Genomic DNA, 57671 nt, shown 5'->3' on the forward strand with positions numbered 1-57671 from the left:
AGGTCTGTATCTTAAGGGAGACAAACCTTATTATTGCAGTTTAAGAATGGCACAGAGTGCCCATGGAGAAATTATTACAAGTAAAGGAAAAGCTGGTATTGGTAAAGAGTTTTTTGTAGCAACCAGCCCAAATACTTCGACCAACACACTCTATAATTTTACAGCAGGAATTCTTGCTACAGAAGATAATACAACTGTTACGGTAACATGGAATGGCATAGGTGTAACCTTTTTTGGAGGAACACCTGCCGGGAATTCTCATACTTTTACTTTAAATAAAGGACAATCATTCTTATTTGCTGGTGATGGTGGAGTAAATGCAAACCTAACAGGATTTATTGGAGCTAAAGTAGTAGCAGACAAACCTATTTCCCTTACCAACGGAAGCTGTAATGGGAACTTTGGAATAGGAGGCTCAGGAGGCTCAGATGCCGTTCTCGATCAATCTGTTCCGGTAGAAAGACTTGGTAGTACATTTGCCATAGTTAAAACTAAATCAACTGCTCCAAGTGAAAACATGGAAGGCGGGATTATTATCGCAGTAGAAGACAATACTGATATATTCCTAAATGGCTCCACTACAGCAGCAGCATCAATAAATGCGGGACAATGGTACAGAATTAATGAAACCAATTATGTAACACAAACTGGCGCCGGAACACATTCCAATATGTTTATTTCTACTTCTAAAAAAGTATATTTATATCAATTCGTAGCAGTTGGAAGCAGTAATGCAACCTGTGGATTTAACTATATCCCACCTTTAAACTGTTTTCTACCCAGAAAAATTGATGAAATCGGTAAGATTAACGAAATGCCTACTATTTCAACAAATACTATAGGTCTTAAATTAAATATTTTAACGGAGACTGGTGCAACTGTTTTAGTAAATGGAGCACCACCCACAGCGGCGCAAGGCCCTTATCCTTTAACCGGAAATACCCAATGGCAAACCTATGCCATTGAGGGAATTGCAGGAAATTTATCCATTACTTCTACCAAAGCCGTAACAGCAGGGGTAAATGGTGGTTTCAATACTGCAGGATACGGAGGATACTTTGCCGGATTCTCATCCATTCCTGTCATTGCTAAAAAAACAGGAGAGTGTATACCAGGTATTGTATTGGAAGTTGATGATGGATATGAAACCTACCAATGGTATCTAAATGGAGTTGCTATTCCTGGTGCTACAACCAATACTTACACACCTACCCAACCAGGAAATTATACTGTAAATGTGGGAATGGGAACATGCCCTACTGTAACAACACCAGTATATAAAGTTTTCAATTGTATTAAGAATACAACAATTAATGTAAATGCTTGTGCTACTAAAGTAATCACACCTGCTTTTTCAAGTTCAACACAAACTCCTGTTCCAAGTACGGTTTCAATTTTAACAGCACCAACTCATGGAACAGCTACCATAAACGCTTCTACAGGTGTTATTACCTACAATCCCACATCTGGTTATTTAGGACCTGATGTCATTGTATATACATTCTGCGGAAATGCACCAGAATTCATTGACTGTGAAACTATTACAGTAAACTTAACAGTTGTTCCTTTTATTGTAAGAGATGCAACATTAGAAGCATGTCAATATGAAGATAAAGCTTATTTTGATCTGACTACAGCCAATGTTATTGATCCTCTGTTAGTTGTTAAAAAGTTTTACCCAACTTTAGCTGATTTAAATGCAAATACCAATGAAATTATTCCGCCTACAAATTATGGCTCGACTGGAGGCGTTGTCTATGTTAAAATAACGAGTAATGAAGGCTGCGTAGGAATTGCAAAAATCACATTGATCGCAAAACCAATTAAAAAATCCCCAATTCTGTTAGATAAATATATTTGTATTGATGCAAAAACAAATCTCGATGCGGGTCCTGGCTATGAATCTTATCAATGGAATACCGGTGCTACAACACCTGCCATTGAGGGAGTAGGAGTCGGTGAATATACCGTTATCCTTGGGAAAGATGGTTGTTTTGTAACTCAAATTGTAAGGGTATTTAAAACTCAGGATCCTGTAATCACTCAGATCGAGATCTCAAATACTACAGCAACGGTCATTGTAAATGGAGGAACTGCTCCTTACAAATATGCAGTAGACGGAACTTCAAATTGGCAGGATTCTAATGTATTTACAAACCTTACAAGAGGACAGCATACTTTCTTTGTTAAAGATGTCAATAACTGCGCACCAATTTCTGTTGAAATTACAGTGCCAAATCTGATCAATGCTATAACTCCTAATGGTGACAATATTAATGACTATATCGATTACAGTGAATTAGCTTATAAAGAGAATCTAAGTTTCGTTATTTATGACCGGTATGGCAATAAAGTATTTACCGGTGATAAATTCAATAATTATAAATGGGATGGTAAACACTTTGATAAAAAAATTCTAACAGGAACCTATTGGTACCATATTAATTGGAATGAACCTAACAAAGAAAAAACTCCAATAAAATATACAGGCTGGATATTAGTTAAAAACAGAAATTAATATTAAATAATTATTAAATAATTAAACCACGATCTTAAAATCGTGGTTTTTTTTATCATAATGCCAATATTATTTTCAAAACATATTAAATAATCCACTATTTTTGTATGTAAAATTAATTCCCCGCACCATGAAAAAAATTATACTTGGCCTAGTATTGATTTTTTTTTCAATTAATACGCTTTTTGCACAAAGAGATACAGATCACTGGATAGCGCCCTATTATGCCACTATTGGAGGTTATACCAATGCCTTATACCTTTCCACAGATTCAGTAACTCCTTTTGATGTACAAATTTATAATAACAATAACATTATTGGCACTGTTGTTATCAGCAAGGGAAATCCACAGGTTTACACTCTTACTGATAATAACATAATCTCCACCAGCACTCCTGCTGATGGTTTTAAAGTCATTAATAAAGGTCTGTATTTGAGAGGAGATAAGCGTTTTTATTGCAGTTTAAGAATGGCACAGAGTGCCCATGGAGAAATTATTACAAGTAAAGGAAAAGCTGGTATTGGTAAAGAATTTTTTGTAGCAACCAGCCCAAACACTTCAACTAGCTCGATTTACAATTTTACAGCAGGAATTCTTGCTACAGAAGATAATACAACTGTCACGGTAACATGGAATGGCATAGGTGTAACCTTCTATGGCGGAACACCTGCCGGGAATTCTCATACTTTTACTTTAAATAAAGGACAATCATTCTTATTTGCAGGATTGGGAAATTCCAGCTCAAACCTAACAGGATTTATTGGAGCTAAAGTTGTAGCAGACAAACCTATTTCCCTTACCAACGGAAGCTGTAATGGGAACTTTGGAATGGGAAGCCCGGGAGGCTCAGACCCTGTTCTCGATCAATCTGTTCCGGTAGAAAGACTTGGTAATACATTTGCCATGGTTAAAACCAGATCAACTGCTCCAAGTGAAAACATGGAAGGCGGGATTATTATCGCAGTAGAAGACAATACTGATATATTCCTAAATGGCTCCACTACAGCAGCAGCGTCAATAAATGCGGGACAATGGTACAGAATTAATGAAACCAATTATGTAACACAAACTGGCGCCGGAACACATTCCAATATGTTTATTTCTACTTCTAAAAAAGTATATTTATATCAATTCGTAGCAGTTGGAAGCAGTAATGCAACCTGTGGATTTAATTATATCCCACCTTTAAACTGTTTTCTACCCAGAAAAATTGACGAAATCGGTAAGATTAACGAAATGCCTAGTGTAACAGGTATCTCATTAAAATTAAATATCTTAACTGAAACCGGTGCAACTGTTCTAATAAACGGGACAGCTCCAACCGCAGCTCAGGGCCCTTATCCTTTAACCGGAAATACCCAATGGCAAACCTATGCCATTGACGGAATTTCAGGAAATGTGTCTATTACTTCTACTAAAGCTGTAACAGCAGGGATCAATGGAGGCTATAGTACTGCAGGATACGGAGGATACTTTGCCGGATTTTCATCCATTCCTGTCATTACTAAAAAAGCCGGAGATTGTGCCCCGGGTATTGTATTGGAAGTTGATGATGGGTATGAATTATATCAATGGAACTTAAATGGGGTTGCTATTCCTGGTGCTACAACCAATACTTACGCGCCTACACAATCAGGAAATTATACAATAAAAGTAACCATGGGAGGGTGTTCTGTTACAACACCAATATATAAGGTTTTCAATTGTATCAAGAATACAACAACTCATATAAATGTTTGTGCTACTAAAGTAATCACACCTGCTTTTTCAAGTTCAACACAAACTCCTGTTCCCAGTACGGTTTCAATTTTAACAGCACCAACTCATGGAACAGCTACCATAAACGCTTCTACAGGTGTTATTACCTACAATCCCACATCTGGTTATTTAGGACCTGATGTCATTGTATATACATTCTGCGGAAATGCACCAGAATTCATTGACTGTGAAACTATTACAGTAAACTTAACAGTTGTTCCTTTTATTGTAAGAGATGCAACATTAGAAGCATGTCAATATGAGGATAAAGCTTATTTTGATCTGACTACAGCCAATGTTATTGATCCTCTGTTAGTTGTTAAAAAGTTTTACCCAACTTTAGCTGATTTAAATGCAAATACCAATGAAATTATTCCGCCTACAAATTATGGCTCGACTGGAGGCGTTGTCTATGTTAAAATAACGAGTAATGAAGGCTGCGTAGGAATTGCAAAAATCACATTGATCGCAAAACCAATTAAAAAATCCCCAATTCTGTTAGATAAATATATTTGTATTGATGCAAAAACAAATCTCGATGCGGGTCCTGGCTATGAATCTTATCAATGGAATACCGGTGCTACAACACCTGCCATTGAGGGAGTAGGAGTCGGTGAATATACCGTTATCCTTGGGAAAGATGGTTGTTTCGTAACTCAAATTGTAAGGGTATTTAAAACTCAGGATCCTGTAATCACTCAGATCGAGATCTCAAATACTACAGCAACAGTCATTGTAAATGGAGGAACTGCTCCTTACAAATATGCAGTAGACGGAACTTCAAATTGGCAGGATTCTAATGTATTTACAAATCTTACAAGAGGACAGCATACTTTCTTTGTTAAAGATGTCAATAACTGTGCACCAATTTCTGTTGAAATTACTGTACTTAACCTGATCAACGCCATAACTCCTAATGATGATAATATCAACGACTATATCGATTACAGCGCACTTGCTTACAAAGGAAATTTAAGCTTCGTTATTTATGACAGGTATGGTAATAAAATATTCACTGGTGATAAATTCAATAATTATAAATGGGATGGTAAACATTCTGATAAAAAAGTTGTGACTGGAACCTATTGGTATCATATTAATTGGAATGAACCCAACAAAGAAAAAACTCCAATAAAATATACAGGTTGGATTTTAGTAAAAAACAGAAATTAATCCCGAATTACAAAGCTTTTAAACAGTGAACCTATAATCTTGTTTTTTTCTATTATTGCGTGCAATTTTATAAAAACATATTATGATTTATCAAATAATCTACTACTTTTGCAAACAATCCTAATTCCCCTATCAATGAAAAAATATCTACTCAGTTTATTTTTATTTTTAATTACACTTAACACGCTTTTTGCACAAAGAGATACAGACCATTGGTTTGCTCCTTATTTTGATAACTCCTCCACATCAGCAACTAATTATACACATGGCCTGTATTTTTCTACAGATTCCACGACTCCTTTTGATGTGAAAATTTACAGTAACAATGTTGTTATAGGAACTGTTACTATTAGTAAAAATAATCCTCAGTCTTTTGCACTAGGAGCACAGTATATCAGAACAACAAGTTCTTCAAGCGCAGCTGTTCCAACTAATCTCGGTGTTTACACCAAAGGTGATAAACCTTATTTTACTTCACTAAGAATTTACAATAGCTCTCACGGAGAGATTGTCACTTCAAAAGGAAAAGCCGGCATTGGAACTGAATTCTACGCTGCTGCCACTCCAATGACAGTAAATTCAACATCTAATAATTTCACTACTGGAATAATGGCAACAGAAGATAATACAACTGTGACCGTTTCAGGATATGATCCGAACATACAATTTATTAACAATACAACTCCTCCACTTTCTATGACTGTTAATTTAAATAAAGGACAGTCTTATATTCTGGCAGGACTTGGAGATTCAGCAGCAAACCAAAGTGGCTTCATAGGAGCCAAAATAGTTGCTAGCAAACCAGTATCTGTCACTAATGGTAATTCTAATGGATTCTACGCCACTATTGCTGCAGGAGATTTTCCCGACGGCTCAGACCTGATTATGGATCAATCAGTGCCTACTAATCGTCTTGGAAATGAATTTGCCATGGTTAAAAGTATCTCTACCAGTAGTGATAATATGGAAGGTGGAATTATCATCGCAACACAAAACAATACGGAAATTTACCTTAATGCCGGGACAACACCTGTAGCAACAATTAACGAAGGAGACTATTATAGAATTTTAGCAAATGCTTATGTTACTCAAACTGGAGGACACTCAAACATCTACATCCGAACTACTAAAAATGTATACTTATATCAATTAATAGGTTCTGGAAATGCCAACAATACGGGAGGATACAATTACATTCCACCTTTAAATTGTTTCTTACCCCGAAAAATTGATGAGATTGGTAAAATTCAGGAAATGCCAACCTATACTGGTAATGTTACTTTAAAACTCAATATTCTAACCGAGGCTGGTGCAGCTGTAACAGTAAATGGTACAACACCTACTGCAGCGCAGGGCCCATTTCCTCTTACAGGAAATACACAATGGGTAACTTACGGGATACAAGGTATCACAGGCAATGTGACAATTACATCTACTAAGGCAGTAACTGCTGGAATCAACGGTGGGTATAATACAGCAGGTTATGGCGGATATTTCGCAGGATTCTCATCTATTCCGGTAATTGCCAAACAAACAGGGGACTGTATTCCTGGAATTGTACTAGAAGTTGATGATAGTTTTGAAACTTATCAATGGTCATTGAACGGAAATCCGATTCCTGGCGCTACAAGCAATTCATATACTCCAACTCAATCAGGGAATTACACTGTAAGAATTACTGTAGGAAGTTGTCCACCGGCAACAACTCCTGTTTATAAAGTATTCTCTTGTCTTGAACAATCTACTAAAGCAATAACACTTTGCGAAGGCTATCAGGCAATTGTTCCAGAATTTACAAATTCAACCCAAACATATGTTCCCGGAACAGTAACGATTGTTACCCCGCCTACTAATGGAGCTGCAACTATTGATCCTGTAACTGGAGTCATTACTTACGTTCCTAATTTCGGTTATTTCGGTCCGGATACTCTTGTCTATAAGTTCTGTGGAAATGCTCCTGAATTTATCGATTGTGAGCAGATAACATTGAGTTTAACCGTGTCTGCTACACCAGTTGTTAATAATGCTGCTCTAAGAACTTGTTTTCTCGAACAAAACCCTGCGACGGGTCTGTTTAACCTTACAACAGCAGGAGTAACTTCACAAACTGGAATTACGAAAAAATATTATCCATCTCCAACTGATGCTATTAACGGCACAAATGAAATTACAAACCCAATTACATATATTGCTCCAACCGGTGTAGTATATATTAAGGTAATTAATGCTAATGGATGTTATAAAGTTGCCGAAGTAACGCTTACTGTTATGGCTCCTGTAAAATCTGCAGTGTTAGTTGACAAAATTATCTGTATGGAAGATAAGACAACCCTTGATGCTGGTCCTGGATTCAACACTTACGAGTGGAGTACCGGAGCAAATACACAATCCATAACCAACGTTGGAGTGGGAACTTATTGGGTAAAATTAAAAACAGGAGAATGTACAACATTACAAACAGTAAACGTCTATGCATCAGAACAACCTGTTATTTCAAATATCGATATTACAAGCAATACAGTTACGGTTTATGCTTTAGGTGGAACACCTCCATATAAATATTCTATAGACAATATCAACTGGCAGGACTCTAATATATTCAATAATATTCCGCGGGGTGATGCTACTGTTTATGTTAAGGACGCTTATGACTGCGATCCCATTAATGTAAGTATCACTGTTCCTAATTTAGTGAATGTAATTACTCCGAATGATGATGGAGTGAACGATTTTATTGACTATTCATCATTATCATACAAGCCTAATTTAACATTCAATATTTATGACAGGTATGGTGCTAAAATCCATGAGGGAAATAAACTTAATGGATATAAATGGAATGGTACAACAAATGGAAGCAAAAGAGTATCTACTGGAAACTACTGGTTTGATATAAGCTGGAGTGAACCAAATAAAAGGCAAACACCTATAAAATATTCAGGCTGGATCTTGGTAAAAAACAGGGAATAACAGTTTTAAAATATCTATATCAAAACCACGATTTGAAATCGTGGTTTTTTTATTGTTTTTTCAACACATTAATGCTTTTTATTATTAAATTTGCGTTAAAAGCTAGCGCTAAATGAAGAAAACTCTATCTTTTCTATTAATATTTTATATTTTCACGTCTGCTTTTGCACAATTAGACAGGGAACACTGGTTTGCTCCAATGGTAGATAGAACAGGTAATCCCAATCCGTATCAAAATTTGTATTTATCTACCAATCGAATAACATCGTTTCCGGTTAGTATTTATAACAATAATGTTTTGATTGGCACAGTAAATATAAGCAAGAATAACCCTCAGAAATTTGATGTATTAAGAGATTACATTATCACTACCCAACAAACGGATCTCTTTACTCCTACGTCAAAAGGACTTTACTTAAAAGCTGAATTTCCGTTTTATGCTAATTTAAGATTCTCTGTATTTAATCATGCCGAGATTATTACTTCGAAAGGTATTCCATCCACTGGAAAAGTCTTCTATGCTGCAAATGCACCACTTAGCGTCAATAATCCCATCCTAAATTTCATGACAAGTATTCTGGCAACAGAAGATAATACTACAGTTACCATATCAGGATATAAACCAGTTGTACAATTCTCAAATGGAACAACAGGGGCAAGTAATCCGGTCATGACTTTCACTCTTAATAAAGGTAAATCATACATTATTGATGGTATAGGAGATATTACAGGAAACTCCGATGGTTTTATAGGAGCTAAAATAGTTGCTAATAAACCAGTCAACATTACCAATGGTAATTTTAATGGCCAATATGCCGGAAACTTTCTTACAAGTTCTGATATTTTAATGGACCAGTCCGTCCCCGTTGAAAGGCTTGGTAATGAATTTGCCCTTGTAAAAGGAAATGGAAATCTCGGCGCAAATATGGAAGAGGTACTTGTAATTGCAACCGAAGATAACACTCAGGTTCTTGTTAATAATGAATTAATTCCTATTACAACCCTAAATACAGGACAATATTTTGTGATCCCGGATAGTAAATATCAATTGCAGGGAAATAATCATTATAACCTATACATCAGAACCTCAAAAAACGCTTATATATATCAGATGTTAGCAGGAACTTCTGTTGCAGGTGATGAAGTTGCAACAGGTGGTTTTAATTTCATTCCAGCCTTAAATTGTTACTTACCAAAACAAATTAATGAGCTCGGTTTTATTGATGAAAATTTTGTCCACTCCAATATTAATCCGAATGGGATTCTCAACATTCCAACAAAGCTAAATCTAATTACAGAAAGAGGAGCAAATGTAACGGTAAATGGTATTACTCCTCCAACTACAACTGGTCCATTTAATATGACAGGTACAAACAATTGGGTCACTTATGGAATTCCTAATGTTACCGGAACGATTACGGTCGTTTCTGATAAGGCTATTACTGCCGGTATTAATGCTGGAAGCGACGCAGTAGGATACGGAGGCTTTTTTGCGGGTTTCCCAACTCAGCCGGTTATTTTAAAATCAGGAGGAGATTGTGTTCCCGGAATTGTCCTTACGGTAGATCCAACAATTTACAATGCCTATCAGTGGTACAGAAATGGAGCCATTATTCCGGGAGCTACAGGAATAACGTATATTCCAACACAATCAGGAAATTACACTTGTGCAGTTACTATGGGAAGTTGTGCCCCTCTAATTACCCTGCCATATAAAGTTTTAAATTGTACCAATCAAACTACTGCTACTTATGATGTTTGTACAAGTCATGTGATAACTCCGGCTTTTACCAATTCACCACAAACTCCGGTTGTATCCACAATAGCTATTACAACACCCCCTACTTCAGGAACAGCAACTATAAATCCTACCACTGGTGTTATCACTTACAATGTTACCAACCCAGGAACTGCCGGAACTGACACTTTTACATATACATTTTGCGGTAATGATCCAGATTTTCCAGATTGTGAAACCGTAACTGTAACAATAAATATCAAAGTTATTACTGTAACGGATACAAGTTTATCTGTCTGCAGTATTAATGGGCTGGGAACATTTAATCTTACATTAGCAAATGTTACCACAAATACCCCGGTAACAATCACATACTATCCTACTCTTATCGATGCACAAACAGAAAACGCGGTAGCACTGATAACAACCCCCAACACCTATTCGGCACCAAATGGTACTATTGTATATGCTGTTGTAAAAAATAATTTGGGATGTAAGAGTATTGCTAAAATAACACTCAATTTATATCCTGTGGCAATTGTCCTACAAAATTATACAGGTACTTTTTGTGATGATAATTTTGATGGCATTGTAACGGTTATCCTACCCAACATTACACCCTTGGTTTTAACTAACAGCACCTACTTCCCAAACGTCCGATATTATGCTAATTTTGCTGATGCCGACGCTGGAAACACAAGTACACTACCCAATACATGGAGTTTTAGTGCCTCAACAACCATATTTATAAGAGTAGATTCCCCTGATGGATGTGCAAAAGTTATTCAGCCTCTGAATTTCGTAATTGGTGCCAGGATCCCGCTGATAAAAGACACCGTAACAGAAAACTATTGCGATGATGATCTAGATGGAATTAAACAGGTTAACCTATCCCAATATATCAGTCAGTTTACTGCTGATCCACTAGTAACAGTAAGTTTTCATGGAAGTCTTTCGGATGCTCAGAATGATATCAGCCCAATTACTAACCCAGCAACCATAACGGGTACCCAAACGATATATGTAAGATTTGAAAAACCCGGAGTTTGTGCCCAAATAGGAAAGATTATCATCACCATTAAAACTCCGAGAAAATCTGATCTCCTGACTGATCAAATTATCTGCCCTAAAACAAGAACTACATTGGATGCAGGTCCAGGTTTTGAAAGTTATCTTTGGAGTACAGGAGCCACTACTCAATCGATTTCCAACATTCCTGCCGGCAGCTATTGGGTTGACCTAAAATATAATGGCTGTATATACAGACAATTTGTAAATGTTGTTGAATCCCAATCTCCAGCCATTATTTCAATAGATATTAATGGTAGTACTGTAACTATTGGAGCAAGCGGGGGAACACCACCGTACGAGTATTCATTAGATGGAACTACATGGCAAACTTCAAATGTCTTTCAAAACTTACCTAGAGGCAGCTATATTGCCTATGTAAGAGATTCCAAAAGGTGTGAAGATGTTCAAAGACCTTTTACCATCATAAACCTGATCAACACGATTACTCCAAACGATGATGGCCATAATGATGGAATAGATTACTCTGCATTAATGACTAAGGAAAATATTGAGTTTAGAATATATGACAGATATGGTGCAGAAATTTTCCGTGGCACTTCATCAAATCGTTACACTTGGGATGGAAAATTAGGTGGCAGGCCAGTGAATACAGCAACCTACTGGTATACGATCAGCTGGACTGAATTCGGAGCTAGTACTACCGTAAAATATTCAAGCTGGCTATTGGTTAAAAATAGATAATCAAGAATCTCATCCTTATAAAAAATGCTAAAACAATAATGTTATAACATTCATTAACAGTTATGAACCAAAGTTTAATATAACTTTAACCTGTTTTCACTATCTATATAGGTATAAATTGATGTAATTCTGTGTAATTTTGCCCCAATATATGAAGAAACTTATTACTCTATTGCTGCTGGTTTTTCTGGCAAAAATCAACGCTCAAGTCTATTCCGGGGAAGTATTTCTCAGAGATAATTCAATACTATATCTTAATCAGGTTTATGTAACAAATCTTAATACACAGAGAACCGTTCTTACAGATTACAATGGAGATTTTAATATCCAGGCTAACCCTGGTGATATCATCCGTTTCACTTCTATTGTTACAGAAAGAAAAGATATTCAGCTTACCCCTCAAATGTTTGGTCCTAAAAGCTTAATTGAATTAAAAATTGCTTATCATGATATTCAGGAAGTTGTTATCAGCAGATTTAAACCAACTGGGAATTTAAGATATGATGTAAATGCAATAGCTAAAAAAGACAAAGCCCTCGAACTGAAAAAAGTAATTGGTCTACCAGAGCCCAAAGGAGATGGAAATCCCCCTCAACTTCCTGTGGCAGGGCTACGCGATGGTGGATTGACTTTCAGTCTGGAAAGTATTTATGATATCTTATCTGGTGAAAGAAAAAAGCAACAACGTTATGTAGCTTATGAAAACATGAATAATTCAGTTACTCAGATAAAAAATTATTTAGGTAAGGATTATTTTGTGAAATTTAAAATCCCGGAAAATCTAATTGATAACTTCTTGCAATTCGTTTATTCTTCTGAAAATATACAGCCATATATACAGGCTGGAAATTTTGAAGCTGTAAAAATTCCAATTGAAAAGTATTTACCTATCTATCAGAGAAGACTGAGAAACTCTCATCTTCAGGATATTATAAAATAAAAGGCATATTTTTTAGAGATTACTTAAAATTATTGTTTGCTTGATAATATATTCTTAAATTTATCTCACGAACTTGTGTTTAAAATAAAAACATTTTTAGTTCGTTATCATATTTAAAACTAACTGGCCCGAACACAAATTAAGGAGAAACACCAAATTTTTAACTTAATATTTGTTGAATGAAAAAGTTGCTTTTATCTTTTTGTACAATTATGTGCTTTAGTCTCTCTGCCCAAAAAAAAGGAAAAGACTATACTAATATCATAAAAAGTAAAAACATTTATGAAATAAATGCTTTTCTAAGAGATGCTCACCCAGACGATCCACGTAGATCAGTACTAAAGCCAAAAGTAATGGATATGATGGCGGAATATATAAAAAACGCCCATCCTGCAGATCAAAAGGTTAAAGAAATGCAGGAAATGCTTGCCTTGCTAAAAAGGAGACCGTCTACCAAGATCACTTTTGATGAAATGAATGCCATCATTAAGCAAAAACAAATAGCAAAATATAAAGCAGAACTAGCAGCCAAACAATCTACAGTAATATATACCCCAAGTAATGCCCAAAACGCTATTGTTGTAAATGCATCATCAAATACAGTTGCTATTCCCGATGCTGAAGCTGAAGAATTCAATATGTTGATGAGTGTCTCTCCTGTTGAGCATAAAAATAAGACAGTGAAAATATTGAACTCTCTTTTTGACAACGATCCCATGAGCAAGGACTGTATTGTTCTTATCGAGAACAAATCTGATTGTAACATTATCGTAAGAATGGAAGGAGTTGGTATTACTAAATACAGACTTGCTGTTCCAGCTCATAACGAAAGTTCAATTGTCATAGACAAAGGCGACTATCTCTTTACCAGTATTGTTTGTGGGGCTCAATACGCTTCTCAAAAAACAATTCAAAAGCCCTTACTTGTTGCCTTAGGCTCTTCTGACCCTAAATAAACAAAATAGCGGTGTCTCTTTTATATCTAAAAGCACTATATTTTACTTTAATTTTGTTATTTTTGCCAGATTTTCATTTATACTCATGGGCAAAAATAAAATAGCAAGATTCGAAGAAAACAAGATATTACCTAATGTTATTCAACCGACAAGGGAAGAAGCTTTAACTAGTTTTGAACTCAAAGGTAATTGGAGAACAAATTTCTTCAAGAATGACAATCCTATTGTTCTTGAGCTAGGATGTGGAAAAGGAGAATACTCTGTAGGTCTTGCTAAAGCTTTCCCTGAAAAGAATTTCATAGGGATAGATATCAAGGGTGCAAGATTTTGGTTCGGAGCTAAAGAAGCTGTTGAAAACAATATGTCCAATGTCGCATTCCTTAGGTCTCAAATAGAATTAGTTGATAACTTCTTTGCCGAAAACGAAGTAGACGAAATATGGATCACCTTCCCTGATCCACAAATCAAATACAGGCGTACAAAACACAGACTTACTCATCCCGATTTTCTGGATCGTTATAAAAAATTCTTAAAACCTGGTGGGATTATTCATCTAAAAACAGACTCTGAATTTTTGCATGGTTATACTTTAGGGTTTTTACAGGGTGCCGGTTATGAAATTATTACTGCTCACCACGATATTTATGGAGCTCCAGAATATGATCCAGACACAAAATATTTAAGAGATATAAAAACATATTACGAAGAACTTTTTTCAGCAAAAGGAAAGACTATTACTTATATAAAGTTCCGGATAAGCTGACCCCATTTTAGAAACATTTGATGAAAAAAAAAATTTTGACAATCTTACTCTTCTCTTTTCTAACTCCCACTCTCATTAATGCTCAAAAGAACAAAAGAGAGATTCTAAAAAGCACAAATATCATAGAAATTGAAGAGTATCTTAAAAACACACATCCTGAAGATCCTAAAAGAAACGTTTTAAAAACCAAGCTAATTGTCTTGAAAAATCAGCAATGGACACTTGGAAGGAAAGACGCAAAACCTATGGAAGCCAGACCTGTTATTAACGAAATCCCTTCTAGACATCATGATCCAGAAGAATTTAAACGATTAATTTTTGAAAGTTCCAAAAATCACAAAGATAAAACTGTTAAGCTCCTGAATACCATGTTTAATGAGGATACCACCAGGAAAGAATCGATCCTGTTATTCAGAAACAACTCTGACTGCAACCTTGTGCTAAAGATTAAGGGTGAAAACTCTTATCATATGGCAATTCCAGCACATAACGAAGATTTTATTGTAATTGAAAAAGGAAATTATGCACTTGAAAGCAATGTCTGTAATGTAGAATATAATTCCCAAAAAGAGATCAAAAGAAATATTATTCTAACTATAAATAATAGTGACTAGCTAGGGAAATAGAAATTTTATAAATAAAAGTAAACTCTTACATTTACAATTCAAATTTTTTTTATGAAAAAGAAATTAATTTTTTCAGCTATAACAATATCCCTGATCTTAGTAAGCTGCAGTGTTAATTATAATAATTATCCTGTTAGAAAGACCTATCCCCCAACCTCAAATACATCTTCTTCATCCGTTAATACAGAAAGAGAGTATAATGAGCTTTTAAAGACCTATAAATCTGAAACTGCTGATGTACTAAATGATCTCTTAAATGGCTCTTCAGACAGTTCAAAAACATCCTTCTCTGTAGAAAATAAATCCCGCTGTAATATGGTTCTTACCATTAGCGGAAATAATTACTATAAGAAAATACCTATTGGTGCAAATAAAATAGGATCCGTAATGCTTCCAAAAAACCAGAGTTACAAATTATCCGGAATGGTATGCAATTCCGTATATCAATCCACAAAATACATCTCGAGCTCATATTCTATAACCTTATCTAATTAACAAATTAGAATAGTAGAAATAAAAAAAAACCGCTAATAAATTAGCGGTTTTTTTATTTTAAAGAAAATCTTTAATTATTCTGCATCGAAATCAGCATCTGTATCAGCAGATACTTTTTCTCCTTCTTCTTTAGATTTTTCTTTGTCAGCTTTTCTTTGAGATTGACCATCTCTGATAGAATCAGAAACAACGTTCAAAATCATATCGATAGACTTAGAAGCATCATCATTTCCTGGAATAACGAAATCTACTTTTCTAGGGTCAGAGTTAGTATCTACGATACCGAAAACTGGAATACCTAATTTCTTAGCTTCAGTTACAGCGATGTGTTCTCTTAAGATATCAACAACGAAGATAGCAGAAGGAAGACGAACCATGTCAGAGATAGAACCTAAGTTCTTCTCAAGGTTAGCTCTTTGTCTGTCTACCTGAAGTCTTTCTTTTTTAGATAAAGTTTCGAACGTTCCATCTTTTTTCATTTTATCGATAGAGTTCATTTTCTTAACAGCCTTTCTGATAGTAACAAAGTTTGTTAACATACCTCCTGGCCATCTTTCTGTAATATAAGGCATATTAAGTTCTGAAGCGTGCTTAGCAACAACTTCTTTTGCTTGCTTCTTAGTAGCAACAAAAAGAACTTTTTTACCTGCAGAAGTAAGTTTTTCTAAAGCGCTACAAGCTTCATCTAACTTTACTGCTGTTTTATGTAAGTCTACAATGTGAATACCATTTTTCTCCATAAAAATGTACGGAGCCATATTTGGATTCCACTTTCTAGTCATGTGACCGAAGTGTACCCCAGCCTCTAGGAGGTCTTTTACATTTGCTTTTGCCATGTTTTCTGTTTTTGTTAGTTTACTTTCCGTCTTTTAAACAATCAACAACTTCTTTAGATGGGAGAAGCGTTTGGATGCTAAACGTAACGGGCAATTTTTTTGTTTAGATAAATAGATTTTAGATAAAAGATAATAGATTGAAAAAATTCTGAAATCCAAAATCTTGAATCTGAAGTCTGAAAATTAACGTTTTGAGAATTGGAATCTCTTTCTTGCTTTTTTCTGACCTGGCTTCTTTCTTTCCACCATTCTTGCATCTCTTGTAAGTAAACCAGCTGGCTTTAATGCTAATCTGAACTCAGCGTTGATCTCGCATAAAGCTCTTGAAATACCTAATCTGATAGCTTCTGCTTGTCCTGTATTTCCACCACCGAAAACATTTACGGTAACATCATACTGACCAACAGTTTCAGAAAGGATAAATGGTTGATTTAATTTATAAACCATTACGTCTGTAGAGAAATATTCTTTAGCATCTTTACCGTTTACTGTAATATTACCAGTACCTGGCTTTACGTAAACTCTTGCTACAGAAGTTTTTCTTCTACCAATTTTATGAACTGTAGACATATTAATTATTTAAATTCGTTAATATTAATTGTTTTAGGCTGTTGAGCTTCGTGCTTGTGTTCAGTTCCTTCATATAAATAAAGGTTTTTGAATAAAGCAGAACCTAATCTGTTTTTAGGTAACATACCTTTTACAGACTTTTCTAATACTTTCAAAGAATCTTTCTTTTGAAGTTCAGCCGCAGTCATAGATTTTTGACCTCCAGGGTAACCAGTATGCCAGATATAAGTTTTATCTGCCCACTTGTTTCCGGAAAGCGTAATTTTCCCAGCATTCAAAACAATAACGTTATCACCACAATCTACGTGAGGTGTAAAGTTTGTTTTGTGCTTACCTCTCAAAATCTTTGCAACCTTAGAAGCTAGTCTTCCTAAAGGTTGTCCTTCAGCGTCTACCACAACCCATTCTTTATTAGCAGTAGCTTTGTTCGCTGAAACAGTTTTGTAACTTAATGTATTCACACGTTTTAGTTAAAGATTAAACATAATTTTCCCCATAAGGGTGTGCAAAGATACAAATTAAATTTGTAATGGAAAAACATATTTAATTTAATATGTTGGTTACGTGTTTAGGTTAAACGATTCGACAGATTCTATCTATAGAAAATATTCTTGGCACAGATATTGCAAAATCATATACGATGAAAAAAAAGTTTTAGAAGATTCTAAAAACACAGGTGATAAAGTAAAGAGTTTAGTTACTAAACTCTTACTTTATTAACTTTTCCGTAAAAATTTCCGTATCCTATTATCATTTAACCATTCATTAAATTACAATTTACATTAATTTCATGTAAAAAATTATTTTTCATTCTCGAAATAATTATATTTGCCGCAAAGCCTTACTTACCATGAGTCACGGAAAAATAAGAGAAGAGAAAAACTGTCTCAATTGCGGACATACCGTAGAAGAAAGATTCTGCCCACATTGCGGACAGGAAAATACGCAGCCCCGCCAACCCTTCTATTTTCTTTTCACCCATTTTATTGAGGACTTCACTCATTATGACGGGCAATTCTGGAAAACGATACAATATTTGATAGGACGCCCAGGAAGGCTAACCAAAGAATATCTTGCAGGTAAAAGACAATTGTTTGTGCCGCCTGTAAAACTATACATCTTCATAAGCTTTTTAACATTCTTTGTTCCTACTCTTTTCCCAAAATCAGAAGACACTGAACATGAAAAAACAGAAAAACACTCAGCACAAAAAAATCTAGAAGAGAAAAAAAATCAGGTAGCCAAAATAGCTGATAGTATAAAAAGGGAAATGATCGCAGAAGGTGGAGAGGACAGTATTATAATTAATAATAGCATATCCAAGCTTGATAAAGTTAACAAAATTGAAGATTTGCTCTCTACCAAAAAAGTTTTTAGCAGTTCTAAAGATAAATTCTCTATTCTAGGTGCAACAACAAAGAAGCAATATGATTCTCTGAGCATACATGGAGGCAAAATGTATGTTTCTTTAAGACCTTTTGCTGAAAAAATATTTTCTTTGCAGGACAGAGGCTTTAACAAGAAAGAAATAACTAACCGTTTTGTGGAAACTTTTATACACTCAGTTCCAAAAGCGCTTTTTGTTTACTTACCTATTTTTGCTTTTTTTCTATGGATATTTCACAGTAAGAAAAAATGGTGGTATTTCGACCATGGTATTTTCACACTTCATTACTTCTCATTCCTACTGCTAAGTTCGTTAATATTTATTCTTGGTAGCCATTTGGTATCCGTATTGCCGAGCTACAAGGTGTTAACACTTATCTTCGGATTATGTTATACTGCCTTATTCTTTTATACCTCAGCCTACTTCTTTATAGCGCATCACAGGGTTTATGAGAATAGCAAGAGAATAAGCATCTTAAAAGGATCGATCCTGTTTATCGTCAACTTTATAGGTTTACTTTTAATGCTTATGATATTAACCTATATCAGTTTTATAATGATGCATTAATTACGCAAAGACTTACTTCCTCTAAAACTGGCTATTAAATAATAGGCTACAAAAACAGTTGAAAATTTTAGGATAGAAGGAATTGCTAATTGCAAATTAAAAATAAGAAAACCTATAAGCACTAAAACGCCCATTGCTACAAAAGATAATCCTAATTTTTGTGGCAATGTAAAATTAGGGGTATCCAGATAATAAGCCAATCCCCATGCAAAACCAAAAGCAGCTGCATAGTAGAAATCAAGCCCCAGGTTTTCGCTGCTTAAAAAAAAATAATTAATTAGAAAACTGATCACAGTTCCCAGTCCAAAATAAATCAAAGCTTTCTGCATATAATAATATATAATGCAAAAGTAAATAAATTACTTATTATTTCTAAGGAGCATATTCGTAAAATAGCGATTACTTAATTCAATCAAAACACCTAATGACCTGAGTTAAAGAAGCATAAAGTTAAATCTTATGTTCTATATTATTATTATATTTGGGAATTCAGAAATTTTCTAGATTTTTTATGGAAACCCAAAAATATACTCCTAAAAACAAAGTAAGAATTGTAACAGCAGCGTCATTATTTGACGGACATGATGCCGCAATTAATATTATGCGTCGTGTTATTCAGGGAACTGGTTGCGAAGTCATCCACCTTGGTCACGATAAATCAGCAGAGGAAGTTGTAAATACAGCTATCCAGGAAGATGCTAATGCTATCGCTTTAACCTCTTATCAGGGAGGTCATAATGAATATTTTAAATATATCTATGATCTTTTAAGAGAAAAAAACTCTCCACAGATTAAGATCTTCGGTGGTGGTGGCGGTGTAATTCTGCCTGAAGAAATTGAAGACATCATGTCTTATGGAATCGACAGAATCTACTCTCCGGATGATGGAAGAGAGCTTGGACTTCAGGGAATGATTGATGATCTGGTGAACAGATCAGATTTTGCAACCGGAAAAGACATCACGGTTGAAGACTTAGAATCAATTAATTTTGAAAACTCAACAAGCATTGCTAAAATTATCTCTGCTGTTGAAAACTTTTCTGATGAAAAGCCAGAATTAGTAAAAGCTATTGATGAAAAAGCGAAAGATCTTAATATTCCTATTATTGGTATTACAGGTACTGGTGGTGCCGGGAAATCTTCATTGACCGATGAACTAGTAAGACGTTTCCTACGTTCCAATACAGATAAAAAAATAGCGATCATATCTATTGACCCTTCGAAAAAGAAAACCGGAGGGGCATTACTTGGGGATAGAATCCGTATGAATGCCATCAATGATCCTAGAGTTTATATGCGCTCAATGGCGACAAGAGAAAATAACGTTTCAGTTTCTCCATTTATCCATTCAGCACTGAATGTATTAAAACTGGCACATCCTGATGTTATTATTCTGGAAACTTCAGGTATTGGGCAGTCAGGTTCCGAGGTATCTGATTTTGCTGATGTTTCAATGTATGTAATGACTCCTGAATATGGAGCATCAACACAGTTGGAAAAAATTGACATGTTAGATTATGCGGATCTCGTAGCCTTAAACAAATCTGATAAACGAGGGGCACTTGATGCTTTACAGGCTGTAAGAAAACAGTTCCAAAGAAATCACCTGTTATGGGAAAGTCCATTAGATGATATGCCGGTATATGCAACGAAGGCATCTCAGTTTAATGATCACGGAACAACAGAACTATACAACAGATTAATTTCTAAAGTTAATGACAAGTTTTCAGAACTAAAACTGAATGGGTTCGTTGAGCAGGAAATTACAGAAGAAGTAACGATCATTCCTCCAAAGAGGGTTCGCTATCTGTCTGAAATTGTTGAAAACAATAAACATTATGATGCAAATGTTATAAAGCAAGCTGAGCTGGCCAGAAAAATGTATCATATAGAAGGGGTTAAAAATATTCTTACTAATGAAATTTTAGACACCGAATACCAAAAAGCTGAAAAAGACCTTCAACAGGAAAATATCGATTTTCTTAAAAACTGGGAAGACACTAAAAAAGCTTTCCATGAGGAATTCTTTTCTTATTTCGTTCGTGGAAAGGAAATCAAAGTAGAAACCTCAACTGAATCTTTATCTCATCTAAAAATTCCTAAAATCGCTTTACCAAAATATACGGATTGGGGAGATCTTATTTTATGGAAGGGACAGGAAAACCTTCCCGGAAGCTTTCCATATACAGCAGGAATTTATCCGTTTAAAAGAACTGGAGAAGATCCTACAAGGATGTTTGCGGGAGAAGGAGGTCCTGAAAGAACAAATAGAAGATTCCATTACGTTTCTGCAGAAATGGATGCAAAACGTCTATCAACAGCTTTCGACTCTGTAACATTATATGGACAAGATCCGGCATTACCACCAGATATTTATGGTAAAATTGGAAATGCAGGGGTTTCGATTGCCACTTTAGATGATGCAAAGAAATTATATTCCGGTTTTGATTTAGTGAATGTTATGACCTCTGTTTCAATGACCATCAATGGGCCTGCTCCAATGCTGTTGGCATTTTTCATGAATGCTGCTATTGATCAGAATGTTGAAAAATATATTGCCGAGCATAAACTTGAAGCGAAGGTTGAGGCTGTTTTAAAGGCAAAATTTGATGATAAAGGTTTAGAAAGACCAAAATATAATGGAGAACTTCCACCTTCTAATAATGGTTTAGGTTTAAAACTATTAGGAATCACAGGAGATGAAGTTATTCCGGCTGAAGCTTATGCAGAAATCAAAGCTAAAACTATTGCTACAGTTCGTGGCACGGTTCAGGCTGATATTTTAAAAGAAGACCAGGCACAAAATACTTGTATTTTCTCTACTGAATTCGCCTTAAGGTTAATGGGTGATGTTCAGGAATATTTTATCACAGAGAAAGTAAGAAACTTTTATTCAGTTTCTATTTCAGGATATCACATTGCTGAAGCTGGAGCTAATCCTGTTTCTCAATTGGCATTTACATTGGCTAATGGTTTTACGTATGTAGAATACTATTTAAGCCGTGGAATGGACATCAATGATTTTGCTCCTAACTTATCTTTCTTCTTCTCCAATGGTATCGACCCTGAATATTCAGTGATCGGACGAGTAGCAAGAAGAATCTGGGCAAAAGCTATGAAAATAAAATATGGTGCTGATGAAAGAAGTCAGATGCTGAAATACCACATTCAGACTTCAGGACGTTCTCTTCACGCTCAGGAGATTGATTTCAACGATATCAGAACTACGCTACAGGCATTGTATGCGATTTATGACAACTGTAATTCACTTCACACGAATGCTTATGACGAGGCTATTACAACTCCAACGGAGCAGTCTGTAAGAAGAGCGATGGCCATTCAGCTGATCATTAACAAAGAATTAGGTTTAGCTAAAAATGAAAACCCTCTTCAAGGTTCGTTCATTATTGAGGAATTAACGGATCTTGTTGAAGAAGCTGTTTATGCAGAATTTGACAGAATTACAGAAAGAGGTGGTGTTCTTGGTGCAATGGAAACCATGTATCAACGTTCAAAAATCCAGGAAGAATCTATGCATTACGAATGGCTGAAACATACAGGAGAATATCCTATTATTGGAGTTAATACTTTCCTTGGAAAAGATGGTTCGCCAACAGTACGTCCTGGAGAAGTTATCCGCTCTACTGAAGAAGAAAAGCAGGTTCAGATTGAAACCCTTCACAATTTCCAAAAATCTAATGAAGATAAATCTGAAGCAGCCTTAAAAACATTACAGTACGCAGCTATCAACCAACAAAACTTATTCCATGTCATGATGGATGCTGTGAAATACTGTTCTCTTGGGCAAATCACCAATGCTTTATTTGAAGTGGGTGGTAAATACAGAAGAAATATGTAATCTCTGTTGAACAGACAATTATAAATTAAATAAAGCCGCAGATTAATCTACGGCTTTACTTTTTTTAGTCTATTTAAAGAATTATTTCTTATTAAAATCTCCAGCGAAAATAGAGATAATATTATTTTCAGAAAGATACTTTTTCAAAGCAGCATTTACTTCAGATAATTTTAGATTCTGAATTTTTAAATTCTGTTCATCAAATCTTTCCAATGGAACACCAAAAAGAAGTTTTGTATTCTCAAGATTAACAAGAGTGCCATCTGATCCTAAACTTGTTGTTCTTTCATTGGCATAACTTTTCTTGTTAGAATCTAATTCTGCCTGTGTAAATCCAGAAGCAAGTGCCTTACTTACCTCTTCTTTTATAGCCGCTTCTACAGCATTTCTTTTCGTTGGGTTCAAATAGGCATAGTAATTCCACGAAGCTACATCATTCGAAACAGGAACACTGAGATAGGAACCTACACCATAAGAAATCCCTTCTTTTTCCCGTAGCCTCATCGGTAATCTGGCAGAAAGGAATCCTCCACTTCCTAAAATCTCGTTAGCCATTACTAAAGCTGGATAATCTGGATGTTCCTGTGTCATTTTGAAACTTGAAGTTCCCAGGGCAACTGCATTTTCTTTGTCTGGGGTTATGATGTTTTTGTCCTGTTTTTTTGTTTCAAAGAATGTAGGTTTTACCTCAACAAATTTTGATTTGGCGGTAAACTTTCCAAATGTCTTTTCTAGTTCTGATGAAGCTAGCTTTGGATCAATAGCACCTATCAAAGTTCCAACACCATCTGATGCGCCCATCACATTCTGATAGAAATCTGTCACCTGAGCCTTGGTCACTTTTTTATTTTCATCAATTTGTTCCTGTAAGGAAGCAACATAAAAAATACTTGTCTTCGGATATGGAGACGCCAGTCTTTGTAGCTCATTACTTGCTATAGCCTGTGGATCTTTTAGCTGTCCTTCCAGCTGTGTATTGATTTCAGTGATGGTTTTACCAAGCTCATTTTCAGGGAAAGTTGAATTCGTCAATATATCCTGTACAATGGCCATTACCTTCGGATAATATTGTTTATAAGTATTGATGCCAATAATTAAATTTTGTCCATAAACATAGGTATAAACAGATGATTTCATTTGATCCAAATCATCCTGTATCTGCTCTTTTGTTCTGGTTTTAGTTCCGGATTTCAATAAAGCAGCAGTAATGCCTGCAATAGCTTCTTTACCTTGAAGGTCTTTTTCATTTCCAATTCTGAAACGGAAATTCCCCTGAACTTTATCTCCCTTGAGCTCTTTGTTGATAAGTCCATATTTCATCCCATTGGAAAGCTTTCCTTCGGTAAGATTCTTTTTAACATTGGCAATTGAAGCTTCAAAAGGTGCAGGCTCTTTTTCTAAAGCTCTTCCTTTATAATCTTTTACCAGATCCGCAATCTGATTATCCCTAAATTCTGTTGGGAAAACTCTTTCTTCATTTGGAGAAGGGCGGAAAACACCCATTGTACGGTTATTATTTATAAAATACTTTTTAGCTACCTTATTGATATCTTCCAGTTTTAGGTTCTCAACATTATCCCGGTAAAGGAAGTTCAATTTGTAATTTCCGGCTCCGATAATTTCCGTAAGATTGATCGCAAAATTGATGGTGTTATTTTTCTGATCTTCTATTTCTTTAACCAATTTTGATTTGGCTCTTTTAAGATCATCTTCCGTAAACTGGATCAATGAAATTCTATCTAATTCCGTTCTTACAAGTTTCGTGGTTTCATCAAGATTTTTATCTTTTGGAACATCAAAATTAAAATAGATCATTCCGGGATCTCTTAAGGAAGGCCTGAATGTCCAGATAGAAGAAACCTTCTTAGCTTCTACCAAATTCTTGTATAAATATCCTGAAGGATCGGAAGTCAGAATTTCACAAAGTGCTGATAAGGCTGCAAAATCTTTATCCGCATACGCTGATGTATGATAACCTGCAGCTATGATTTGCTGATCATTATTTCTTTTTATCTCAAAGTATTTCTCTCCATTTTGAGCAGGCTCTACTGTATACGTTCCGCCCAGTTCACGAGTAGGCTTTTTGATAATAGAAAAATAATCTGAAATGTATTTTAATGCATTTTTCTCATCAAACTTTCCGGCAACAATAAGGGTTGCATTATCCGGCTGATAATATTTTTCATAGAACTTTCGCAAAGTAGGCGCTTTTACACGTTCAATATCTTCCTTACTTCCTATTGTGCTGTTTCCATAGTTATGCCAAACATATCCATTGGAAAATACATTCTGTATCATAACTCTTGTAGGATTATTCTCTCCAATTTCAAATTCATTTCTTACTACTGAAAATTCTTTATCCAAATCAGTTTGTAAGATGGTAGCATTGATCATTCTATCCGCTTCCATTTGTAATGACCATTTCAGGTTTTCCTCACTGGAAGGGAAAATTTCGTAATAATTGGTCCTGTCATACCAAGTGGTCCCGTTAGCCTGGCCTCCTTTATCGGAAAGCTGCTTTTTAATATCTCCAAGGTTCTTGGTACTCTTGAACAACATATGCTCAAGTAAATGTGCCATCCCTTTTTCACCATAGCCCTCATCTTTCGATCCTACATTGTACACAATATTCACAACCATATTGCTTTGCGAAGGATCAGGAATTAAAAGAATCTTCATTCCGTTATTAATGGTATATTCTTTAACTCCTTCCGTATTACCGATAAATTTCGGAGCATCAGCATTTTGAGAAAAAACAGGACTGATACTTCCTGTAAAAAATAGGACTGCCGCCCCAAATACTAAGTTTTTCATCTAGTTTTTATTTAATTTCGTTTAAATTTAAAAAGTTTTCTGGTCACTAATTATAAGACAACTATGCCTTACAAAATGTTACAGAGATCCATAAAAATATCACTATTTAATGAAAAAACCAAAAGCCCTATTTAACTGGAGCAGTGGAAAAGATTCCGCACTTGCATTGTATAAAACTTTAAAAGAAAACAAGTTTGATATAGCTTATTTACTTACCAGCATCAATGAAGAATATCAGCGGATCTCTATGCATGGTGTTCATGTTTCTCTTTTAGAACAGCAAGCATCCAGCATCGGGTTTCCTTTAATTAAAATGGAAATTCCCAAAGAACCTTCTATGGAACAGTATCGGGATATTATGAATAAAACAATGTCTGAACTAAAGTCCCAAGGCATAACGTATTCCATTTTTGGAGATATCTTTCTGGAAGATTTAAGAAAATACCGTGAAGACCAACTTAAAGCTATTGACATGGAAGCAGTCTTTCCACTTTGGAAAAAAGATACTACGAACCTCATCCACGAATTTTTAGATCTGGGTTTTAAAACAATTGTTACCTGTGTGAATGAAACCTATTTAGATAAAAGCTTTGCCGGAAGAATTATTGATGAACAGTTTATTGCCGACTTACCACAGAATGTTGATCCTTGTGGAGAAAATGGCGAATTTCATACGTTTACTTTTGATGGCCCATTATTCAAAAATCCTATTAAATTTGAGGATGGAGAGATTGTGAAGAAAACGTATCCAATGCCAAAAACCAATAATAATGAGAGTAACGGTGATTATGTTTTCTGGTTTTGTGATCTGATCTCAAAATAAACCCCGCTGTTTTTGAAATTTTGCTGGGCTATTATATCTTTTATCTAAATGTTGTCATGATTTCATTCATTAGATCAAATACCAGCTTCACATCTTTTTCACTGGTTTTCCAATTAACAAATGCAGCTCTTATTCCTTTGTGCTGATTATAGAAAGTGGGAGTCATAAATACCTTTCCGGTATTATTAAGTCTTTCAAGAAATTCATTAACCTTATCTTGATCTGCACTATCTTTCAAACTAAAACAAACCGTATTGAGTCTTACCGGAGCTAAAAGCTTAAAGTCAGTGCTGTTCTCAATTAGATTACCGAATTGTTGGGACAAAGACACATTGCTTTCAACAATTTCCTGATATCCATTTTTGCCATAAGCCATTATTGAAAACCATGCTGGTAAAGCTTTTAATCTTCTTGAATTCTCAGGTAAGAAATTTAAATAGCTGAAATTCTCCAGAGGATCACCCAGATAAGGGGCATTAGAATTCTGAAAAGTTTCAACCTGCAGTATTTTGTGTTGTTCTTTTACGAAAAAAACAGCACTTTCATAAGGAACATTCAACCATTTATGACAGTCTATTGTAATACTGTCTGCAGCCTCCCAGCCTTCCACGAGATGTTTAGTTTCATCAGAACAAGCTGCAAATCCTCCAAAAGCAGCATCTATATGCCACCAGAAGTTATACTTATTTTTAAGCTCTTTGATCGCTTTAAAATCATCAAAATCTACTGTATTTACAGTTCCACCGCTTGAAATCAGGATAAAAGGTTCACCATGTAATTCTATAATCTTACTTTCCAGATCATCCATACACATCGCTTCCCGATTCCCTTCCATTGTTTTAATTTTTACAACATTTCCACTTCCGATTCCCAAGAGAGATAACGATTTCAAACTTGAAGAATGTGGTGTGGCGGTAAGTATCTTGAAAGGTACAGAAATACCGTCTTTTGCAATATCCTTTCCATTTTCTTTCCCAATCCATTGTCTTGCTACTGCCAAACAGGTAAAATTGGACATCGTTGCGCCGGTTACGAAACCTCCTAAAAAGCTTTCCGGAAGCCCTAAGAGATCAAGTATCAATTTGATCGTCTCCATTTCTATGACCGCAGAAACATCCCCCTGCCCTTTCGTCGATTGGGTATTCTGATCATATACAGAAGCTAGCCAGTCTCCGGCAATAGAGGCAGGAGTAGCTCCTCCTGTAACAAATCCCCAATATCTGGGACCTGATGATCCAACAATAACAGGTTCAAATCTTTCATTAAAAATTTCCAATACTTTTTCTGTTCCATATCCTGATTCAGGTACTGATTCTTCTTGAGATGAAATTTTATGATCAACAGATGTCTTTCTGTCGGATAAAGTTTTTAAATAAGATACTCCTTGTGTTTTTATTGTTTCTAATAAGTGATCAATTTCTGACCAATCATCTTCCAGGAATGTTTTCATATTTGAATTAATAATCTATTCAAAAGTATTAATTTCCGTAACAATTTTGCTTAAATAATTTGTGGGTTATCAAAATTTTCAGAAGAAACTATTAGTCAATATTTTACCTGTTAAAAAGTAAACTTAGAATTCCCGGCTCATTATTTTTAGTCCTAAAAATGCCCTGTTTGCATCCTTTTTGATGATATAGCATTAAATTAAAAACAAATGCTGAAAATTTCCCATTTATTGTTCCCCTTATTAGTCACCCTCTCTTTAACTGCCTGCAAAAATGCACCTGAGTATACTACAAAAACAGTTGATAGAAATGCAATTATAGATTCCACGATAACATCCTTCAAGAAAAAACTATTAGAGAAGCAGATCGATTCTGTTTTCACAAAATATGATTTTAATGGAAGTATCGCCATTTTTAAAGATTCAACAGAGCTATATCGAAAAGAAAATGGGTTTTCCAATTTCGAAAATAAAGCAAAAATAAATGACAGTACAATTTTTGCAATTGGTTCTGTAAGTAAGCAATTTACATCTGTTCTTGTTTTACTTCAAATGGAACATGGAAAGCTCAATATTGAGGATAAAGTTTCAAAATATCTAAAAGAATTTCAGACTAAAGAATATGAAAACATAAGTATCCATCAACTTTTAAATCATACTTCCGGCTTAAATACTTTAGGTGGAAAACTATTGTTTAAAAGTGGTTCAGATTTTTTCTACTCGAATGATGGCTTTAATACTTTAGGGAAGGTCATTGAAAAGGTTTCAGGAAAATCTTATGATGAAAATGTTCAGGAGCTACTTTCAAAAGTGGGAATGAAAAATTCTTCAACAGGAAACACATTCAAAGGCAAAAATTTCGCAAGTGCTTACCTTGGAAATAAGAAGAATGCCGAAAAGATACCCAATATGCCGAAAAGACTAAGTGGAAAAGAAATTGGGATTCCTGCGGGAGGTATTTTATCTACTACTGACGATTTACATCGCTGGAATAATGCATTATACGGTGGAAAGATCTTAAACCCGGAAACTCTTAAAAAGTTCGTCTTAAAAAGTTCAGAAAGGCACCACGCTATTTTAGGAAAGATGGGTTATGGATATGGAATCATGCTGAATATAGGAAAACCAACCACTTATTTTCATAGTGGATATATTAAAGGTTCTCCTTCTTTAAACATCTATTATCCTGACTCTAAAACTTCGGTCATTATCCTATCTAATATTGCCGATGAAGCAAAAGGTAAAGGCTATATTTTCAGACCTCATCTTGAGGTAAAGAAAATTACAGATGCCATTGAAAATACAGTTACTGATCTGAGAAAGCAAATGATCAAACCTGATAAGCAAAATGAACTCTGATGAAAAAGTTGTACTTTATAGCTATTTATCCACCACAGCAGATTATTGATGAGGTGAAAGTCTTTAAACAAGATTTAGCCAACAATTACAATAATCCAAAAGCGATTAAAAATGACGCTCACATTACTCTTTTTCCACCTTTTTCAAGAGAAATTGAACTGGAAAATGATATCATTGCTGCATTTGAAAGAATTGATACAAATTTAGCTCCGTTTGAAATTGAGCTAAATGGATTTGGAAGTTTCCCCAACCCTAAAAACCCGGTGCTCTTTGTTCAACCTGAGCAAAACGCAAATTTGACCGATTTGTATTACAGGGTAAAACGGCAATTTAATTTTGGAAAATACTCTTTTACTCCCCATATGACCATTGGTTACAGGGATTTAAGCTATGAAAATTACTTAAAAGCGTGGGAAGTCTATAAAGACAAACCTTACAAAACTAAATTCATAGTTGATAAAATTCTAGTACTTCGTTATGATGGAAAATGGGTTCCAATAGCAGAAAAAAAACTCATATAAAAAAATCGGCCCTACAGCCGATTTTTTAAATAGATACAAATATGTAGATTATTCTTTTATGATTTTCTGAGAAATAACCAAGCCGCCCTCATCTGTTACACTTAAGGTATAAGTTCCTGTTGGAATCGCAGTGATATTAACACGAATCGTTGATGCATTGTTCATCTCAAATTTTACAGGGATCAGCCTACCCGATCCATCATACAATACCACTTTAGCATTTTTTGAAAAATCCTGTTTACCTTTAATATAAAATTCATTCTCAGCCGGATTAGGATATATTCCGAATCTTCTTTCTTCTGCATTAACGTCGGAAATTTTCAATGTTGATGTTTTATTCAATTTCCAGGTCACTGTAGCAAAATGAACAGCACTATGACCTGTAACTTTTATTAAAGACGTGTTATCAGTTACTGAAAAAATCAGGGTGTTAAGACCCGTAACTAGCTGTGATGGAGAAACTGTTAATGAGTTACTCGTTGAAGAAAGAGCAGTTCCATTCAGTTTCCATGAATTTACTAATGTATTTGGTATTGGTAAAACTTCATTCACAGTAAAGGTTACTGCTGCATTACCATTTAAATTGCTGCTATTTGCCGGCGTATAAGAATCTATCGGAGAAACCAGCGAGTGTATTCTTTCAATAATAGCTTCTTTACATACCGAACAGAATTGTCTGTCAAGATATCTCATCTCGCAATTCTGATGTGGACGATACCATGAAGGGCTTTCCGTATAAGGATACACTCCTACACTATTCAACCCTAACCAGTTTTTCCATTTGATGGTAGCGGTATTGGAGTTTTGAGTTTTATTAGGAGATTCTCCAGATCCTGAAAACCAATACTCATCAGCCAGTTTTCCAAAAGAATGCCCAAGCTCATGGACCACAATTTCATTGGCAGCACTGTTTAATGAAGCGAATGCATATGTTCCGCCACAACCCCCATATTCTGTAGAATTTCCAAGAACGTACGTAATATCATAATCCGGTACGTTAGCCGCTAAAACCTGCGCTACCGTGTTGGTCGAATTACTGTAAATACATCGGTGAACACCGAAATCAAAGGAAGATCCCAAATAGTTGGTAGGGTTAGATACGGGAATTACAGGCTCTGTAACATCTGTTGCTGTTCCAGGATGTTTCACTCCACTTTGTGTAGAAACAACTTTCACTGCATAAGCATTAAAATAATTCTTGTATTCTGTGTAAGGACTCTTTGTAAAAAGATAATTGACCGTAGATTGTGCGGACGACACAAAATTAGTTTGCTGTGCAGAGGTAAAACCATCACCTAAAACCGCAATATTAATACGATTGGCATTAGATCCGTTATTAAGAAGCGATACAGTCTGAAATGTCTGTGAAAAACAGAACGTACTGACAAGTAATAGAAATAAAGTTTTTTTCATGGCTATAGTTTTTGGTTAAATAATAATTGGTTACCGGCATTGGTGATCTTCTCTACTTTTACCACCTGGATTTCCGCAGAGTGAGAATAGCGAATACTAAATTCAGCAGTTTCTGTAGAAACTTTATGTCTGCTGATCCCTTCCTTTTCAAAACTTTCCATGTTTTGGTTCAATGGATCTTCTACAATTTGTTTCACAAATTCTTTTCCATTGGCATCAGTCAGAGAAATAATAAAATCACCTATCCCTGCTGAATTTCTATCAAAAGAAGGGGGTGATTTAAGTTTTCCCTCTGCTAATTTCTTTGATTCCAAAGTAATTTTTTCCGGTCCGGATTTCGTTTTTTCAACTTTAAAAAACAGATAGCCAATCTGATTTTTGTCCCGCGAAAAATTTTCGTCTTTAAGCGATCCTCCAATATTTAAATCATTCATTTGCAGAAAACTACAAAAAATAAAAGTTGGAAGGATAAAAAAGTTTAGTAAGTTTTTCATAATCAATTTTTGATGAAGTTAAGAATATTTCACCAATTTAAGATTTGATTTTATTATTTTTTTTAATGACTATAAAAATTCAGAAAGTCCTATCTTTGACCCAATGATTGCAGAAAAGATAATTTTAGGAATTGACCCGGGCACTGCCATAATGGGTTTTGGGATTATTTCCGTTAAAAAAGGTCAGATGGAAATGATTTCCATCCATGAGCTTATTCTCAAAAAATATCCTAACCACGAAACGAAACTGAAATATATCTTTGATAAGACTTTGGCATTAATCGATGAGTATCATCCGGATGAAGTAGCGCTTGAAGCACCATTCTTTGGTAAGAACGTTCAGAGTATGCTAAAGCTGGGGCGTGCACAGGGCGTAGCTATGGCAGCAAGCCTGCATAGAAATATTCCTATTACGGAGTATTCTCCGAAAAAAATAAAAATGGCGATCACAGGAAATGGAAATGCCAGTAAAGAACAGGTTGCGGGAATGCTTCAAAATCTTTTAAAGCTAAAAGAATTCCCCACGAAATATCTTGATGCATCAGATGGTCTAGCCGTAGCTGTTTGTCATCATTTTAATTCCGGAACAATTGCAAATACCAAGTCATTTTCCGGTTGGGAAAGTTTTTTAAAGCAAAATCCGGATCGGTTAAAATAGCCTACAAATTATTGCCTTTCATAAGTATCTTCTATATCGGTAACCTTTCCGTATATAATATCACTATAGAGAATTGAAAATTTGTTTTTTGAAATAATCTTAAACTGTTTGTTCTCTTTTAAATCGGCATCCATATAAGAGAAAGAGCTTCCTTTAATCGTAATCAGGTTGCGGGCTGATGAACTTTTTACTTCACAATTTTTGCCACTCATATTGTTTTTTCGTTGGCAAAACTAGTATTTATTTTAAAAATAGATAATTTGCATCCCTTCACTTTGACTATTATACTATGTGAATCTAAATAAATAAATAATAATTCACTGATAAACAACAATATAGTTAAAATAAATAAGCATACTTGGTAAAACATAATACTATCTTTAACATTGGTATGATTTTTAGTATTACTTTTGTATAAATTTTCAATAATGAAAAATCAACAACAAACTATAAATCAGACGAATCATAAAATAAATTGGTTTCAGAAGTTTCTCATGGTATGCTCCGGGGGAAACATTCATATCTTAAGGAAGACACCAAGCGAATGGAACAAATTTGCGGGTATCGGGGGTATTGTTCTATTTACTGCTGTTTTTGCTACCCTTTCAGCAGGTTATGCCATGTATACCGTATTCGATAATATATGGACTTCAGTAGGATTCGGAATTTTATGGGGATTAATGATATTTAATCTGGACCGTTATATTGTTTCTTCTATAAAAAAAACGGGAACATGGTGGAATCAGATTTTGATGGCTATTCCCCGTTTGATATTGGCTACTTTTTTAGGAATCATTATTTCAAAACCTTTGGAACTTAAAATTTTTGAAAAAGAAGTTAACAAACAGTTGAATACCATTATTCAACGCAATAAAAAACAACTTCAGGGTGAGATGAGTGGAAGGATCCTTCAACAAAGCGGACCTTTTGAAACGGAGAAAAAACAAATTTCAGAAAAGACTGCTCAGTATCAAAAATCATATGACTCCGCTTCAGTAGAACTGGAAAAAGAAATCTTAGGAAAACAGTCTGGTTTAACCAGTGGAAAAGTAGGTTTCGGATCCAATGCTAAACGGAAGCAAGAACTTAAAGAACAGAGAAGACAGGATTTAGAAAACTACCAAAAACAAGTAGGGCCTAGACTCGAGTATCTAGATAAAGAAATTTCAAAAGTATACACCAACCTTGAAACAGAGAGAAAATCATCAGAAACATTTGAGGATAAATTCAATGGATTCGCCGCACGATTACAGGCATTAGATGAATTAGGGAAAAATTCAGCGATCATTGGTTTAGCTGCGGCCTTCATCATGGGACTTTTTATTTGTCTGGAAATCTCTCCTGTATTGGTTAAGTTAATTTCGCATATTGGACCCTATGACCATCTACTGGAAAAAACAGAAAATGACTTCCGTCTGTATTCAAAAGAGAAAATTGAAAAAGGAAATGCATTGACGGATTATCGGATTGATGATTTTAAAGAGAATTTGAATAAGTAATACTCAAATAAATAGATAACAAATACCTTTCACAATTGTGAAAGGTATTTGTTTTTACAGATAATACGTCATCTTTTGTCGCTTTGTTGGAATAGCTTTGCATTGAACATAAAACATGATGTAATTCATATTAATTCTTTTTAACGTGAAATTAATCAGTCTTAAAAAACGTTAAATTTGCAGGATTTTAAAAATCAATTACAAACTAAAATAAAAATATAATAATAAACATGCATAAACTCTACATGAGTGCATTAACCTTATGCACTACCGCCATGTTCTATTCACAGGAAGTGGTTTGGCAGAAAGATCTCAAATCCAACACACAGGATTTTCTTAGTCAGGTTACGACAACAATAGATCAACAGTATTTGATTACTGGGAGTGTGATTCAGGGAGGTAGCCTTCGAGAACCTCAGGCTACATCGAAGCAGAATAATGGGTACGATTTTCACTTGGTGAAACTGAACCAACAAGGAGATCAGGTTTGGGAAAAATATTTCGTAGGGAACAATCATGATTATTTATCCGCTACAGCGTCAACACAGGAAGGAGGTTTTTTGGTATCAGGTACCACATATTCTTCGAAAGGACTAGATAAAAAGGAAGATTCTAAAGGTGGATCGGATATCTGGCTCATCAGATTGAATGAATTTGGTGATGAATTATGGCAAAAAACTTTAGGAACTTCTTCTGATGAAGAAGCCAGGGCTGTTATTCAAACAACTGATCTTGGGTTTTTTGTAGCTGGAAATGTCCAAAACACATCTAAAGGTTATGGTTCCAAAGATGTTTTGATCATCAAGCTTGATAAAAACGGAAAAGAGATTTCACAATTAGTTTTAGGTGAAAAAGGGCTTGATGAAGTGGAAAAGATGATCCCTACGAAAGATGGTGGAGCATTATTAGGTATTTATTCCAGAAGTAATGTTGGGGGATCGAAACAAACTGAAAACTTTGGCGAAGGTGATTACTGGATTGTAAAACTTTCAAAAGACGGAAAAGTAGAATGGGAAAAGAATTATGGAGGGAAAGGTGATGATCATTTAAGAACATTAGCACTAACATCTTCAGGCTATATCATTGGAGGAGAATCAAGATCTGAAAGATCTGGAAATAAATCGGTTGGAATTGAAGAAGGAACTGATGTTTGGTTAATCTCTTTAAATGAAAGGGGTGATGAAGAGTGGCAGAAATCTTACAATTTCAAAAACAGGGATATCTTAATGGGAATGAGTGTTATTCGTTCCGCAGATGATAAAACAAAAGGAATTTTATTAGGTGGCTATACGCAGGCCGAAGGAAGAATAGAAACCGATGATGAAACATTTTGGATGTTATATCTGAATGATAAGGGTGATGAACAATGGAGAAAACATGTAAAAGGAGAATCCAGAAAAAGAGAAGAAAGGTTATCCGATATTAAACTCAACAGAGATGGCTCAATCATTTTAGCAGGAACCAGTGCTGAGGAATTAGGAAAAGAAAACTGGAAGATTATAAAACTGGGTGATAAGCAGATTGATCAGCTCATTGTAAAACAAGATATCAAGATCTATCCGAATCCTGTTTCAGATTATGCCTATGTAGAAATAGGTTTCGACACTTCGACGGGCTCAGGGCAGGGCTTCAAGGAAGCTGATATAACTTTGTATGATATGGGTGGAAGACAGTTGCAGACTTTGAAAACAAAGAATAAAGTAACAAAGATTAATACGCAGGCTCTGATTCAAGGAGCTTATCTGGTTGTTGTGAAAACCAATGAAAATAAAACTGCTAATGCTAAACTGATTAAGAAATAATATTACAATGAAGACCATATATAAATTATTATCATTCTCTATATTGATCTTTGGCTCTGGAAAAGGTCAAAGAAATTTTGGGAATACTCCCGAACCGGTTCCTTCCGTTTCTTCTTTTTCGTCCTATGTCAATACGCCCGTTTCATTATCTACAGGAGTACCGGATATATCACTTCCTTTATTAAGCCTTCCTACCAGCAATAAAAGCTTGGAAATTCCAGTAGGACTTAGTTATCATGTTGCCAATGTTGTTAATAATAAACCTGGTAGTGAAGTGGGTCTTGGATGGTCCTTAGCTAAGGGTGGGAGTATCTCCCGAGTTATCAATGATTATGTTGATGAGTTTTATGATAATGCATCAAAGCCTGGTTACATAAAAAATGAATTCAATGATGTCTATTATTATAATATTCCTGGAAATTCTGGTAAATTTACTTTCATCAGAGATATTACGAATAATACCTTTACCGTAAATCATATTTCAGGGAACAACATAAAAATTGAGTATACAAGAGATGCTAATACGGCTACTTTAATTATAAATTCTTTTAAAATTACAGATGAAAAAGGATTTAAGTATATTTTTGATGATTACAGTAAGTCTCTAAATGACCCTCTTTTTTATTTTAAATCTGCGTTTTATTTAAGTAAAATTCTGGATGAAAGCAATGTTGAAGTCGCCACTTTTACCTACCAAAAGGATAATATTAATAAAAAAGGAACATCAATTTTATTGTATCAAAGCTGTAAATTAAAAGAAATTTCATCAGACTTTGGAAAGCTTAGTTTTGAAAATGAGTATGAAACTATTAAAGAAGAGGGGATTGATGATCCTTATAAGATAAATAGCATATCACTTTTTGATAAGTCGAACAGGCTTATTTCCAAATATAAGTTTTTGTATCAAAGTGGAACAGATAGAAGAGACTTAACTGGCCTTGAGAGGTTTAACAGTATCGAGGAGAGAATTGAAAGAAGGGACTTCAATTATGCAGATCTTTCATCTTCGGGATATAAGGATATTGGTGGTGGTGATTATGTATGCTCTAATGAATATAGTAACCCAACTATCTATAAAATCCGAACGTTACAGAGTATAAGCCTTCCGGAGGGAGGGTATACCAACTATAATTTTCAATTTAAGGATATTTATCAGAACAACAGCTCAATCCAGTTGAACAATAATAGTTTAACTAATCCTGCTTTCCAAAAATTAAGTGAAGAAGAGAGAATATTTTTTGACACGAATCAAAGCAGCATATATAATCTTCATGTAGATGCGACAAGAGCTTATTATCTCATGTTTTTATATGATGAACTGTATGATGATAAATACCCTATTCATATGCCTCATGTTATTAATTATAAGCTTAAAAAAGCTGGTGTAGAGGTTACCCCGGTAACTTCTAACTGTAGTAAGTATATCCTGACTCCAGGTGACTATACATTTGAAATCAAAGGTCAGGGAAACAATCCTGGCTTTGGGAATGGAAATATAATATACCGCACCATCATTACTGCACCACAGCCTTATAAAAATGCTGCGCCGGCAGCAGGTGTCAGAATAGCCAGTATCGAGCATTTTGACGTTGACAATGTTTTAAAAAAGAAGACAAGCTATGAATACAATTCATTTGTAAATCCCAATGACTCAAGTGGCGGCACATATACTGCTGAAAATTGTGGGATTAATGATGAACTTTTTGATAATACAATTATCCTTTACAAAAATGTAAAAGAAATTTATGGAGATGCCACGAACAACCTGGGATATGCGAAATATTACTTTAAAATGCCTGAAGATTACACCTCGACTGTATCAATGTTCAAACCTTATTATAATATTACTTCTACAGGGCTTTTGTATAAGCAAGAAGTATATAACCAGCAAAATGCAATAACAATTTCACAAAATACAGATTATGTAATGGATGAAATCTCTGGCGCTCCGCAATATAGTATCTGCTCTGGGTATAACTCAAAAGCAGCATGGATCAAATCTACAAAGGTAACTTCCAAGACATTTTTCGATAATTCATCAAGCCTTGAGAGTATTTCTGAAACGACATTCAGCCCCTACAACTTTTCAATATCAACTGTAAAAGAAACGTCCCCTGAAGGGATTATCACTGAAAAAGCAGTAAAGTATGCTTCGGATCTTTCCAATACTAAACTCATTAACGCACGTATGCTTACCACTGCTTTACAGACAGAAACTAAAATTAATGGAAAACTGGTAGAAAAATCAGAAACTAAATTTGACAATGCTTCCAACCTATATCCTAGCTCTGTACTTTCTTTTGACCTTAAAAATCAAACTCCGGTAACAGAAACTGCCATTAACAACTATGATACTAAAGGGAACCCAAGAGAGCTTGTTTCAAAATCAGGTATTTCCACTGCTATTATTTACGGATATAAAGGAACCCTGCCAATTGCAAAAATAACAGGAGCTTCTTATAGTCAGATTGCATCTCTTGCTACGGTTACAGCAGCTATTACTGCCTCTGATGCAGATGCGGTTGATCCAACTAAGGAACCGGCTTTACTCGTGGCTTTGGAAAACCTTAGAAAAGATACCGCAATAAAAGATTATTCTATTACTACCTACACGTATGATCCCTTAATAGGAACTACTTCCATTACACTCTCCAATGGGATAAGAGAAGTGTACAGGTATGATAAATCCAACCGGTTACAAAGGGTGGAAGATAAGAATGGTAAACTATTAAAAGAGTATGAGTATAACTACAAACATTAAATGTACAATGTATTAAAGTACAATGTATTCATGTAGAATAAGCATAAATGCACCATACTATAATACAAAAATCAAAACTTATGAAAAGAATTTTAAATATATTCAGCATATTGTTTGTAGCAGGATCATCTTATGCGCAAACAGGCCCAAGTACTAACGAAAACTATATACAAAGCAGAACTTACCTTGAAGAGGTTACTTCCTCAAGTCCCAATGCCAGACAAATTCAGGCCATTCAGTATTTTGATGGATTGGGAAGAGCTAAGCAATCAATCATTGTAAAAGCTACACCACAAGGAAGAGATATAGTAAAACCCATCTTTTATAACGATAATGAAAATGGAAGACAAACCAAGGAATACCTTCCTGTTCCCCAACCAGGAACTCAGGGCGGAGCTATTTATAATACCCCTTTAGATAATGTTACAGCTGTTTATGGAAATGAAAGGATTTATGGAGAAAAGACACTGGAAAAATCTCCAACCGGGAGAGTGAAACAAGTTACTTCGATAGGAAATAACTGGGCCACGCATCCCTCCCAGTTTACCTATGCTGCTAATGCCGCTGGAGAAGTAAAAAAAATAACATCTGTTACCGCATGGGCGGGTGAAACAACTTCCACTGAAATTTTTTATAGTGGAGTGTATGCAGCCAATACCTTATCAAAAAATACAGCAACAGATGCAGATGGAAATACCACCATTGAGTTTACCAATGGTTTGGGACAGGTAATTTTGGTAAGAAAAAATGATGGAACTAAAAACACAGACACCTATTATGTGTACAATGAGTATGGTCAATTAACCTATGTAATCCCTCCATTGGCCGTTACTGCCTCTATACCAGATCAGACTACATTAGACAATTTATGCTATCAGTATAGATATGATAGTCTTGGAAGAATGGTAGAAAAAAAACTTCCAGGAAAAGGATGGGAGTATATGGTGTACGATAAAGCTGATCAACTGATCATGACACAAGATGCAGAATTGCGTAAAACAGGTAAATGGTTCCTCACAAAATATGATACATTTGGAAGGATAATTTATACTGGAATTATACCGGGTGTGGACAGACCAAGTCTGCAAAGTCTACTTAACAATTATGTAATTACCGAATATAGAAACACTCAGGGTTTTACCAGAAATGGAATGCAGATCTATTATACGAATGATTGGTGCAAGGAAGTAGAAACTATTTTATCCGTTAATTATTACGATACTTATCCGACCTATTCTTTTAATCCTCCATTCCCTACCACTATTTTGACTAAACCAGTCATTCCTCATACACAGAATGTTACAGTAAACACCAAAAACCTACCAGTGATGTCTTTAGTGAAAAATATTGAGGATGATAACTGGACGAAAAGTTACGTGTATTACGATGCTAAAGGAAGATCAATTGGAGGTTATGAAATCAATCATCTGGGTGGATATACAAAAACAGAGACAGAACTTGATTTTGCAGGAGTACCAAAGCAATCCAAAGTGTATCATAAAAGGCTTTCTACAGATACAGAAAGAATCATCACTCATACATTTGAGTATGACGCTCAAAATAGACTAAAAAAGCAATGGCATCAGGTGGATGGAGGAGCTCAGGAACTTCTTGCAGAGAATACCTATAATGAACTCTCTCAGCTTTCCAATAAAAAAGTGGGAAATAATCTGCAAAGCATTGATTATACGTATGACATCAGAGGCTCGGTTATCAAGGTCAATGACCCAGCCACTCTCAGTGGAAAATTATTTGGATATGAAGTGAAGTATACCAACCCGATCGGGACTTCGCCAAAGTATAACGGGACTATTAGTGAAGTTGACTGGAAAACTTCAAACGATAATATTCTAAGAAGATATACTTACACCTATGATGGGCTAAACAGGCTGAAAAAAGGAACTTATTCAGAGCCGAGCTCATCAGTTCCTCAAAATGGTTTCTTTAATGAAACTATAGGATATGATATGAACAGTAATATTACCAGTTTGCAGAGAAATGGAAAAAGCTTTGCAGGAACAGCTGCACTGATAGATAATCTTACCTATTCTTATACCGGGAACAGACTTAGTTCTGTTAAGGACGCTTCTGGAAATTACAATGGTTATCCTGATGTATCAGGAAATACAATAGCTTATGATGACAATGGAAATATGACAGACCAAGTAGATAAAGGAATTCTACAAATCAAATATAACTTTCTTAGTCTTCCAAATTACATAAAGTTTGATAAGACTTATACTCCGAGACCATCAAGTATGGAAAGTGACTTTAATGTTAGTACTAAATATTTATATCGGGCAGATGGGACAAAACTTAGAAAGACTTATATTTTTGGTTCTGGAAAGTCGAACATGGAAACTTATGCCCTGACTGAATATTTAAATGGATTTCAATACGAAGATCAAGTCAATATTCTTAGCCCTACTACTATGCCTCTAACTTTAAAGTTTGTTCCAACTTCTGAAGGCTATTACAATTTTGAAAATAACAAGTATATTTACAGCTATAGAGACCATCTAGGAAATGTGAGAATAAGCTACTCTAAAAACTCAACTGGCGGAACAGAGATCATTGAAGAAAACAATTATTATCCTTTTGGATTAAAACATGAAGGATATAATGCACTAGTTGGAAATCCTGCCTATAACTATAGATATAATGGTAAAGAACTTCAAAAGGAAACCGGATGGAATGATTATGGCGCCAGAATGTACATGGCTGACATTGGAAGATGGGGAGTAATAGATCCATTAGCAGAAACAAGTAGAAGATTTTCACCTTATAATTATGTTGTAAACAATCCTATCAGCTTTATTGATCCAGATGGAAGAAAATTTGCAATGCCATATGAAGCTAGCGGGATCGAAGCGACGAATCCAAACTCTTACTGGTGGTTGGGACTTACAGGCACAAGAGCAGATAAGATGATACCAATTGGTAAAAGTGGCGGCGCAGGAGGAGGATATATGACTGCTAATAGTCCAACATTTGGAGACACGCAGGCGTTTAGAGATATTATGGATGCTGCAAACGCTGGAGTAGAAGCAGGCTTAACTAATATTGGTGGAATATTAAGATGGTGGACCGATCTTGACCAAGAGAATAATGGGTTGATTGGAACTTTAAACATGTTGAAGCTTAGAGGAACAGGAAAAGATGCTTCAAATACTTTCTCTAATACTTCATGGTGGGTTAGTGCAGGTGTAGGAGCAGCATCAGTTGGTAACATACCAAGAAGTGGATTTTTTAAATATAATGAATTGTGGCATCAGACCAAAACAAGAGGTGTTTCCTTTTCTTGGCAAAGTAAATGGAAAAATTCTGGAGCTAAATTTTGGAGAAGTCAACAAGTAAAATCTGTTGAAGGGGCAAGAGGTCTCGGAACTAAATTAACAAAAATCGGCGGAGCATTGCTGGTTGCAGATATTGCTATGTCTGGAGAAGTTAAGCCATCCCATGCTATTAATGCGGCTATGTTAGCTGCTTCTGCAACTGGAGTAGGTTCTATTGTGGCTGGAGTGTGGTTTGTTGCTGATATGGGAACAATGGGAGCCAATTATTTAATAAACGGAGAAGCTAAGGGTATTGGAGACATGATCGACGAATCTGTGGCTAACGAATACGGAAAATTTGAAATGTATGATGGATTATATTAAAAGTAGGTTTTCAGGAAATACAATTTACTGGGTAGTTTTTATGACTATTTTACCATTACCAGCATCAATAATATTTGGGTTTAAAGTATTAAGACTTTATAATTTCAATATTAAAAGCACCTTATTATTGTTTTTATTTAGTGCAATTTTTCTTTTTGTAATTAATTTTCTTAAGCATGTTAAGTATATAATAATTGAAGGAGAACAATTGAAATATTATTCAATATTAAAACCTTTTGGACAAATTTTGAATTTGAATAACTATTTAGGAAAAATAATTCTAAGTGAAAAAGGAAGTGCGGGGGCTTATAAAGTTGTGTATTTAATTGATAAACAAAATAGGACTTCATTTAAAATAATGGGACTTCATTATAAAAATTTTGATGATGTTAATGATGCAATAAAACTTAGGAATATTAAATTTTCTCCTACTAAATCACAATATTTTAAACTTTTATTTTTTGAAAAGATAACTATAGAAAATAAAAACACTTCTAATAATGAGACTAAAAATATCATTTTAGAATTATCTAAGACAATTTGTATTGTGGGAATTATATTATTTATTCTAGGGTTTTTATTAAAAGAAATACTATAGCATTATTGTTATCCCCCTGCTGGCGCGAGCGTCACGCTCGTGTCCGAATAAGATAAAATACAAAAATCCAGAAAATCTTTTTCTGGATTTTTGTTTCCACTATTTATAAACTTTGTATTTTGGAAAAGTATGATAAATACAATAGCTATTAGTTACTTTAGGAAATAGATTTTAAATTTGCAATGCAAGAATGGGCAACGAGCGTGACGCTCGCGCCAGCGAGAGGCTTCTGGTTTTGCAACAGGAGGAATAAGTGCATTAACCAAAGCCGCTACAAGTGGTATAGGAAAACAAGCCTTAGTAAAAATCATAGATTTTGGCGTAGATGTTTTAGTAGGTACTGTAGAAAATGCAGTAATAGATTATGCGGAAAAAGGAGAATTTGATCTATGGAAATCAATTACTGGTGGATTGCTTGAGGCAGGTATTGGTAAATTTATACCATTAAAATACGTAGATAAACTAGAGAGTAAACTTGCTAAGAAGATGAATATTAGTGCAGAGAAGATGACCCCTTTTAAAAATAGAATGCAGAATGATGCTAATAGAAGCCGAAGTACAAGAGCGAGAAATAACAGGAAATATGCTGAAAACAAAAAAGCTTACGAAAGTTACACAAAAGCTTATGCTGGTGTTAAAGTCGTAAATGATGCATATAAAGCAGGAGGAGCTGAAGCTTTACAGAATATTGACTTATTCAAAAAGACTCCAGAAGAAACTAAAAAACCAACCATTACAGTTGGAGAAGTAACAGGCGGAATAATAAGAGAATAACTATGTATAAAAATCAATATATTTTAACAATTTGTGCCGTATTAGGGTTTTTATATACTTTATTTTTTTATTATCAAAACTCTAACTTGGAAAGTATTAAAACATTAAAAGCGTACACGGTTATTGAACAAGGTTGTAAAAAATCAAGAGGTGGGTCATCAGTCCATATTAAATACAATAATAAAGTATATTATATAAGATTGGCGATAGCCGAATGTGAAAAATATCCTGTAGGGACAGAAATAAAGCTTAATTACAATAAACAATTTGATTATTTTTATAAGCCAGATGGATTAACAAGAGATAAAAGAAGGTTACTAATAATAGGCGTAATTTTTATTTTATCTATTGTCCCTTGGAAAAAAATTATAAAAATAAAAGCCTGATAAGGTAATGTAAGCTTGATAAATAAAATCCACCGCAATTGCGGTGGATTTTATTTATAGATTAGCAAAAGTTTTTCTTGTTTTACAATCTCGGATGTAGGTATCTATCAAATCGTAAAGCGTTTGTTTTTTACCTTCTTCCAGCTGTTCCAAGTCTTTGATTCTGTCTACGGTTCTTTTATCGAAAGAAACTTGCGAAGTCTCGCCCACCAAATAATCTAAAGATACTCCAAGAGCATCGGCAATTTTTTTAGCAGCATCAATAGAAGGAATTGCTTCCCCTCTTTCATACTTACCAATCATCACACGGGAAACCCCGCTTTTATCTGCTAAATCACTTTGAGAGAGACTATTTTTATCTCTTAAAGTAGTAATGATACTTCCTATATTCATCTCTAAAAAGATATAAAAGTTAGTAATAATTAAATATTATATCAAAAATATGAAATTAAAGGATATAAAAAAATCTGATAACTGATACGTTAAATTATACCAAATTATTAAAAGCAAGAAATAATATGGAAACACAAAATAATCAATTTAAAGAAAGACATAGATTTGTAAGTTCTTGGTTAATATTTATAATTATAGTTAATTCTGTAACAATTCTATTTAATATTTTTCCTTCTGAAATCGTTACAAAAAGTTTGCATTATCCATCTAAATTAGTTCTAGTCTCATATACTGCAATCTCAATATTAAATATATTATTTATAGTAATGATATTAAAGTGGAAAAAATGGGCTTTTTGGGGGTTTATGATAATCGGTATATTGGGAGCAATATTAAATTTTTATGTAACCAATAATATCTTTACATCGACTATCGGACTTTTAGGGATTATCATTCTTTATGGAACATTACTAATTAAAAAAAATAAAATTTCAGCTTGGAATAATCTCGAATAAATTTAATGTGATCCCTGCAAACAAATAAAAAATATTAGGACATAATAACCAGCTCCGAGCCCCCCCTGCTGGCGCGAGCGTCACGCTCGTGTCCGAATAAGATAAAATACAAAAATCCAGGAAATATTTTCCTGGATTTTTTGCTTCCAATATTTATAAGCTTTGTATTTTGGATAAGGATAATAAAAACAGCTATTAATTACTTTAAATTTGTAATATGTGAATGGGCAACGAGCGTGACGCTCACGCCAGCGAGGGCATTAATAGATTGGTCAAAGAAATGAAAAAGATAGAAGAAAATATTTTTTATAGAATTTATATCGCATATTTAAATAAAGATTATCCTGCTACATTTGTAAGTTGTCTTTATATTACATTTATATATATTTTTTTATTAGCCCCTATTTATGGTTTATGCATTGATTTAATTACAGGAATCGATAAAAATATTATTAAGATTTTATATACTATATATAGTGCAGTTATACTTTTTGTTATATTTAAAAAATATTATAATAAAGAAACTTTAAGTAGTATAATAAGAGAAAATAGAAGCAAAAAAAACTTTCTACCAACTTGGTGTTATTTCTTAATATTACCACTATGCATGATATTTGGTTTAGGCTTTTATATTTTAATATCCATATACATATTACAAAAATTTAATTTGGAAGGATGTTTATATAATTATTTAAATACAGTTAGTTATATATCAACCTAAAGCCCTCTTCTACAACAAATAAAAGATAACGACACATTACAACCAGCTCCGAGAAACCATTCTTTCTCGGAGCTCTATTTTAAAACATCTTTCGAATATTTCTACAATCCCCTCACAAGATATCCTCCCCAATAAAACTAAAAACAACAATTTTCTTTATATTTGTGGAAAGCACATACACAACCATTATGGAAAAGCTAAAAAGTCTAAGAAAGCAAAGAGGATATACTCAGGAATATATGTCGAATATCCTTTCAACGGATGTTTCCAATTATTGCAGAAAGGAGAATGGAGATGTCAGAATATATGATGATGAATGGGAGAAACTGGCTAAAGCTTTAGAGGTTCCGGTGGACGATATTAAAGAGGAAAGAAATGCAGCTGTTATACAACATATGACGTTTAATGATAGTAGTACCCAGAGTCAATCTGGTAATTACAACCAATATTATAATATTCCAGATTATATGCTGGAAAATCATAAAGAATATATTGATCTGTTGAAAGAACAGGTTGAGTCTTTGAAACAGGAATTGGAGAAATTCAAGTCCAGAAATTAAATAACTACTCAAAATAATAAAAGCCAATTTTTAAGAAATTGGCTTTTTCTTTGTTCGATACTTTTATCTAAAAAGGACATGCAGCCCTATATCTCTCCAACTTACCTCAATAGGAATATTTTTTGCAGCAGTTAAAATATGCCTTCCTCAGTTGTACATAGTTATGAATATTTTCCGGAGACTGAAATATTACGAATTGTATATCAGTCGGGAGCAGTTTATGATTATCTGAAGGTTTCCCAACGCATCGTTGATCAATTCAGAGCCTTTCAATCTAAAGGGACGTTTCTTAATAAAGTGATCAAGAAGAAATTCAAATTCGTCAAAATAAAATAATATCAATGGGATTATTTTAACATTAATTTAAGTCAGCAAGGACTATCAATTGATTTCTTATTCCTAATTTTAGTTTTTAATTCGAATTCTTTATTTAACCAAATCCAAAAATATGATATTAGAACAAGGAACCTCAGCCCCGGATTTTGAACTTCACGCTACTCCAGATCAGAAATTAAAACGTTCTGATTTCTTAGGAAAGAACCTAATACTCGTTTTTTATCCTGCAGACTGGAGCCCGGTTTGTGGAGATCAGGTGAGTTTATATAATGAAATGCTTTCTATTTTTCATAAATACAATGCCGATATTCTAGGTATTTCTGTTGACAGTGCCTGGTGTCATGATGCTTTTATGGAAAACAGAAAACTGCATTTCCCTTTACTCGCAGATTTCAATCCAAAAGGTGAAATTTCAAAAGCTTATGGTGTGTATAATGAAGAAAACGGGACTTCAAAAAGAGCGTTGTTTGTTATTGATTCGGAAGGAACAATCCAGTGGAGCTATCTGTCACCAGATGGAATTAATCCCGGTGCTGACGGAATCATTGATGCATTAGAAAATTTAAAACAAAAATAATATTTATGTCTACTTTAAGAATTCCTATTGGTCCTCATGATCATGTTCAGGGAAATCCGGATACTGCAAAAATAGTTTTAGTCGAATATGGCGATTATCAATGTCCTTATTGCGGACACGCTTTTCCTTTGGTAAGAAAATTTGTGGAAGAAAATATAGATGATGTCGCATTTGTATTTAGAAATTTTCCTTTAACCGATGCTCATGAATATGCTATGGCAGCGGCAACAGTAGCCGAGGCCGCAGGAAAGCAGGGGAAATTCTGGGAAATGCACGACCTCATCTACGATAATCAGAATTTATTGAATGAAGCTTTGCTCAAGGAGTGTGTAAAAGTTTTGAAACTGGATGTCAATAAAATCGAAAATGAGATCAATACCGCAGAACTTCAGGGTAAAATTGAAGCCGATTTTGAAGGTGGTGTGCGCAGTGGGGTAAATGGCACTCCATCGTTTTTTGTTAATGGAGAAAAATGGGAAGACTATGATGGAACGTATGATTCTTTCATTGACCTACTTTCTTAGTTGAAGCTATATTCTAAAAAATTAGTGATGTCATTTCGGGTATGTTTTGGATAAAAACCGTATTGAGAAATCTTTGTATGATCAGATCTCGATACATTTTTCTTCTGAACTACGTTCGCAGGATTACATCCTGTATTTCGAAAAACACTCGATCTGACGATGGTCATTCTTACTTATAATAAATAAGGCTACCTCAACAATGAGGTAGCCTTATTTTTATATTTAATTTATTATTACAAAGAATAATTCGGAGCTTCCTGTGTGATGATCACATCATGTGGGTGGGACTCTTTTAATCCGCTTCCTGTGATCATTACCATTTTGGTGTCTTTCTGTAAAGCTTCAATATCTTTCGCTCCACAGTAACCCATTCCAGCTCTCAATCCACCTGTCAACTGGAAAATCACATCTTCCAATTTTCCTTTGTGTGGAACTCTACCTTCAATTCCTTCCGGAACGAATTTTTTAGCTTCACTTTGGAAATATCTTTCTTTACCTCCTCTCTTCATTGCTGAAAGGCTTCCCATTCCCTGGTAAGATTTGAATTTTCTTCCCTGGAAGATAATTTCTTCACCTGGTGCCTCGTCAGTTCCTGCTAAAAGAGAACCAAGCATTACTGCTCCTGCTCCACTTGCAATTGCTTTTACAATATCTCCGGAAAGTTTGATTCCACCATCTGCAATTACGGCCACATTTTTAGATTTAGCGTATTCGTAAACGTTATAGATCGCTGATAACTGAGGAACTCCAACTCCTGCCACTACTCTTGTCGTACAGATAGAACCAGGTCCAACACCTACTTTAAGAACATTTGCTCCTGCTTTGATCAAATCTTTCGCAGCGTCAGCTGTTACAATATTTCCACCAACGATATCCAGATCCGGATATGCTTTTCTGATTTCTGAAATTTTATCTAAAACTCCTTTAGAATGTCCGTGAGCAGAATCAATAGCAACAATATCAACACCAGCTTGTACCAATGCTGCAATTCTGTCCATAGTATCTTCACCCACTCCAACTCCTGCACCTACAATAAGACGGCCTTTCTGATCTTTATTTGAATTTGGATACTCTAATTGATTATCGATATCTTTAATCGTAATTAATCCAACCAGTTTATTGTCCTGATCTACGATAGGAAGCTTTTCAACACGGCTTTTAAGAAGAATTTCTTTTGCCTTTTCAAGATTGGTATTTTTATCAGAAGTGATCAGATTTTCTTTAGTCATGATCTCTTCCACTCTTGCATCAAGATTCTCCTGATATTTTACATCTCTGTTGGTAATGATTCCTATCAATACATTATTCGGATCTACAACCGGTAAACCTGAAATTTTATATTTAGCCATCATTTCTTTAGCCTGAGCTAAAGTGTGATCTTTTGAAAGAGTAACAGGATCAGAGATCATACCATTTTCAGAACGCTTTACACGGTTTACCTGTGCAGCCTGTTCTACGATCGTCATGTTTTTATGAATGAAACCTAAACCACCTACTCTTGCTAATGCAATCGCAAGATCGCCTTCAGTAACTGTGTCCATTGCAGCAGATACTATCGGAACATTCAGTGTGATTTTATCGGTAAGTCTTGATTTTAATGATACCTGGTTAGGTAAAACTTCTGAATAAGAAGGGACTAGAAGAACGTCATCGAAAGTGATGGCTGTCTCTACAATTTTGTTATGAATAGACATCTTTACTTTCTTTGCAAAATTAGGCTATTTTAGTGAGATATGAAAATCCTTTTCAATAGTTTAAATAAAAATTAATAATCAATAAGTTAAATCGAAAAACCGCTCTTAATTAAAAGCGGTTTTCGACAAAATAAAATGAGTTATATGAATATGAATATGAAATTATCTTTTAATGAGCTGCTGGTTGTCCCTTTTCATCAATATTTTCAATGTGGGTCTGATTGTTTTTATCCACATAGATCTTTAAACGTAATCGTCCTTTGTCATCGCGGATAAAAAGTCCAACATCTCCGTTTGAGGTTTTTCCTGCAAAAAAACGTTCATTACCAAGCTTGCCTTCTTCCCTCAATTTTGCAAAAGCTTTCTTTACGGCAACAGGATCATTTAACTTTTGTAAAGAATCATCGAACTTCAAGACTTTTTCCAATGGGAAATCATCTGGCCTGTCCCATAGCTTCAAGCCATAAGCCCGTTTCTTATCTGAGCCTGTACCTTCAGTATACTGCAACTGCATGATCTGATCTGTTTTTCTCTGATCCACAGAATATACCATTCCGGAACCCTTTTCATCAGAATCATAAATCAGTCCGCCACATTCATCCCCCAATGAGTTAAAGAAAATTAACCCCGCTTCTCTTTCTCTTTCTTTAAGAGGTTTGCTATTGAGTAATCCCGGATGTTGGCGTTTCTTATTACTGATCACCATTTTTAAGGTTCCATCCTTCTCAACGATATTAATTCGTTCCACATCAATTTCCTCAAACCTTTGATGTTCATTACTGGATTTAAAAGCCAGTAAAAAAAGTAAAACGAATGCGATAGTAAGTGAAGCTGCATATATCTTAAGCATATGCACTTCTCTGATTAGTTTTTCCATGAATAAATAATTTTATTTTATAAAAATAAATTATTTATCTGAAGCTGAATTAATGAATTTTGAAATATCATCCGGAGTAAAGTTCCCTCTCACATCTACAAACACCAATTCTTTATCTGAGTTTACTGTGATCAGCATATTTTTGATGTTTTCACCGGATTGTTTTACCCGGACATTTACATTATCTCCATCATGCTTTATCGTTGCCCAATCTTCATAATTGTTATTGTTAAGATATTTCGCATAATCTGCCAGCATCTCTGGGTCTCCATTCTCTACAGTCAACACTTTGACTTTCGATATCTTCTTGATAAGATCAACAACTTCTTCATTATCTCCATCTTCTCTCAGCGCTTTTTTTATAAAAGGCTTGGCTAAGAACATGGGTACATTGATACTTTCAAACTTTGCCCCTTTAAAATCATATCCGGAGTCTGAAAAGAAATCCATATTAGGCCGATGTGAAACTACACAAGACTGAAGCAGAAGTAGCGTACAACTAATAAATAAAATGGTTTTTAAGTTTTTCATGGCGATTGGTTTTAGTCGATGGGCTTTAAAGTTCCACCTGACATTTTACTGATTTTAGAATCAATTTCCGGGTTTCCTTTATATTTCACCAATCCACCTGATGAAGCCCTTACTTTAAGTTTACGATCCACATTAATGCTAAGACTTGCTCCTGATGTAGATTCCGCCTCAACTTCGTTTATTCTTAAGTTTTCAGCTTTACATACCGCCCCACTGCTTATATCCATTACTCCAGAATTAGCTTGCCCTTCAAGCTTAGTATCTGATCCGCTTGATGCTTTAACAACGATAGAGGAAGTACTGATTGTTGCTTTGATATTAGCACCTGAAGTTGAACTGACATTAGTAACATTAGAAATATTAAACTTTCCATTGATAACGGCTCCCGATGAAGCTTCGATATCCATATTATCTTCTTTCACTGTATTTACTGTTACAAAGTTTGCTCCTGAAGATGTTTTTATATTATTCATTCTTGGAGAAGAAACGTTAACATTTAAGTTTTTAAATCTCAAATTTTTCACCCCTTTATTATCAACATACACCTTCAGAATACCATTTTCCACTTTGGTAATAACATACTGAAGTTTATCAGCATCAGCAATTACTTTTACACTGATCGGGCTTTCCTGTTTATAAACCACATTTACACCTGTGCTTACCTGAATTCCTGAGAACTCACCCACATTTCTGGCCTCGCCATTCAGGTATGAAGTGCTGTTACTCGAAGTAACGCTGCTTGTCCTGGTATTGGTGATCGAGCTTGTTTTCGTTTCACTGGACTTAATAATTTTATTAAGATCATCCATGGAGAGCTTTCCATCCAGCATTACCAAGACATTACCTCCATCTCCACTGTCTATACTTAAGAGTACATCATCCAGTATACCGTCTTTAGCTTCTGACGAAAGAAACTTTATTTTGTTTCCACTACTGTTTACGGTCATAATCTCATTGTAATTCAGGTGGCTAAGGTAAGAGGAGATATCTTTATTGATCTGGGACAAACTATTTTGCACCTTCCTCCCTACGCTGCTGTCCGCATTTTCGGGATTTTCTGTGATCAGAATTCTCAATCCATTGATCTTGGAGAGTAATGGCTTGATCTGATCCAGCTGAGAGTCATCGATATTCAGACTGCTAAGCATTCCAAACATTGGTTTTGCAATCTTAATAGAAGTTACACCTTCTACTTGTTGATATTTTTCAAAAAGTCTATCGAACTTGTCTTCCTGCCCATATGCAGTAAAAAAATGGGAAAAAGCAAGCGCGAATATTATCAATATTTTTTTCATGAGTCAATTTTTAATTTTAATCTGATAATTAATGCCTGATCAGGGAGTAATCTCTTTTTTTTAGTTAATAGTCATCGTCCATCACTTTAGGTTGTGCTAACTTTTCACTAACGTTATTTGCAAATATTTGAAATGAATATTTAGTCACATTAATAGCCTCTTCTACATTGTCGATTCTTTTTCCGTTTACAATCACATAATTGTTATTGTATCCCGTAGAATCTTTTTTAGCGGCATTATATTTTTTATAAGAAGAATTGTATGTAAATTTTGGTCTTACTTCTTTTTTCAATCTTCCTCTTTTTGGAAGAATTTCATCCATCACGTCTTTCTCCGCAATTGTATTCTCCTGAATCAGGGAATCTTTTTTCGCACCCTCAATGGTATCTGTATTATTTACGGCTACCTGTTGTTCAGGCTCGTGATTTTCTTCAATAAAATCCTTTTTTTGTTGTAGCACCTGATTTTCTACCAATTTAGATTGATCATCTACATCAGAATTTCCCAGATTGTAATTAACAATAAATCCAGCACTTAAAAGAACCACTACACTGGCGGCCATCCAAAACCATTTTGGAAAAGAAGGTTTTTTACTTTCAAGGGGGATGATCTTAGTATCATCATTATTTACGCCTTCTGCTTTTTGAAGAAAATCTTCAAAATCCCAATCCATTTTCTCTTCCTTTATTTCCTGGAAGATTTTTTCGTACTTATCTTGAAATTGATCGTTGTTCATAATTCATCAGTTGTGAGATTTGTTCTTTTACTTTTTGTCTTGCCCGCATAAGATTTACTCTTACCGCATTTTCTTCCATTTCCAGCATTTCAGAAATTTCAGACACTTCATACTCTTCTACATCTTTTAAATGGATAACCATTTTTTGTTTCTCAGGAAGCTGATTAATAAATCCAATAATATGATCCTTGAGGTTATTAACTTCCATACTATAGAGCTCTGACCGATGAAGCTGCATATCTGCAAAACCAATCTTTACATCATGGTGCTTCAGTCTGTTCAGACATTCATTCTTTACTGATTTCAGTGCATAGGATTTTAAATTTCCAAACTGCTCCAGCTCATCTCTTTTCTGCCAAAACTTGACCATTAGATCCTGCACGACATCTTCTGCTTCATCACTGCTCATGACAAACCTTTTCGCAAAACGATACATCTCATTTTTGAGAATAAACACCGAATTTTTAAAGGTTTCCTGGGTCATAAGTTTTGCTTCTATTAGTAAGACAATTAAAAAATTGATTTTATTACATCATTAAACAAAAAAACTTCAAAATAATTGAAGTCCTTTTTATAATCAGGTCTGATAAGTATCAAAAATATGTTTTAAAATCCCCTTGTCATCTTCTGTTAAAGGGACTTTTCTTCTTGCCATTGCTCTCTCTGCAACTTCGTAAGCTTTATCTAATTTAAATCTTTCATCTCCTTTAAATCCACCCCACGAAAAATTTTCTATAAGGTTCGGAGGAAATCCTTCTTTAAAAATATTAGATGCTACACCGATTACCGTTCCGGTATTAAGTTGTGTATTAATAGCCGTTTTAGAATGGTCTCCCATAATTAATCCGGCAAACTGTAATCCTGTATCTTCAAAAGCCTTGGTTCTGTAGCTCCAGAATTTTACATGTCCATAATTATTCTTCATATTTGAAGAATTCGTATCTGCTCCGAAATTACACCATTCTCCAATAACAGAATTTCCTACAAAACCCTCATGGCCTTTACTGGAATATCCAAATACAATAATATTATTAACCTCACCACCAATTTTACAATGAGGACCAATTGTGGTTGCTCCGTAGATCTTTGCTCCAAGATTAAATTTAGAATGATCACAAAGTGCAATAGGTCCACGAAGGTGGCAGCCTTCCATTACTTCTGTATTTTTTCCGATGTAAATTTTACCGGTTTTTGTATTTAATGTAGAAAACTCAATTTCTGCTCCTTCTTCTATGAATAAATCCTTTTTATCACCTAAAAAACCATTGGTTGAAGAAAGTTCCTGTGATACTTTTCCTTCCGTTAATAAGTTAAAATCGAAATCAATAGCTTTATGATTATAAGTAAACAGATCTTTTGGTTTCTTAAAGAAAACAAGCTCTTCTTTAATATCCGTCATTTTTTCAATCTGACTTAATGAAAAACCTTTCATATTGATCTTAGCAGCAATCAGTTCATCTTCATATACTAAAGCTTCTCCTTGTTTCAGATCTTTTATTTGCTGTAATACACTTTCAGTTGGAAGAAAATTAGTCACAAGAAACAGACTCTCTTTTTCATCGGGATTTTTAAATTTCTTTTGTAAGTAATTTTCTGTGAAATAAGAAACTTCAGAATTTTCTAATAATTTCTGCCATCTTTCAGAGAAGGTAAGAATCCCACAACGCATTTCTGCAATAGGACGTGTAAAAGTAAGCGGAAGAAAATCTTCCCAATATTGTGCATCTGAGAATACTAATTGCATTTTTTAAGAAGTTAGAGGTTAAAGATCCGAAGCTAGAAGTTCGAAGCTGAAAGTCATGATATACCATTGATATAATAAATTTTCAGATTTTAAGTTCTAATTTCTATCTAAAACAAAAATACAAATAGTAAGACTAACTTTTTACTTCTGATCTCGAATTTCTATTTAAAAAACAATAAAAAAGTCTTCCAAAATATTTGGAAGACTTTAATATCTTTTATTTTCAAAAAATTACTTAGCGAATTTTTTGTATTTGTTCATGAATTTATCTACTCTACCTGCAGTATCTACCAACTTCACTTTACCAGTGTAGAAAGGGTGAGAAGTAGAAGAGATTTCCATTTTGATTAAAGGATACTCCTGTCCTTCATACTCGATAGTATCTTTTGTCTCTGCAGTTGATTTGCAAAGAAACACCTCGTCGTTACTCATATCTTTGAAAACAACAAGTCTATAATTTTCTGGGTGAATTCCGTTTTTCATAATACAATTTTTTAAAAAATTAAAGTTCTGCTTTCGAAATAGTAATGGATATTTCTCTGCTAATTTTAGGCTGCAAAAATACAATATTTTTTTAAATATCCAAATAGCTAATCCAATATTTTTTAATTGATAAGAAATTTAAAGTATTTTCGTTAAATTTGAAATCTATATTAAACTTTAATTTCGATGAAATTCAAATTATTACTGGCTTTTTCTTTTTGGATGCTTCTCATGATGGTATCATGTAATAAAGATGATATTAGTTTTGACGCTCCTTCCCAACAATTAAGATTCTCCAGAGACACGGTATTTTGTGATACAGTATATCACCAGGTCCGTTCTGAAACTTATGTTGTGAAAGTATATAATAATGAAGACAAAGATATTTCTATTCCGAGAATTAATCTGGAAAAGGGATCTGCTTCTTTATATAAGATCAATGTAGATGGAAAATCAGGTTTTGATTTTAAGGATGTTCCTTTAAGAAAAAAAGACAGTTTATATATTTTCGTTGAAATTGCACCTCAAGCAACAGGGCCAGAAGCAATCGCTGAAGACCGTGTCGTCTTTACAAGCCCGGCAGGACAGCAACATGTAACTTTATTTTCTGTAGTTCAGGATGCTGAATTCTTTATTCAGACTCCAACCAATCCAAATGTGATCAGCAACCATACCACCTGGAATAATACTAAAGCCAAAATCATTTATGGTGACCTTACTATAAATCCTAATATTACACTGGATATTGAACAGGGTACTAAAGTTTATTTCCATAAAAACAGCGGAATGAAAGTAGCTACAGGTGCTACTTTAAATATCAATGGAACATTGAATAATGAGGTTGTTCTCCGTGGAGACCGTAACGATCCTTATTACGACACCATTCCTAAGAACTGGAATTCTATAAGAATGGATGTAGGATCTACTCTTCATATGAATTACGGAAGGCTTTTCGGAGGGACAAGAGGCTTAGAAATGAAACAGACCAATGCAACCATCACCAATTCATTTATCCACACTTTCCAGGAATATGGGATCTATGCTATAAATGCTACGGTAAATGCAAAGAACCTTGTCATGAACAATTGTGGTGAATCCGCAGTAGGTATTTTTAAAGGAGGTAATCATAGTTATGTTCACTCTACAATAGCGAATTACTCAAGAACCATGAATTCATCCAATAGAAATGGCATTTTTGCCACTAACGAATGGAAAAATGATGCAGGACAAGCAGAGCAAGGCGCCTTACAATTGAATGTAAAAAACAGTATTGTATACTCTGACAGGGATAATTCAGTTAATTTTGAACAAACTCCAGGTCAGCAATTTAATTTTCAATTTCAAAATTGTCTGTTGAAATATTCCGGAACCTCAGAGGCCGGATTTAATTTTGACAGCAATCCAAATGTGATTCAGAGTTTAAAGAACGAAGATCCTCAATTTGTTAACTACTTTACGGCTCATCAGAATCTAAGGGTAAAAACCACCTCACCTGCAAAAAATAAAGGAGATGTTACGGTGGCAGCAACGGTTCCAACAGATATTGCTAATGTATCAAGAACGGCTAACCCAACTCTTGGAGCTTATCAATAATGGAGATTACCAATTTACAGCAGCAGGTCGACGAATGGATCAAAACAATTGGGGTTCGCTACTTTAATGAGCTGACCAATATGGCTATGCTAACGGAGGAAGTAGGAGAAGTTGCCAGAATTATCGCCAGAAGATATGGTGAACAAAGTGAAAAAGAAAGCGATAAAAGCAAAGATCTGGGCGAGGAATTGGCCGATGTTTTATTTGTAACATTATGTTTAGCCAACCAAACAGGAGTCAATTTACAGGAAGCTTTTGATAAAAAAATGAAGATAAAAACTGACCGTGATAAAGAGCGGCATCAGAATAATGAAAAACTGAAATAAAGATTTCAGATACTAGATCCCAGATATCAGACTCTTGAAAGTTTGAAGTACCTGTCTGGCCTCTGATGTCTGAAATCTGAAATCTTAAGAAACAATGAAGTTAGAAAAATTCAACCTAATAGGAAACCAAACAATACAGATCAGCGGTTCGAAAAGTATTTCGAATCGTTTGTTGATTTTGGAAAGTTTGTTTAATAATATAAAAATCGGAAATCTCTCAAATTCTCAGGATACGGATATGCTTAGTAAGGCACTATCCGGGAATTCTGAATTAGTAGATATTCACCATGCAGGAACTGCAATGCGTTTCCTTACTTCTTACTTTTCAATTTTTGAAGGTAAGAACACCATTCTTACCGGTTCCGGAAGAATGAAGGAAAGACCGATCAAAAATTTAGTAAGCGCCTTAAAAGACCTGGGAGCTGAGATTGAATATATGGAAAATGAGGGCTTTCCACCTTTAAAAATCACTGGAAAGAAAATTACTCAGTCCAAAGTCAATGTTCCTGCTAATATTTCAAGCCAGTTCATTACTTCCTTATTGCTTATTGCAGGAAAATTGGAGAATGGATTAGAGATCAACCTTGTCGGTGAAATTACTTCAAGGTCTTATATTGAAATGACTCTGGATATTCTGACAAAATTCGGAATTAAAGCAAGCTTTACCGGAAATATCATAAAAGTAGAACCTTTCACCAATCCATCTTCTGTGATCTGTTATGAAGTGGAAAGTGACTGGAGTTCAGCGTCATACTTTTACTCCATTTGTGCACTGGGAAGAGAAACAATACATCTGAAGAGTTTCTACAAACAATCTACTCAAGGAGA

49 protein-coding genes (2 of these 49 running past the window's edge) are annotated in these 57671 nt (G+C 34.7%); 31 read left to right on the top strand and 18 right to left on the bottom strand.

Annotated elements, in window-relative coordinates; genetic code table 11:
• The 9 genes from AC3WRL_RS22100 to AC3WRL_RS22140 form a co-directional block, all read left to right on the top strand.
• A protein-coding gene (locus AC3WRL_RS22100; RefSeq protein WP_261510083.1) for a T9SS type B sorting domain-containing protein crosses the window boundary here: on the top strand, positions 1–2518 show its 3' portion. The gene continues 299 nt to the left of window position 1, outside the view; only the last 2518 of its 2817 coding nucleotides appear in the window; the start codon falls outside the window, past its left edge; it ends in the stop codon at positions 2516–2518.
• 130 nt (positions 2519–2648) lie between these two features.
• The gene (locus AC3WRL_RS22105; protein WP_261510084.1) at positions 2649–5450 is read left to right on the top strand and encodes a T9SS type B sorting domain-containing protein; all 2802 of its coding nucleotides are present in this window, start codon (positions 2649–2651) and stop codon (positions 5448–5450) included.
• A gap of 135 nt (positions 5451–5585) precedes the next feature.
• A complete protein-coding gene (locus AC3WRL_RS22110) occupies positions 5586–8420 on the top strand; it encodes a T9SS type B sorting domain-containing protein (protein ID WP_492331245.1) in 2835 nt (944 codons plus the stop codon).
• A gap of 112 nt (positions 8421–8532) precedes the next feature.
• Positions 8533–11931 carry an FIDD domain-containing protein gene (locus AC3WRL_RS22115; RefSeq protein ID WP_492331246.1) on the top strand — a complete coding sequence of 1133 codons (3399 nt, stop codon included), beginning with the start codon at positions 8533–8535 and terminating at the stop codon, positions 11929–11931.
• A gap of 151 nt (positions 11932–12082) precedes the next feature.
• Entirely contained in the window at positions 12083–12871 is a 789-nt protein-coding gene (locus AC3WRL_RS22120; RefSeq protein WP_214831743.1) for a hypothetical protein, read from the top strand.
• Between the two features lie 179 nt (positions 12872–13050).
• The gene (locus tag AC3WRL_RS22125) at positions 13051–13827 is read left to right on the top strand and encodes a DUF6759 domain-containing protein (RefSeq protein WP_214831744.1); all 777 of its coding nucleotides are present in this window, start codon (positions 13051–13053) and stop codon (positions 13825–13827) included.
• 85 nt (positions 13828–13912) lie between these two features.
• Positions 13913–14590 (top strand): tRNA (guanosine(46)-N7)-methyltransferase TrmB, encoded by a 678-nt coding sequence (gene trmB, locus AC3WRL_RS22130; RefSeq protein ID WP_492331247.1) that lies wholly within the window; start codon positions 13913–13915, stop codon positions 14588–14590.
• A 20-nt stretch (positions 14591–14610) separates the two neighbouring features.
• Positions 14611–15204, top strand: coding sequence for a DUF6759 domain-containing protein (locus AC3WRL_RS22135; protein ID WP_492331248.1), 594 nt, complete (start codon positions 14611–14613; stop codon positions 15202–15204).
• A gap of 63 nt (positions 15205–15267) precedes the next feature.
• Positions 15268–15711, top strand: a complete 444-nt coding sequence (locus AC3WRL_RS22140; RefSeq protein ID WP_492331249.1) for a DUF6759 domain-containing protein — start codon at positions 15268–15270, stop codon at positions 15709–15711.
• Between the two features lie 74 nt (positions 15712–15785).
• Here the strand turns inward: AC3WRL_RS22140 and rpsB are convergent, their stop codons facing one another.
• From rpsB to rplM, 3 genes are all read right to left on the bottom strand, one after another.
• Entirely contained in the window at positions 15786–16547 is a 762-nt protein-coding gene (gene rpsB / locus AC3WRL_RS22145; protein WP_214831748.1) for a 30S ribosomal protein S2, read from the bottom strand.
• A 183-nt stretch (positions 16548–16730) separates the two neighbouring features.
• A complete protein-coding gene (gene rpsI, locus AC3WRL_RS22150) occupies positions 16731–17117 on the bottom strand; it encodes a 30S ribosomal protein S9 (RefSeq protein WP_072883409.1) in 387 nt (128 codons plus the stop codon).
• A 5-nt stretch (positions 17118–17122) separates the two neighbouring features.
• Positions 17123–17578, bottom strand: a complete 456-nt coding sequence (gene rplM / locus AC3WRL_RS22155; RefSeq protein ID WP_214831749.1) for a 50S ribosomal protein L13 — start codon at positions 17576–17578, stop codon at positions 17123–17125.
• A gap of 389 nt (positions 17579–17967) precedes the next feature.
• Here rplM and AC3WRL_RS22160 point away from each other — a divergent pair, with 389 nt between their 5' ends.
• Positions 17968–19071, top strand: coding sequence for a DUF3667 domain-containing protein (locus AC3WRL_RS22160; protein WP_492331250.1), 1104 nt, complete (start codon positions 17968–17970; stop codon positions 19069–19071).
• Here AC3WRL_RS22160 and AC3WRL_RS22165 read toward each other — a convergent pair.
• Positions 19068–19400, bottom strand: a complete 333-nt coding sequence (locus tag AC3WRL_RS22165) for a hypothetical protein (RefSeq protein WP_492331251.1) — start codon at positions 19398–19400, stop codon at positions 19068–19070. The genes AC3WRL_RS22160 and AC3WRL_RS22165 overlap by 4 nt on opposite strands.
• 182 nt (positions 19401–19582) lie before the next feature.
• Between AC3WRL_RS22165 and AC3WRL_RS22170 the strand changes: the two genes are divergently transcribed.
• Entirely contained in the window at positions 19583–22930 is a 3348-nt protein-coding gene (locus AC3WRL_RS22170; protein WP_214831752.1) for a methylmalonyl-CoA mutase family protein, read from the top strand.
• 81 nt (positions 22931–23011) lie between these two features.
• Here the strand turns inward: AC3WRL_RS22170 and AC3WRL_RS22175 are convergent, their stop codons facing one another.
• Positions 23012–25744 (bottom strand): M16 family metallopeptidase, encoded by a 2733-nt coding sequence (locus tag AC3WRL_RS22175; RefSeq protein WP_492331252.1) that lies wholly within the window; start codon positions 25742–25744, stop codon positions 23012–23014.
• Between the two features lie 109 nt (positions 25745–25853).
• On the opposite strand from AC3WRL_RS22175, the gene AC3WRL_RS22180 reads away from it, so the two are divergent.
• Positions 25854–26567, top strand: coding sequence for a Dph6-related ATP pyrophosphatase (locus AC3WRL_RS22180; RefSeq protein ID WP_492331253.1), 714 nt, complete (start codon positions 25854–25856; stop codon positions 26565–26567).
• A gap of 40 nt (positions 26568–26607) precedes the next feature.
• Here the strand turns inward: AC3WRL_RS22180 and AC3WRL_RS22185 are convergent, their stop codons facing one another.
• Positions 26608–28017 (bottom strand): pyridoxal phosphate-dependent decarboxylase family protein, encoded by a 1410-nt coding sequence (locus AC3WRL_RS22185; protein WP_214831755.1) that lies wholly within the window; start codon positions 28015–28017, stop codon positions 26608–26610.
• Positions 28018–28224: 207 nt separating this feature from the next.
• Here AC3WRL_RS22185 and AC3WRL_RS22190 point away from each other — a divergent pair, with 207 nt between their 5' ends.
• Together AC3WRL_RS22190 and AC3WRL_RS22195 are read left to right on the top strand one after the other, a co-directional pair.
• Complete coding sequence (locus AC3WRL_RS22190) at positions 28225–29373, top strand: serine hydrolase domain-containing protein (protein ID WP_214831756.1); 1149 nt, start codon at positions 28225–28227, stop codon at positions 29371–29373.
• Positions 29373–29894: a 2'-5' RNA ligase family protein gene (locus AC3WRL_RS22195; protein WP_492331254.1), complete on the top strand. Its 522-nt coding sequence runs from the start codon at positions 29373–29375 to the stop codon at positions 29892–29894. The genes AC3WRL_RS22190 and AC3WRL_RS22195 overlap by 1 nt, the downstream gene beginning before the upstream one ends.
• 48 nt (positions 29895–29942) lie before the next feature.
• Here AC3WRL_RS22195 and AC3WRL_RS22200 read toward each other — a convergent pair whose 3' ends face one another.
• Both AC3WRL_RS22200 and AC3WRL_RS22205 read right to left on the bottom strand, forming a co-directional pair.
• Entirely contained in the window at positions 29943–31307 is a 1365-nt protein-coding gene (locus AC3WRL_RS22200) for a T9SS type A sorting domain-containing protein (protein WP_261510102.1), read from the bottom strand.
• Between the two features lie 2 nt (positions 31308–31309).
• The gene (locus AC3WRL_RS22205) at positions 31310–31801 is read right to left on the bottom strand and encodes a hypothetical protein (RefSeq protein WP_492331255.1); all 492 of its coding nucleotides are present in this window, start codon (positions 31799–31801) and stop codon (positions 31310–31312) included.
• A gap of 103 nt (positions 31802–31904) precedes the next feature.
• Here AC3WRL_RS22205 and ruvC point away from each other — a divergent pair, with 103 nt between their 5' ends.
• The gene (gene ruvC / locus AC3WRL_RS22210) at positions 31905–32459 is read left to right on the top strand and encodes a crossover junction endodeoxyribonuclease RuvC (protein WP_214831760.1); all 555 of its coding nucleotides are present in this window, start codon (positions 31905–31907) and stop codon (positions 32457–32459) included.
• 8 nt (positions 32460–32467) lie between these two features.
• On the opposite strand, the gene AC3WRL_RS22215 is transcribed toward ruvC, so the two are convergent.
• Positions 32468–32671: a hypothetical protein gene (locus AC3WRL_RS22215; protein WP_492331256.1), complete on the bottom strand. Its 204-nt coding sequence runs from the start codon at positions 32669–32671 to the stop codon at positions 32468–32470.
• Positions 32672–32887: 216 nt separating this feature from the next.
• Here AC3WRL_RS22215 and AC3WRL_RS22220 point away from each other — a divergent pair, with 216 nt between their 5' ends.
• The 7 genes from AC3WRL_RS22220 to AC3WRL_RS22250 all read left to right on the top strand — a co-directional run bounded on the left by AC3WRL_RS22220 (position 32888) and on the right by AC3WRL_RS22250 (position 43938).
• Positions 32888–33958 carry a DUF4407 domain-containing protein gene (locus AC3WRL_RS22220; RefSeq protein ID WP_214831764.1) on the top strand — a complete coding sequence of 357 codons (1071 nt, stop codon included), beginning with the start codon at positions 32888–32890 and terminating at the stop codon, positions 33956–33958.
• A gap of 230 nt (positions 33959–34188) precedes the next feature.
• Positions 34189–35760 carry a T9SS type A sorting domain-containing protein gene (locus AC3WRL_RS22225; RefSeq protein ID WP_492331257.1) on the top strand — a complete coding sequence of 524 codons (1572 nt, stop codon included), beginning with the start codon at positions 34189–34191 and terminating at the stop codon, positions 35758–35760.
• 7 nt (positions 35761–35767) lie between these two features.
• Positions 35768–38521: a hypothetical protein gene (locus tag AC3WRL_RS22230; RefSeq protein ID WP_492331258.1), complete on the top strand. Its 2754-nt coding sequence runs from the start codon at positions 35768–35770 to the stop codon at positions 38519–38521.
• Between the two features lie 80 nt (positions 38522–38601).
• Positions 38602–42180, top strand: coding sequence for a DUF6443 domain-containing protein (locus tag AC3WRL_RS22235; RefSeq protein WP_492331259.1), 3579 nt, complete (start codon positions 38602–38604; stop codon positions 42178–42180).
• Entirely contained in the window at positions 42164–42778 is a 615-nt protein-coding gene (locus AC3WRL_RS22240) for a hypothetical protein (RefSeq protein WP_492331260.1), read from the top strand. Before AC3WRL_RS22235 ends, AC3WRL_RS22240 begins: the two co-directional genes overlap by 17 nt.
• 486 nt (positions 42779–43264) lie before the next feature.
• Positions 43265–43552, top strand: a complete 288-nt coding sequence (locus tag AC3WRL_RS22245; RefSeq protein WP_492331261.1) for a hypothetical protein — start codon at positions 43265–43267, stop codon at positions 43550–43552.
• Between the two features lie 2 nt (positions 43553–43554).
• Entirely contained in the window at positions 43555–43938 is a 384-nt protein-coding gene (locus AC3WRL_RS22250; protein WP_236855658.1) for a hypothetical protein, read from the top strand.
• Between the two features lie 54 nt (positions 43939–43992).
• Here the strand turns inward: AC3WRL_RS22250 and AC3WRL_RS22255 are convergent, their stop codons facing one another.
• On the bottom strand, positions 43993–44331 hold the full coding sequence (locus AC3WRL_RS22255) for a helix-turn-helix domain-containing protein (RefSeq protein ID WP_492331262.1): 339 nt from the start codon (positions 44329–44331) through the stop codon (positions 43993–43995).
• Between the two features lie 125 nt (positions 44332–44456).
• Between AC3WRL_RS22255 and AC3WRL_RS22260 the strand changes: the two genes are divergently transcribed.
• From AC3WRL_RS22260 to AC3WRL_RS22285, 6 genes are all read left to right on the top strand, one after another.
• The gene (locus tag AC3WRL_RS22260) at positions 44457–44846 is read left to right on the top strand and encodes a hypothetical protein (protein ID WP_492331263.1); all 390 of its coding nucleotides are present in this window, start codon (positions 44457–44459) and stop codon (positions 44844–44846) included.
• Positions 44847–45069: 223 nt separating this feature from the next.
• Complete coding sequence (locus AC3WRL_RS22265; RefSeq protein ID WP_492331264.1) at positions 45070–45567, top strand: hypothetical protein; 498 nt, start codon at positions 45070–45072, stop codon at positions 45565–45567.
• Positions 45568–45755: 188 nt separating this feature from the next.
• A complete protein-coding gene (locus AC3WRL_RS22270) occupies positions 45756–46127 on the top strand; it encodes a helix-turn-helix domain-containing protein (protein WP_492331265.1) in 372 nt (123 codons plus the stop codon).
• A 138-nt stretch (positions 46128–46265) separates the two neighbouring features.
• Positions 46266–46463, top strand: coding sequence for a KTSC domain-containing protein (locus tag AC3WRL_RS22275; protein WP_492331266.1), 198 nt, complete (start codon positions 46266–46268; stop codon positions 46461–46463).
• Positions 46464–46575: 112 nt separating this feature from the next.
• Complete coding sequence (locus AC3WRL_RS22280) at positions 46576–47040, top strand: redoxin domain-containing protein (protein WP_214831809.1); 465 nt, start codon at positions 46576–46578, stop codon at positions 47038–47040.
• Between the two features lie 5 nt (positions 47041–47045).
• Complete coding sequence (locus tag AC3WRL_RS22285; protein ID WP_214831818.1) at positions 47046–47564, top strand: DsbA family protein; 519 nt, start codon at positions 47046–47048, stop codon at positions 47562–47564.
• 233 nt (positions 47565–47797) lie between these two features.
• On the opposite strand, the gene guaB is transcribed toward AC3WRL_RS22285, so the two are convergent.
• From guaB to AC3WRL_RS22325, 8 genes are all read right to left on the bottom strand, one after another.
• Positions 47798–49258, bottom strand: a complete 1461-nt coding sequence (guaB, locus tag AC3WRL_RS22290; protein WP_214831828.1) for an IMP dehydrogenase — start codon at positions 49256–49258, stop codon at positions 47798–47800.
• Positions 49259–49427: 169 nt separating this feature from the next.
• A complete protein-coding gene (locus AC3WRL_RS22295; RefSeq protein ID WP_492331267.1) occupies positions 49428–50135 on the bottom strand; it encodes a protein kinase family protein in 708 nt (235 codons plus the stop codon).
• Positions 50136–50165: 30 nt separating this feature from the next.
• A complete protein-coding gene (locus AC3WRL_RS22300; RefSeq protein WP_261510122.1) occupies positions 50166–50666 on the bottom strand; it encodes a DUF4252 domain-containing protein in 501 nt (166 codons plus the stop codon).
• Positions 50667–50677: 11 nt separating this feature from the next.
• The gene (locus AC3WRL_RS22305) at positions 50678–51961 is read right to left on the bottom strand and encodes a DUF4252 domain-containing protein (RefSeq protein ID WP_261510123.1); all 1284 of its coding nucleotides are present in this window, start codon (positions 51959–51961) and stop codon (positions 50678–50680) included.
• A 64-nt stretch (positions 51962–52025) separates the two neighbouring features.
• A complete protein-coding gene (locus AC3WRL_RS22310) occupies positions 52026–52697 on the bottom strand; it encodes a hypothetical protein (protein WP_214831837.1) in 672 nt (223 codons plus the stop codon).
• Complete coding sequence (locus tag AC3WRL_RS22315) at positions 52672–53181, bottom strand: GFO_1088 family ECF-type sigma factor (RefSeq protein WP_214831839.1); 510 nt, start codon at positions 53179–53181, stop codon at positions 52672–52674. The genes AC3WRL_RS22310 and AC3WRL_RS22315 overlap by 26 nt, the downstream gene beginning before the upstream one ends.
• Positions 53182–53274: 93 nt before the next feature.
• Complete coding sequence (locus AC3WRL_RS22320) at positions 53275–54441, bottom strand: GlmU family protein (RefSeq protein ID WP_214831841.1); 1167 nt, start codon at positions 54439–54441, stop codon at positions 53275–53277.
• Positions 54442–54672: 231 nt separating this feature from the next.
• The gene (locus AC3WRL_RS22325) at positions 54673–54924 is read right to left on the bottom strand and encodes a type B 50S ribosomal protein L31 (protein ID WP_002976190.1); all 252 of its coding nucleotides are present in this window, start codon (positions 54922–54924) and stop codon (positions 54673–54675) included.
• A 186-nt stretch (positions 54925–55110) separates the two neighbouring features.
• Here AC3WRL_RS22325 and AC3WRL_RS22330 point away from each other — a divergent pair, with 186 nt between their 5' ends.
• The 3 genes from AC3WRL_RS22330 to AC3WRL_RS22340 form a co-directional block, all read left to right on the top strand.
• A complete protein-coding gene (locus AC3WRL_RS22330) occupies positions 55111–56517 on the top strand; it encodes a hypothetical protein (protein WP_214831843.1) in 1407 nt (468 codons plus the stop codon).
• Positions 56517–56843: a nucleotide pyrophosphohydrolase gene (locus AC3WRL_RS22335; protein WP_089852986.1), complete on the top strand. Its 327-nt coding sequence runs from the start codon at positions 56517–56519 to the stop codon at positions 56841–56843. Before AC3WRL_RS22330 ends, AC3WRL_RS22335 begins: the two co-directional genes overlap by 1 nt.
• Before the next feature lie 94 nt (positions 56844–56937).
• Positions 56938–57671 carry the 5' portion of a 3-phosphoshikimate 1-carboxyvinyltransferase gene (locus AC3WRL_RS22340; RefSeq protein ID WP_261510131.1) on the top strand. Its footprint extends 487 nt past the window's final position, so the window shows 734 of its 1221 coding nt (coding positions 1–734); its start codon is at positions 56938–56940; its stop codon lies beyond the right edge, outside the window.

This window comes from Chryseobacterium sp. FW101-FHT12H09, from assembly GCF_058790395.1.

Excerpts from the sequence above, each read along its gene's own strand:
- AC3WRL_RS22260 (WP_492331263.1), top strand. The coding sequence starts at position 44,457 with ATGGAAACACAAAATAATCAATTTAAAGAAAGACATAGATTTGTAAGT.
- AC3WRL_RS22115 (WP_492331246.1), top strand. The coding sequence starts at position 8,533 with ATGAAGAAAACTCTATCTTTTCTATTAATATTTTATATTTTCACGTCT.
- AC3WRL_RS22200 (WP_261510102.1), bottom strand. The coding sequence starts at position 31,307 with ATGAAAAAAACTTTATTTCTATTACTTGTCAGTACGTTCTGTTTTTCA.
- AC3WRL_RS22305 (WP_261510123.1), bottom strand. The coding sequence starts at position 51,961 with ATGAAAAAAATATTGATAATATTCGCGCTTGCTTTTTCCCATTTTTTT.
- AC3WRL_RS22280 (WP_214831809.1), top strand. The coding sequence starts at position 46,576 with ATGATATTAGAACAAGGAACCTCAGCCCCGGATTTTGAACTTCACGCT.
- AC3WRL_RS22245 (WP_492331261.1), top strand. The coding sequence starts at position 43,265 with ATGAATATTAGTGCAGAGAAGATGACCCCTTTTAAAAATAGAATGCAG.
- AC3WRL_RS22125 (WP_214831744.1), top strand. The coding sequence starts at position 13,051 with ATGAAAAAGTTGCTTTTATCTTTTTGTACAATTATGTGCTTTAGTCTC.
- AC3WRL_RS22255 (WP_492331262.1), bottom strand. The coding sequence starts at position 44,331 with ATGAATATAGGAAGTATCATTACTACTTTAAGAGATAAAAATAGTCTC.
- AC3WRL_RS22110 (WP_492331245.1), top strand. The coding sequence starts at position 5,586 with ATGAAAAAATATCTACTCAGTTTATTTTTATTTTTAATTACACTTAAC.
- AC3WRL_RS22310 (WP_214831837.1), bottom strand. The coding sequence starts at position 52,697 with ATGAACAACGATCAATTTCAAGATAAGTACGAAAAAATCTTCCAGGAA.
- AC3WRL_RS22160 (WP_492331250.1), top strand. The coding sequence starts at position 17,968 with ATGAGTCACGGAAAAATAAGAGAAGAGAAAAACTGTCTCAATTGCGGA.
- AC3WRL_RS22285 (WP_214831818.1), top strand. The coding sequence starts at position 47,046 with ATGTCTACTTTAAGAATTCCTATTGGTCCTCATGATCATGTTCAGGGA.
- AC3WRL_RS22315 (WP_214831839.1), bottom strand. The coding sequence starts at position 53,181 with ATGACCCAGGAAACCTTTAAAAATTCGGTGTTTATTCTCAAAAATGAG.
- AC3WRL_RS22335 (WP_089852986.1), top strand. The coding sequence starts at position 56,517 with ATGGAGATTACCAATTTACAGCAGCAGGTCGACGAATGGATCAAAACA.
- AC3WRL_RS22135 (WP_492331248.1), top strand. The coding sequence starts at position 14,611 with ATGAAAAAAAAAATTTTGACAATCTTACTCTTCTCTTTTCTAACTCCC.
- AC3WRL_RS22240 (WP_492331260.1), top strand. The coding sequence starts at position 42,164 with ATGATGGATTATATTAAAAGTAGGTTTTCAGGAAATACAATTTACTGG.
- rpsI (WP_072883409.1), bottom strand. The coding sequence starts at position 17,117 with ATGTCTACAGTTCATAAAATTGGTAGAAGAAAAACTTCTGTAGCAAGA.
- AC3WRL_RS22220 (WP_214831764.1), top strand. The coding sequence starts at position 32,888 with ATGAAAAATCAACAACAAACTATAAATCAGACGAATCATAAAATAAAT.
- AC3WRL_RS22250 (WP_236855658.1), top strand. The coding sequence starts at position 43,555 with ATGTATAAAAATCAATATATTTTAACAATTTGTGCCGTATTAGGGTTT.
- rpsB (WP_214831748.1), bottom strand. The coding sequence starts at position 16,547 with ATGGCAAAAGCAAATGTAAAAGACCTCCTAGAGGCTGGGGTACACTTC.
- AC3WRL_RS22190 (WP_214831756.1), top strand. The coding sequence starts at position 28,225 with ATGCTGAAAATTTCCCATTTATTGTTCCCCTTATTAGTCACCCTCTCT.
- trmB (WP_492331247.1), top strand. The coding sequence starts at position 13,913 with ATGGGCAAAAATAAAATAGCAAGATTCGAAGAAAACAAGATATTACCT.
- AC3WRL_RS22330 (WP_214831843.1), top strand. The coding sequence starts at position 55,111 with ATGAAATTCAAATTATTACTGGCTTTTTCTTTTTGGATGCTTCTCATG.
- AC3WRL_RS22225 (WP_492331257.1), top strand. The coding sequence starts at position 34,189 with ATGCATAAACTCTACATGAGTGCATTAACCTTATGCACTACCGCCATG.
- AC3WRL_RS22140 (WP_492331249.1), top strand. The coding sequence starts at position 15,268 with ATGAAAAAGAAATTAATTTTTTCAGCTATAACAATATCCCTGATCTTA.
- AC3WRL_RS22165 (WP_492331251.1), bottom strand. The coding sequence starts at position 19,400 with ATGCAGAAAGCTTTGATTTATTTTGGACTGGGAACTGTGATCAGTTTT.
- AC3WRL_RS22205 (WP_492331255.1), bottom strand. The coding sequence starts at position 31,801 with ATGAAAAACTTACTAAACTTTTTTATCCTTCCAACTTTTATTTTTTGT.
- AC3WRL_RS22170 (WP_214831752.1), top strand. The coding sequence starts at position 19,583 with ATGGAAACCCAAAAATATACTCCTAAAAACAAAGTAAGAATTGTAACA.
- AC3WRL_RS22180 (WP_492331253.1), top strand. The coding sequence starts at position 25,854 with ATGAAAAAACCAAAAGCCCTATTTAACTGGAGCAGTGGAAAAGATTCC.
- AC3WRL_RS22235 (WP_492331259.1), top strand. The coding sequence starts at position 38,602 with ATGAAAAGAATTTTAAATATATTCAGCATATTGTTTGTAGCAGGATCA.
- AC3WRL_RS22185 (WP_214831755.1), bottom strand. The coding sequence starts at position 28,017 with ATGAAAACATTCCTGGAAGATGATTGGTCAGAAATTGATCACTTATTA.
- AC3WRL_RS22295 (WP_492331267.1), bottom strand. The coding sequence starts at position 50,135 with ATGGAAAAACTAATCAGAGAAGTGCATATGCTTAAGATATATGCAGCT.
- AC3WRL_RS22230 (WP_492331258.1), top strand. The coding sequence starts at position 35,768 with ATGAAGACCATATATAAATTATTATCATTCTCTATATTGATCTTTGGC.
- AC3WRL_RS22215 (WP_492331256.1), bottom strand. The coding sequence starts at position 32,671 with ATGAGTGGCAAAAATTGTGAAGTAAAAAGTTCATCAGCCCGCAACCTG.
- AC3WRL_RS22320 (WP_214831841.1), bottom strand. The coding sequence starts at position 54,441 with ATGCAATTAGTATTCTCAGATGCACAATATTGGGAAGATTTTCTTCCG.
- ruvC (WP_214831760.1), top strand. The coding sequence starts at position 31,905 with ATGATTGCAGAAAAGATAATTTTAGGAATTGACCCGGGCACTGCCATA.
- AC3WRL_RS22275 (WP_492331266.1), top strand. The coding sequence starts at position 46,266 with ATGCCTTCCTCAGTTGTACATAGTTATGAATATTTTCCGGAGACTGAA.
- AC3WRL_RS22105 (WP_261510084.1), top strand. The coding sequence starts at position 2,649 with ATGAAAAAAATTATACTTGGCCTAGTATTGATTTTTTTTTCAATTAAT.
- AC3WRL_RS22270 (WP_492331265.1), top strand. The coding sequence starts at position 45,756 with ATGGAAAAGCTAAAAAGTCTAAGAAAGCAAAGAGGATATACTCAGGAA.
- AC3WRL_RS22120 (WP_214831743.1), top strand. The coding sequence starts at position 12,083 with ATGAAGAAACTTATTACTCTATTGCTGCTGGTTTTTCTGGCAAAAATC.
- AC3WRL_RS22175 (WP_492331252.1), bottom strand. The coding sequence starts at position 25,744 with ATGAAAAACTTAGTATTTGGGGCGGCAGTCCTATTTTTTACAGGAAGT.
- AC3WRL_RS22325 (WP_002976190.1), bottom strand. The coding sequence starts at position 54,924 with ATGAAAAACGGAATTCACCCAGAAAATTATAGACTTGTTGTTTTCAAA.
- guaB (WP_214831828.1), bottom strand. The coding sequence starts at position 49,258 with ATGTCTATTCATAACAAAATTGTAGAGACAGCCATCACTTTCGATGAC.
- AC3WRL_RS22300 (WP_261510122.1), bottom strand. The coding sequence starts at position 50,666 with ATGAAAAACTTAAAAACCATTTTATTTATTAGTTGTACGCTACTTCTG.
- AC3WRL_RS22265 (WP_492331264.1), top strand. The coding sequence starts at position 45,070 with ATGGGCAACGAGCGTGACGCTCACGCCAGCGAGGGCATTAATAGATTG.
- AC3WRL_RS22195 (WP_492331254.1), top strand. The coding sequence starts at position 29,373 with ATGAAAAAGTTGTACTTTATAGCTATTTATCCACCACAGCAGATTATT.